The 55,988-nt window shown below is 73.5% G+C and carries 55 protein-coding genes, 1 pseudogene and 1 riboswitch (1 of these 57 cut by a window edge); of the genes and pseudogenes, 26 read left to right on the top strand and 30 right to left on the bottom strand.

The window, feature by feature from the left end:
• The first annotated feature begins 8 nt into the window (after positions 1-8).
• On the top strand, positions 9-416 hold the full coding sequence (locus R2D22_RS28800; protein WP_318110042.1) for a DUF3099 domain-containing protein: 408 nt from the start codon (positions 9-11) through the stop codon (positions 414-416).
• A gap of 134 nt (positions 417-550) precedes the next feature.
• Positions 551-811 carry a hypothetical protein gene (locus R2D22_RS28795; protein ID WP_318107606.1) on the top strand — a complete coding sequence of 87 codons (261 nt, stop codon included), beginning with the start codon at positions 551-553 and terminating at the stop codon, positions 809-811.
• On the opposite strand, the gene moaA is transcribed toward R2D22_RS28795, so the two are convergent.
• From moaA to R2D22_RS28780, 3 genes are all read right to left on the bottom strand, one after another.
• The gene (gene moaA, locus R2D22_RS28790; RefSeq protein WP_318107605.1) at positions 794-1,786 is read right to left on the bottom strand and encodes a GTP 3',8-cyclase MoaA; all 993 of its coding nucleotides are present in this window, start codon (positions 1,784-1,786) and stop codon (positions 794-796) included. The two genes, R2D22_RS28795 and moaA, sit on opposite strands and share 18 nt — an antisense overlap.
• A 162-nt stretch (positions 1,787-1,948) precedes the next feature.
• A complete protein-coding gene (locus tag R2D22_RS28785) occupies positions 1,949-3,595 on the bottom strand; it encodes a solute symporter family protein (RefSeq protein ID WP_318107604.1) in 1,647 nt (548 codons plus the stop codon).
• Positions 3,592-3,957: a DUF485 domain-containing protein gene (locus R2D22_RS28780; protein ID WP_318107603.1), complete on the bottom strand. Its 366-nt coding sequence runs from the start codon at positions 3,955-3,957 to the stop codon at positions 3,592-3,594. Before R2D22_RS28780 ends, R2D22_RS28785 begins: the two co-directional genes overlap by 4 nt.
• 257 nt (positions 3,958-4,214) lie before the next feature.
• Between R2D22_RS28780 and R2D22_RS28775 the strand changes: the two genes are divergently transcribed.
• Both R2D22_RS28775 and R2D22_RS28770 read left to right on the top strand, forming a co-directional pair.
• Entirely contained in the window at positions 4,215-5,750 is a 1,536-nt protein-coding gene (locus R2D22_RS28775) for a S8 family peptidase (RefSeq protein ID WP_318107602.1), read from the top strand.
• Positions 5,751-5,828: 78 nt separating this feature from the next.
• Positions 5,829-7,124: a CoA transferase gene (locus R2D22_RS28770; protein ID WP_318107601.1), complete on the top strand. Its 1,296-nt coding sequence runs from the start codon at positions 5,829-5,831 to the stop codon at positions 7,122-7,124.
• Positions 7,125-7,389: 265 nt separating this feature from the next.
• Here the strand turns inward: R2D22_RS28770 and R2D22_RS28765 are convergent, their stop codons facing one another.
• The 8 genes from R2D22_RS28765 to R2D22_RS28730 form a co-directional block, all read right to left on the bottom strand.
• A complete protein-coding gene (locus R2D22_RS28765; protein WP_318107600.1) occupies positions 7,390-8,433 on the bottom strand; it encodes a zinc-dependent alcohol dehydrogenase family protein in 1,044 nt (347 codons plus the stop codon).
• 18 nt (positions 8,434-8,451) lie between these two features.
• Positions 8,452-9,111 carry a lysoplasmalogenase gene (locus tag R2D22_RS28760; RefSeq protein WP_318107599.1) on the bottom strand — a complete coding sequence of 220 codons (660 nt, stop codon included), beginning with the start codon at positions 9,109-9,111 and terminating at the stop codon, positions 8,452-8,454.
• Complete coding sequence (locus R2D22_RS28755; protein WP_318107598.1) at positions 9,108-9,992, bottom strand: sterol desaturase family protein; 885 nt, start codon at positions 9,990-9,992, stop codon at positions 9,108-9,110. The genes R2D22_RS28760 and R2D22_RS28755 overlap by 4 nt, the downstream gene beginning before the upstream one ends.
• A gap of 135 nt (positions 9,993-10,127) precedes the next feature.
• Positions 10,128-10,841 (bottom strand): VIT1/CCC1 transporter family protein, encoded by a 714-nt coding sequence (locus R2D22_RS28750; RefSeq protein WP_318107597.1) that lies wholly within the window; start codon positions 10,839-10,841, stop codon positions 10,128-10,130.
• A gap of 24 nt (positions 10,842-10,865) precedes the next feature.
• The gene (locus R2D22_RS28745) at positions 10,866-12,092 is read right to left on the bottom strand and encodes an amidohydrolase family protein (protein ID WP_318107596.1); all 1,227 of its coding nucleotides are present in this window, start codon (positions 12,090-12,092) and stop codon (positions 10,866-10,868) included.
• Entirely contained in the window at positions 12,089-13,372 is a 1,284-nt protein-coding gene (locus R2D22_RS28740; RefSeq protein ID WP_318107595.1) for an amidohydrolase family protein, read from the bottom strand. The genes R2D22_RS28745 and R2D22_RS28740 overlap by 4 nt, the downstream gene beginning before the upstream one ends.
• Positions 13,373-13,382: 10 nt before the next feature.
• Entirely contained in the window at positions 13,383-14,267 is an 885-nt protein-coding gene (locus tag R2D22_RS28735; protein WP_318107594.1) for an SDR family NAD(P)-dependent oxidoreductase, read from the bottom strand.
• Positions 14,267-15,064 (bottom strand): acetoacetate decarboxylase family protein, encoded by a 798-nt coding sequence (locus R2D22_RS28730; RefSeq protein WP_318107593.1) that lies wholly within the window; start codon positions 15,062-15,064, stop codon positions 14,267-14,269. Before R2D22_RS28730 ends, R2D22_RS28735 begins: the two co-directional genes overlap by 1 nt.
• Positions 15,065-15,171: 107 nt before the next feature.
• Here R2D22_RS28730 and R2D22_RS28725 point away from each other — a divergent pair, with 107 nt between their 5' ends.
• The 6 genes from R2D22_RS28725 (at position 15,172) to R2D22_RS28700 (ending at position 20,668) form a co-directional block, all read left to right on the top strand.
• Complete coding sequence (locus R2D22_RS28725) at positions 15,172-15,795, top strand: TetR/AcrR family transcriptional regulator (RefSeq protein ID WP_318107592.1); 624 nt, start codon at positions 15,172-15,174, stop codon at positions 15,793-15,795.
• A 63-nt stretch (positions 15,796-15,858) separates the two neighbouring features.
• Positions 15,859-16,839 (top strand): DEDDh family exonuclease, encoded by a 981-nt coding sequence (locus R2D22_RS28720; RefSeq protein ID WP_318107591.1) that lies wholly within the window; start codon positions 15,859-15,861, stop codon positions 16,837-16,839.
• Between the two features lie 54 nt (positions 16,840-16,893).
• The gene (locus R2D22_RS28715; RefSeq protein ID WP_318107590.1) at positions 16,894-17,127 is read left to right on the top strand and encodes a hypothetical protein; all 234 of its coding nucleotides are present in this window, start codon (positions 16,894-16,896) and stop codon (positions 17,125-17,127) included.
• 67 nt (positions 17,128-17,194) lie between these two features.
• The gene (locus R2D22_RS28710; RefSeq protein WP_318107589.1) at positions 17,195-18,004 is read left to right on the top strand and encodes an SURF1 family cytochrome oxidase biogenesis protein; all 810 of its coding nucleotides are present in this window, start codon (positions 17,195-17,197) and stop codon (positions 18,002-18,004) included.
• 101 nt (positions 18,005-18,105) lie between these two features.
• Complete coding sequence (locus R2D22_RS28705; protein ID WP_318107588.1) at positions 18,106-19,908, top strand: glycoside hydrolase family 15 protein; 1,803 nt, start codon at positions 18,106-18,108, stop codon at positions 19,906-19,908.
• Between the two features lie 4 nt (positions 19,909-19,912).
• The gene (locus R2D22_RS28700) at positions 19,913-20,668 is read left to right on the top strand and encodes an SDR family oxidoreductase (protein WP_318107587.1); all 756 of its coding nucleotides are present in this window, start codon (positions 19,913-19,915) and stop codon (positions 20,666-20,668) included.
• Positions 20,669-20,720: 52 nt separating this feature from the next.
• Here R2D22_RS28700 and amaP read toward each other — a convergent pair whose 3' ends face one another.
• From amaP to R2D22_RS28675, 5 genes are read right to left on the bottom strand one after another with little or no spacing between them, the layout of a single operon-like run.
• Positions 20,721-21,299, bottom strand: coding sequence for an alkaline shock response membrane anchor protein AmaP (gene amaP, locus R2D22_RS28695; RefSeq protein ID WP_318110040.1), 579 nt, complete (start codon positions 21,297-21,299; stop codon positions 20,721-20,723).
• Positions 21,300-21,309: 10 nt separating this feature from the next.
• Positions 21,310-21,948, bottom strand: coding sequence for a DUF6286 domain-containing protein (locus R2D22_RS28690; RefSeq protein WP_318107586.1), 639 nt, complete (start codon positions 21,946-21,948; stop codon positions 21,310-21,312).
• Positions 21,945-22,292, bottom strand: coding sequence for an Asp23/Gls24 family envelope stress response protein (locus R2D22_RS28685; RefSeq protein ID WP_318107585.1), 348 nt, complete (start codon positions 22,290-22,292; stop codon positions 21,945-21,947). The genes R2D22_RS28690 and R2D22_RS28685 overlap by 4 nt, the downstream gene beginning before the upstream one ends.
• A gap of 6 nt (positions 22,293-22,298) precedes the next feature.
• A complete protein-coding gene (locus R2D22_RS28680; protein ID WP_318107584.1) occupies positions 22,299-22,490 on the bottom strand; it encodes a hypothetical protein in 192 nt (63 codons plus the stop codon).
• 27 nt (positions 22,491-22,517) lie between these two features.
• Positions 22,518-23,006 carry an Asp23/Gls24 family envelope stress response protein gene (locus tag R2D22_RS28675; protein ID WP_318107583.1) on the bottom strand — a complete coding sequence of 163 codons (489 nt, stop codon included), beginning with the start codon at positions 23,004-23,006 and terminating at the stop codon, positions 22,518-22,520.
• Between the two features lie 94 nt (positions 23,007-23,100).
• Here R2D22_RS28675 and R2D22_RS28670 point away from each other — a divergent pair, with 94 nt between their 5' ends.
• The gene (locus R2D22_RS28670) at positions 23,101-23,697 is read left to right on the top strand and encodes a hypothetical protein (protein ID WP_318107582.1); all 597 of its coding nucleotides are present in this window, start codon (positions 23,101-23,103) and stop codon (positions 23,695-23,697) included.
• 172 nt (positions 23,698-23,869) lie between these two features.
• Here the strand turns inward: R2D22_RS28670 and R2D22_RS28665 are convergent, their stop codons facing one another.
• From R2D22_RS28665 to R2D22_RS28655, 3 genes are all read right to left on the bottom strand, one after another.
• Positions 23,870-24,676, bottom strand: coding sequence for an enoyl-CoA hydratase/isomerase family protein (locus R2D22_RS28665; protein WP_318107581.1), 807 nt, complete (start codon positions 24,674-24,676; stop codon positions 23,870-23,872).
• A 143-nt stretch (positions 24,677-24,819) separates the two neighbouring features.
• On the bottom strand, positions 24,820-25,041 hold the full coding sequence (locus R2D22_RS28660; protein ID WP_006123601.1) for a helix-turn-helix domain-containing protein: 222 nt from the start codon (positions 25,039-25,041) through the stop codon (positions 24,820-24,822).
• Between the two features lie 322 nt (positions 25,042-25,363).
• The gene (locus tag R2D22_RS28655) at positions 25,364-26,962 is read right to left on the bottom strand and encodes an ABC-F family ATP-binding cassette domain-containing protein (RefSeq protein ID WP_318107580.1); all 1,599 of its coding nucleotides are present in this window, start codon (positions 26,960-26,962) and stop codon (positions 25,364-25,366) included.
• 237 nt (positions 26,963-27,199) lie between these two features.
• On the opposite strand from R2D22_RS28655, the gene ypfJ reads away from it, so the two are divergent.
• The gene (gene ypfJ / locus R2D22_RS28650; RefSeq protein WP_318107579.1) at positions 27,200-28,090 is read left to right on the top strand and encodes a KPN_02809 family neutral zinc metallopeptidase; all 891 of its coding nucleotides are present in this window, start codon (positions 27,200-27,202) and stop codon (positions 28,088-28,090) included.
• Positions 28,091-28,197: 107 nt separating this feature from the next.
• Positions 28,198-28,599 carry a VOC family protein gene (locus R2D22_RS28645; RefSeq protein ID WP_318107578.1) on the top strand — a complete coding sequence of 134 codons (402 nt, stop codon included), beginning with the start codon at positions 28,198-28,200 and terminating at the stop codon, positions 28,597-28,599.
• 13 nt (positions 28,600-28,612) lie between these two features.
• Here R2D22_RS28645 and R2D22_RS28640 read toward each other — a convergent pair whose 3' ends face one another.
• Both R2D22_RS28640 and R2D22_RS28635 read right to left on the bottom strand, forming a co-directional pair.
• Positions 28,613-30,049, bottom strand: a complete 1,437-nt coding sequence (locus R2D22_RS28640) for a hypothetical protein (protein WP_411977093.1) — start codon at positions 30,047-30,049, stop codon at positions 28,613-28,615.
• Between the two features lie 66 nt (positions 30,050-30,115).
• A complete protein-coding gene (locus tag R2D22_RS28635; protein ID WP_318107577.1) occupies positions 30,116-31,243 on the bottom strand; it encodes an alpha/beta hydrolase in 1,128 nt (375 codons plus the stop codon).
• 319 nt (positions 31,244-31,562) lie between these two features.
• On the opposite strand from R2D22_RS28635, the gene R2D22_RS28630 reads away from it, so the two are divergent.
• The 7 genes from R2D22_RS28630 (at position 31,563) to R2D22_RS28600 (ending at position 39,874) form a co-directional block, all read left to right on the top strand.
• Entirely contained in the window at positions 31,563-32,828 is a 1,266-nt protein-coding gene (locus tag R2D22_RS28630) for an inorganic phosphate transporter (protein WP_318107576.1), read from the top strand.
• Between the two features lie 12 nt (positions 32,829-32,840).
• The gene (locus tag R2D22_RS28625) at positions 32,841-33,062 is read left to right on the top strand and encodes a hypothetical protein (RefSeq protein WP_318107575.1); all 222 of its coding nucleotides are present in this window, start codon (positions 32,841-32,843) and stop codon (positions 33,060-33,062) included.
• Positions 33,063-33,196: 134 nt separating this feature from the next.
• Positions 33,197-33,325, top strand: a riboswitch (cobalamin riboswitch).
• Between the two features lie 32 nt (positions 33,326-33,357).
• On the top strand, positions 33,358-34,320 hold the full coding sequence (locus tag R2D22_RS28620; RefSeq protein ID WP_318107574.1) for a cobalamin biosynthesis protein: 963 nt from the start codon (positions 33,358-33,360) through the stop codon (positions 34,318-34,320).
• Positions 34,317-35,825, top strand: coding sequence for a cobyric acid synthase (locus R2D22_RS28615; RefSeq protein ID WP_318107573.1), 1,509 nt, complete (start codon positions 34,317-34,319; stop codon positions 35,823-35,825). The genes R2D22_RS28620 and R2D22_RS28615 overlap by 4 nt, the downstream gene beginning before the upstream one ends.
• 46 nt (positions 35,826-35,871) lie before the next feature.
• On the top strand, positions 35,872-37,908 hold the full coding sequence (locus R2D22_RS28610; protein WP_318107572.1) for a putative cobaltochelatase: 2,037 nt from the start codon (positions 35,872-35,874) through the stop codon (positions 37,906-37,908).
• A complete protein-coding gene (gene cobO, locus R2D22_RS28605) occupies positions 37,908-38,516 on the top strand; it encodes a cob(I)yrinic acid a,c-diamide adenosyltransferase (protein WP_318107571.1) in 609 nt (202 codons plus the stop codon). The genes R2D22_RS28610 and cobO overlap by 1 nt, the downstream gene beginning before the upstream one ends.
• The gene (locus R2D22_RS28600) at positions 38,510-39,874 is read left to right on the top strand and encodes a cobyrinic acid a,c-diamide synthase CobB (RefSeq protein ID WP_318107570.1); all 1,365 of its coding nucleotides are present in this window, start codon (positions 38,510-38,512) and stop codon (positions 39,872-39,874) included. The genes cobO and R2D22_RS28600 overlap by 7 nt, the downstream gene beginning before the upstream one ends.
• A 2-nt stretch (positions 39,875-39,876) precedes the next feature.
• Here the strand turns inward: R2D22_RS28600 and R2D22_RS28595 are convergent, their stop codons facing one another.
• Positions 39,877-40,602, bottom strand: a complete 726-nt coding sequence (locus tag R2D22_RS28595) for a ZIP family metal transporter (protein ID WP_318107569.1) — start codon at positions 40,600-40,602, stop codon at positions 39,877-39,879.
• Here R2D22_RS28595 and R2D22_RS36160 point away from each other — a divergent pair.
• Both R2D22_RS36160 and cobC read left to right on the top strand, forming a co-directional pair.
• Positions 40,519-41,406, top strand: coding sequence for a cobalamin biosynthesis protein (locus R2D22_RS36160; RefSeq protein ID WP_411977092.1), 888 nt, complete (start codon positions 40,519-40,521; stop codon positions 41,404-41,406). The two genes, R2D22_RS28595 and R2D22_RS36160, sit on opposite strands and share 84 nt — an antisense overlap.
• Positions 41,337-42,401, top strand: a complete 1,065-nt coding sequence (cobC, locus tag R2D22_RS28585) for an Rv2231c family histidinol phosphate aminotransferase CobC (protein ID WP_318107568.1) — start codon at positions 41,337-41,339, stop codon at positions 42,399-42,401. Before R2D22_RS36160 ends, cobC begins: the two co-directional genes overlap by 70 nt.
• Positions 42,402-42,607: 206 nt before the next feature.
• On the opposite strand, the gene R2D22_RS28580 is transcribed toward cobC, so the two are convergent.
• Positions 42,608-43,564, bottom strand: a complete 957-nt coding sequence (locus tag R2D22_RS28580) for an SCO1860 family LAETG-anchored protein (RefSeq protein WP_318107567.1) — start codon at positions 43,562-43,564, stop codon at positions 42,608-42,610.
• A gap of 305 nt (positions 43,565-43,869) precedes the next feature.
• Positions 43,870-44,481, bottom strand: a pseudogene (locus R2D22_RS28575) (siderophore-interacting protein); the annotation flags it as partial.
• 69 nt (positions 44,482-44,550) lie between these two features.
• Between R2D22_RS28575 and R2D22_RS28570 the strand changes: the two are divergent.
• Entirely contained in the window at positions 44,551-46,686 is a 2,136-nt protein-coding gene (locus tag R2D22_RS28570; protein ID WP_318107566.1) for a penicillin acylase family protein, read from the top strand.
• Complete coding sequence (locus R2D22_RS28565) at positions 46,670-47,236, top strand: GNAT family N-acetyltransferase (protein WP_318107565.1); 567 nt, start codon at positions 46,670-46,672, stop codon at positions 47,234-47,236. Before R2D22_RS28570 ends, R2D22_RS28565 begins: the two co-directional genes overlap by 17 nt.
• A 464-nt stretch (positions 47,237-47,700) precedes the next feature.
• On the opposite strand, the gene R2D22_RS28560 is transcribed toward R2D22_RS28565, so the two are convergent.
• On the bottom strand, positions 47,701-48,792 hold the full coding sequence (locus R2D22_RS28560; protein WP_318107564.1) for an amidohydrolase family protein: 1,092 nt from the start codon (positions 48,790-48,792) through the stop codon (positions 47,701-47,703).
• Between the two features lie 89 nt (positions 48,793-48,881).
• A complete protein-coding gene (locus tag R2D22_RS28555) occupies positions 48,882-50,399 on the bottom strand; it encodes an FG-GAP-like repeat-containing protein (protein WP_318107563.1) in 1,518 nt (505 codons plus the stop codon).
• A 281-nt stretch (positions 50,400-50,680) separates the two neighbouring features.
• Between R2D22_RS28555 and R2D22_RS28550 the strand changes: the two genes are divergently transcribed.
• The gene (locus tag R2D22_RS28550; protein WP_318110037.1) at positions 50,681-51,781 is read left to right on the top strand and encodes a pyridoxal-phosphate-dependent aminotransferase family protein; all 1,101 of its coding nucleotides are present in this window, start codon (positions 50,681-50,683) and stop codon (positions 51,779-51,781) included.
• Between the two features lie 87 nt (positions 51,782-51,868).
• Here R2D22_RS28550 and R2D22_RS28545 read toward each other — a convergent pair whose 3' ends face one another.
• A complete protein-coding gene (locus R2D22_RS28545) occupies positions 51,869-52,948 on the bottom strand; it encodes an alkene reductase (RefSeq protein WP_318107562.1) in 1,080 nt (359 codons plus the stop codon).
• A gap of 127 nt (positions 52,949-53,075) precedes the next feature.
• Between R2D22_RS28545 and R2D22_RS28540 the strand changes: the two genes are divergently transcribed.
• Positions 53,076-53,582, top strand: a complete 507-nt coding sequence (locus R2D22_RS28540; protein WP_318107561.1) for a MarR family winged helix-turn-helix transcriptional regulator — start codon at positions 53,076-53,078, stop codon at positions 53,580-53,582.
• A gap of 61 nt (positions 53,583-53,643) precedes the next feature.
• Here the strand turns inward: R2D22_RS28540 and R2D22_RS28535 are convergent, their stop codons facing one another.
• The 3 genes from R2D22_RS28535 to R2D22_RS28525 form a co-directional block, all read right to left on the bottom strand.
• Complete coding sequence (locus tag R2D22_RS28535; protein ID WP_318107560.1) at positions 53,644-54,696, bottom strand: aminotransferase class V-fold PLP-dependent enzyme; 1,053 nt, start codon at positions 54,694-54,696, stop codon at positions 53,644-53,646.
• A 94-nt stretch (positions 54,697-54,790) separates the two neighbouring features.
• The gene (locus tag R2D22_RS28530; protein WP_318107559.1) at positions 54,791-55,510 is read right to left on the bottom strand and encodes a DsbA family oxidoreductase; all 720 of its coding nucleotides are present in this window, start codon (positions 55,508-55,510) and stop codon (positions 54,791-54,793) included.
• A gap of 59 nt (positions 55,511-55,569) precedes the next feature.
• Positions 55,570-55,988 carry the 3' portion of a GNAT family N-acetyltransferase gene (locus R2D22_RS28525; RefSeq protein WP_318107558.1) on the bottom strand. The gene runs 79 nt beyond the window's last position, so 419 of the gene's 498 nt are visible here — the last part of the coding sequence; its start codon lies beyond the right edge, outside the window — the gene reads right to left on this strand; it ends in the stop codon at positions 55,570-55,572.

The following is a 55,988-nucleotide window of genomic DNA, read 5'->3' as shown; positions in this document are numbered from 1 at the left end:
GGAACGTGATGCGGACGCACGGAAAAGACGAGGTCTTCCGGATCACCGGCGCCCGCAAGGGTCTGGACGAGGACGTACGGGGCCGGCAGCGCCGCTACGTGATCTCGATGACGGTGCGCACCATCTCGGTGATCCTGGCGGCGGTGCTGTGGAACGTGGAACGGCATGTGGCGTTCGTGGCGCTGGCGCTGGGCCTGCTGCTGCCGTACATCGCCGTGGTGATCGCGAACGCGGGCCGCGAGTCGGCGCCCACCCTGCCCTCGACCTTCGTGATGGCGCCGAGCCGTCCGATGCTCGAGGAGAGGACCGCCGACGAGCCGGCCGGCGAGCCCGCCGGCAACGCCGCGGACGCGCCTGCCGATCAGCCCTCCGACAGCCCCGACGAGAAGCTCAAGAAAAGCTCAGATCAATCATGAAGTAACGGTGCACCGCAGTGGGGTCCCCGTGACATACTGCCTTTGCGCTCCGCATCCCCCGTCGGAGCGACGGACCGACGCCGGGCAGCTCCCCCCGTGGCTGCTCGGCGTCGTTTTGTGTGGAGAATGATCCGGTGATCAACCCGGAGAGCGCGGAGAGCGCCGACACCCCGATCTGTTCCGCCAAGGGCTGCCGTGCGGCCGCGGTATGGGTGCTGGCCTGGAACAACCCGAAGCTGCACACGCCGGAGCGGCGCAAGACCTGGCTGGCGTGCGAGGAGCACCGCGAGCACCTGTCCCAGTTCCTGGGCGTCCGCGGCTTCCTCAAGGACGTCGTGTCCCTGGCGGAGTGGGAGGCCCGGCCCGGCGCCGAGGACTCAGCCGCCGATCGCTGACATCGGGCGCTCGGGCTGCAGGAAGCTCGGGTCGTCCAGACCGGAACCGGCCTTCTTCCCCCACATCGCCTGCTTCCAGAGTCGGGCGACCTCGGCGTCCGTGGTGTCGTCCGAGCGCAGGGCCGCCCGCAGGTCCGTCTCCTCGGTGGCGAACAGGCAGGTACGCACCTGGCCGTCGGCGGTGAGCCGGGTCCGGTCGCAGGCCCGGCAGAACGGGCGGGTGACGGAGGCGATCACGCCGACGGTGTGCGGTCCGCCGTCGACCACCCAGCGCTCGGCGGGCGCGGAGCCGCGCTCGTCGGCGCCCTCGGGGGTGAGGGTGAAGCGGGTGCGCAGCGACTCCAGGATGTCCCCGGCGGTGATCATGCCGTCGCGCTTCCAGCCGTGCTGGGCGTCGAGCGGCATCTGCTCGATGAACCGGAGCTCGTACTCGTTCTCCATGGCCCAGGCGAGCAGGTCGGGGGCCTCGTCGTCGTTGAGTCCGGGCATCAGGACCGCGTTGACCTTGACCGGGGTGAGCCCGGCGTCCCGGGCGGCGGCCATGCCGTCCAGCACGTCGTGGTGACGGTCGCGGCGGGTCAGGGTCTTGAAGACGTCGGGGCGCAGCGTGTCGAGGGAGACGTTGACCCGGTCGAGACCGGCGGCCTTCAGGGCGGTGGCGGTGCGCTTGAGACCGATGCCGTTGGTGGTCAGGGACATCCTGGGGCGCGGCTCCAGGGCCGCGCAGCGCTCGACGATGCCGACCAGACCGGGGCGCAGCAGCGGCTCACCACCGGTGAAGCGGACCTCGGTGACGCCGAGGTCGGTGACCGCGATGCGGATCAGCCGGACGATCTCGTCGTCGGTGAGCAGGTCTGGCTTGGCCAGCCACTGCAGGCCCTCCTCGGGCATGCAGTACGTACAGCGGAGGTTGCACCGGTCGGTCAGCGACACGCGCAGGTCGGTGGCCACACGGCCGTAGGTGTCGATGAGCACGGCGCGCACCTGCCTGTCGTTCGGTGATTTCTCCAAGCCGAGCCTACGCGACGGTCCTGACATCGGGCACGGGCCGTTTGGAACGAGGAGCGGGGCGGTCGCGTCGTAGGACTCTACGACGCGACCGCCCCGCGGTTTCGGACGGTGTCGGGACGGGTGCGGTCAGTGCGCTCCGACGCCGGTCAGCGACTTGACCTCGAGCTCCGCGTACTTGCCCGCGTCCGGCTTCTCCTTGGACAGGACGGAGCCGAGCCAGCCGAGCAGGAAGCCGAGCGGGATGGAGACGATGCCCGGGTTCTCCAGCGGGAACCAGTAGAAGTCCACCTCCTTGAACATCGACGTGGGCTTGCCGGAGACGACCGGCGAGAACAGCACGAGGACGACCGCGGAGATCAGACCGCCGTAGATGGACCAGAGCGCGCCGCTGGTGGTGAACCGCTTCCAGAACAGGCTGTAGAGGATCGTCGGCAGGTTGGCGGAGGCGGCGACGGCGAAGGCGAGGGCGACCAGGCCGGCGACGTTGAGGTCGCGGGCGAGCGCGCCGAGCGCGATCGAGACGATGCCGATGAGGACGGTCGCCCAGCGGGCGGCCCGGACCTCCTCCTGCTCGGTGGCCTTGCCGCGCCTGATCACGTTGGCGTAGATGTCGTGCGCGAAGGACGAGGACGAGGCGAGGGTCAGACCGGCGACCACGGCGAGGATGGTCGCGAAGGCGACGGCCGAGATGACGGCGAGCAGGATCGCGCCGCCGGTGGAGCCCGCGCCGCCGCCGACCTCGAGGGCGGCGAGCGGGGCGGCGGTGTTGCCCGCCTTGTTGGAGGCGATGATGTCGCTGTTCTTGAGCAGGGCCGCCGCGCCGAAGCCGAGCACGATCGTCATCAGGTAGAAGGCGCCGATGATGCCGATGGCCCAGTTGACGGACTTCCGGGCCGCCTTGGCAGTGGGCACCGTGTAGAAGCGGATCAGGATGTGCGGCAGGCCGGCGGTGCCGAGGACGAGGGCGATGCCGAGCGAGATGAAGTCCAGCTTCGAGATGGCGGTGGCGCCGTACTTCAGGCCCGGCTCCAGGAACGCGGCGCCCTTGCCGCTGTTGGTCGCGGCGGCGCCGAGCAGCTCGGAGAGGTTGAAGTCGAACTTCAGCAGGATGAGGAAGGTGATCAGGAGCGTGCCGGCGATCAGGAGCACGGCTTTGACCATCTGCACCCAGGTGGTGCCCTTCATGCCGCCGATGGTGACGTACACGATCATCAGCACGCCGACCAGGGCGACGATGGCGACCTTGCCGCCGTCGCTGGTGATGCCGAGCAGCAGCGAGACGAGGACGCCGGCGCCGGCCATCTGGGCGAGCAGGTAGAAGATCGAGACGACGATGGTGGAGGTGCCGGCGGCGGTGCGGACCGGGCGCTGGCGCATCCGGTAGGCGAGCACGTCGCCCATGGTGAAGCGGCCGGAGTTGCGCAGCGGCTCGGCGACCAGGAGCAGGGCGACCAGCCAGGCGACGAGGAAGCCGATGGAGTAGAGGAAGCCGTCGTAACCGAAGAGGGCGATGGCGCCGGCGATGCCGAGGAAGGACGCGGCGGACATGTAGTCGCCGGAGATGGCGAGGCCGTTCTGGAAGCCGGTGAACTGGCGGCCGCCGGCATAGAAGTCGGCCGCGCTGCGGGTCTGCCGGCCCGCCCACACCGTGATGCACAGGGTGGCGACGACGAAGGCCCCGAAGAGGGTGATGATCAGCGGCCGGTGCTCGGAGGTGGCGTTCCCGGCGGCGAGTACGGCGAGGGGCGTGGCGGCCTCGAAGGTGCTGCTCATGCGTCGCCCTCCATACGGGACTTGATGGCCTCCGCCTTGGGGTCGAGCTTCGCGGCCGCGTGCCGCGAGTAGAACCAGGCGATGAGGAAGGTGGTCAGGAACTGGCCGAGCCCGAGGACGAGCGCCACGTTGATGTTGCCGAAGAGCTTGGTGCCCATGAAGCCGCCCGCGTAGTTGGAGAGCAGCACGTAGAGCAGGTACCAGGCGATGAAGCCGATCGTCAGGGGGAAGGCGAACGAGCGGTAGGTGCGGCGCAGTTCGCCGAACTCCGCGCTCTCCTGCATCTCGACGAAACGCTCGGTCGTGGGCGGGACGGGTGTGGTGGCCGTTCCGCCGGGCGGCGGTGTTGCCTCGGTAGCCACGGATTCTCCTCGCGACGCTGCGGTGGGCATGGACAAAGGGACCTCGCTGGGGGTAGGGGGCGGGAGCCGCCGGGGGAAGCTCCTCCCCTGCACAACGGCACGGAGCCCGCGGCGAAGCGGTTCACCGGATCTTTTTCTCCATCCGGCCCTGTCAACTCATTGATGTGCCGGGAAGATCAGCGATAGCTTCACTCGTCATGCACCTGTCCACGCGCAATGGGTGCGCGGACAGTACATACGGATGATGTGGAGAACCCATGGCTCATCTGGGATCCAGACGCGGGCGTGTACTCGCTCTGCCCGTCGGTCTGGCGCTCACGGCCTCGCTCGGCTTCCTGCCCACCGGCGCCAGCGCGGCGCCCCTGGACGACGCTCCGGCGACCGTCGCCTCGTACGACGGCCCGAAGCTGTCGTACGTGGTGAACATCGAGGGCGGCCGGCACACCGGCGCCGCGGTCAAGCGTGCGATAGCCGCGGCCGGCGGCAGCATCGTCATCTCGTACGACCAGATCGGCGTCATCGTCGTCCACTCGCAGAACCCCGAGTTCGCGAAGACGATCCGCACGGTCCGTGGCGTCGTCTCGGCCGGTGCGACGCGCACCGCGCCGCTCTCGGTCCAGCGGGACGCGTCCGTCGGCGAGGGCGCCCAGTCCCTCACCGCCGCGGAGGCGCAGGCCGCGGCGGCGGAGGCCACCGACGGGCAGGACCCGCTCGAGCCGCTGCAGTGGGACCTGCCGGCCATCAAGGCAGACAAGGCGCACGAGAAGACCCTCGGCAGCAGCAAGGTCACGGTCGGCGTCATCGACACGGGTGTCGACGACACGCACCCGGACCTCGCGCCGAACTTCGACGCCGCCGCCTCGGCGAACTGCGTGACCGGCGCGCCGGACACCACGCCGGGCTCCTGGCGTCCGATGGCGGGCGAGAGCGACCACGGCACGCACGTGGCCGGCACCATCGCCGCGGCCAAGAACGGCGTCGGCGTCACCGGCGTCGCGCCGGGCGTGAAGGTCTCCGGCATCAAGGTGTCCACCACGGACGGCTTCTTCTACACCGAGGCCGTGGTCTGCGGCTTCGTGTGGGCGGCCGAGCACGGCGTCGACATCACGAACAACAGCTACTACACCGACCCGTGGCTGTTCGCCTGCAAGAGCGACGAGGACCAGAAGGCCCTCATCGAGGCGACCGCCCGCGCGACCCGCTACGCGGAGCGCAAGGGCACGGTCAACGTCGCCGCGGCCGGCAACTCGAAGATGGACCTGGCGGCGGACGAGATCACCGACACCACCAGCCCGAACGACACCACGCCGGTGACCCGCGTCATCAACCCGCGCGAGTGCTTCGACTACCCGACCATGCTCCCGGGCGTCGTCACGGTCTCCGCGACCGGCGCGAAGGGCCTGAAGGCGTCGTACTCGAACTACGGCAGGGGTGTCATCGACATCGCCGCGCCCGGCGGTGACCGCACCGAGTACCAGACCCCGGACGCCCCGGCGGTCAACGGCCGGATCCTGTCGACCACGGTCAACGGCGGCTACAACTACAAGGCCGGTACGTCGATGGCCTCGCCGCACGCCGCGGGTGTGCTCGCGCTGATCAAGTCGCGTCACCCCGACGCGTCGCCGGCGGAGCTGAAGGACATGCTCTACAGCCAGGCCGACAACCACGCCTGCACGAACCCGTACGACATCGAGGGTGACGGCACCGTGGACGCGGTCTGCGAGGGCGGCCTCGGCAAGAACGGCTTCTACGGCGACGGCATCGTCGACGCCCTGGACGCCGTGCGCAAGTAACGCGCGCCCGTGAAGGGCCCCGGTGTGATGAACCACACCGGGGCCCTTTCGCGTGGCACTCAGTGCCATCATGCGCTCATGGACAACACAGTGCGTACAGGTACGGAGTTGTTGTGGGCGGAGCTCGGCGGCGATCCCGCCCTGCTCGACCGCGTGACGTACGGGGGCCCGTCGGGGCTGCTGGCGGCCCGGCTCCCCGTGATGGACCTGGCCCGGGCGACGGTCGCCGTCGCCGGGCTCGCGGCGGTGGAGCGGCAGGGCCTGCCGGGGCCGGTACGGGTCGACGACGGGGCAGTCGCCACGGCCTTCGTCAGCGAGCGTCATCTGCGGGTCGACGGGCGCGCGCCGGTCGCCTTCGCGCCGCTGTCCCGCTTCTGGCGGGCGGCCGACGGCTGGGTCCGCACGCACGCGAACTATCCGCACCACCGGGCGGCGCTGCTCGCCGGGCTCGGGGTGCGCGAGGAGTCGGTGGACGCGGTCGCGGCGGCGATCGCGGAGCGGAAGGCGGTCGAGGTCGAGTCGGCGGTGTACGCGGCCGGGGGCCTCGCGGTCGCCCTGCGCACGCCGCGGGAGTGGGCCGCCCACGAGCAGGGCCGGGAGGTGGCGGCCCGGCCGCTCCTGACCCGGGAACGGCTCGACGACGCGCCGCCGAGGCGGCGTTCGGGTCCGCTGCGGGTGCTCGACCTGACGAGGGTCATCGCCGGGCCGGTCGCGACGCGGACGCTGGCGCTGCTCGGCGCGGACGTGCTGCGGATCGACGCGCCACGGAACCCCGAGCTGCCCGACCAGCACGCGGACACCGCCGTAGGGAAGCGGACGGCGGCGCTGGACCTGGACAGCCCGGCGGACCGGCGCACGCTCGACGAACTCCTCGACTCGGCCGACGTCCTGGTCACCGGCTACCGCCCCGGCGCCCTGGACCGGTTCGGCCTCCACCGCCCCGGCCTGGTCGTCGCCCGGCTGTCCGCGTGGGGCGACTACGGACCCTGGGGGCAGCGGCGCGGCTTCGACAGCCTGGTGCAGGTCGCGACGGGCATCGCGGCGACCGAGGGCTCGGCGGAACAGCCGGGCGTGCTGCCGGCGCAGGCGCTGGACCACGGCACCGGCTATCTGCTCGCCGCGGCCGTACTGCGCTCCCTGACCGAGCAGGACGAGGAGGGCGGCACCCGTCTCGTACGCCTGGCCCTCGCCCAGACCGGCCACTGGCTGACGACAGCCCTCCCCCGCTACGACCCGGAGGCGTACGTAACGGAGTCCCAGGGCCCCCTGGGCCAACTCCGCCACGCTCTGTCCCCCGTCTCGTACGAGGGCGGCCCGACGGGCTGGTCCCGCCCGCCGGGCGTACAGGGGGGCGACGAGCCGGTGTGGCGCTAGGGGGTGGGGATCCGGCGAGGCGCCGGGGCGCCACGGACCCACCCCCGGGAGCCCGAGCAGTGCGACCGGGCCCGCCGCGGGCGGGCGGGGCGGCCACAGGGCGAGCAGGCCGGCGGCCGGGGCCGGGGCCGGGTGGGGCGGCTTCCGCCCGGGCCGCGGGGGCAGGCCGAGCAGCCCCGCCCTGCCCGCCGCCTGCGGGCGGGGCAGGCTGCCGACGGCGTCGCCGGCCGCTCGGCCGGCGACCGGTCGGCAGCCGCCCGTACCCCTACGGCTTGACCAGGACCTTGAGGGCGGTGCGCTCGTCCATGGACTTGTAGCCGGCGGGGACGCCGTCGAGGCCGACGGTCAGGTCGAAGACCGGGGACGGGTCGACGGTGCCGTTCAGGACGTCGGGGAGCAGCTCGGGGATGTACGCGCGGACCGGGGCGACGCCCCCGCGCAGGGCGATGTTGCGGTCGAACATGACGGACAGGTCGAGGCCGGTGCCGCTGCCGTGCGGGACGCCGACGTAGCCGATCGCGCCGCCGTCGCGGGTGATGGCGACGGCGGTGCGCATGGACTGCTCGGTGCCGACGGCCTCGATGACGGCATGCGCGCCCTGGCCGCCGGTCAGTTCGCGGACGGCCGCCTCCGCGGCCTCGCCGCGCTCGGCGACGACGTCGGTGGCGCCGAAGGTGCGGGCGATGTCGGTGCGGGCGGTGTGCCGGCCGAGCGCGATGATCCGCTCGGCGCCGAGCCGCTTCGCGGCGAGGACGCCGCACAGGCCGACCGCGCCGTCGCCGACGACCGCGACCGTGGAGCCGGGCCGCACGCCCGCGCCGAGCGCGGCGTGGTGGCCGGTGCCGAGGACGTCGGACAGCGCGAGCAGCGCGGTGAGCAGCCGGTCGTCGGAGGCGGCGTCGGCGGGCAGCTTGACCAGGGTGCCGTCGGCGAAGGGCACCCGCACGGCCTCGCCCTGGCCGCCGTCGGAGCCCACCGAGCCCCAGAAGCCGCCCTGCGGGCAGGAGGTCTGCAGGCCCTCGTGGCAGTAGTCGCAGGTGCCGTCGGACCATACGAACGGCGCGACGACGAGGTCGCCGGGCGCGAAGCCGGAGACCTCGGAGCCGGCCTCCTCGACGACGCCGAGGAACTCGTGGCCGATGCGCTGGCCGGGCTGCCGGGCGGACTCGCCCCGGTAGGCCCACAGGTCGCTGCCGCAGATGCAGGCGCGCAGCACCCGCAGCACGACGTCCGTCGGCCGCTGGATCACCGGGTCGGGCACGTCCTCCACGCGCATGTCGAACGGGGCGTGGATGGTGGTGGCGCGCATGGTGGACGGTCCTTGCTGTCAGACGGTTGTACGACGCTCACCGTACTCCGAATCCGGAGCTGACGACTCCGCACCCAGCACGCCCACGGTCAGCAAGTACTGCGCGGCGATGTAGGTCAGCATGACCCAGAAGTCCGGCACCGGCGGCTGCGGCCAGTCGGCGATGCCGGTGGCGATCAGCGTGTCGGACAGCAGGAACAGCGCCCCGCCCGCCCCGGCGACGAGCCCGCGCGAGCTGGACCGGTACGCCATGGCGGTGAGCAGCAGCGAGTACCCGGTGACCGGCACGCGCAGGCCGGCGGGCAGGTCGGACCAGAGCGCGGTCACGGTGCCGGTGAGCACGACGCCGTACACGGCCAGGAGGAACGGGGAGTGGCCGCTGCGGCCGAACAGCGCCAGGTAGCAGATGTGGCCGACGGCGAAGGAGCCCATGCCGGCGAGGAACGCCCAGTCCGCTTCGGAGAGCAGCAGGACGTCGCCGCCCCAGCCGAGCAGCAGCGCGGCCACCAGCAGCCGCGGAGCGCCGCGTGTGGTGGCGTACGCGGCGAGCAGCGGCAGGAGCAGCGGCTTGGCGACGAGGTGGCCGAGGTCGGCGCCGGCGAGCAGCGAGACGAGGTCGACGACGGCGGCGAGCAGGAAGGCACCGAGGAGGGCCCGGGAGAGCGCGGGGGTCTTCACGCGACGGCCTCCGGGGCGGCGGGTCCGGTCTCGGGACGGCCGTCGGGCCGCGGGCCCGGCTGCCAGCCCGGCCCGCGGAACACCCGCCCTGCGCGCTCTCTCCAGTTGGCGGCGGCACGGACGTCACGGGCGATGGCGGCGTACTCGTGGGTGGCGACGCGCAGCGGGTTGTACGTGCTGATGTTCTTGGTCAGGCCGAACTCGGGCTTCGCGGTCTCGCCGACCCAGGAACCGAACAGGCGGTCCCAGACGATCAGGATGCCGCCGAAGTTCCGGTCCAGGTAGCCGCCCTGCGAGGCGTGGTGCACGCGGTGGTGGGAGGGCGTGTTGAGGACGTACTCGAAGGGGCGCGGCATCTTGTCGATGCGCTCGGTGTGGATCCAGAACTGGTACACCAGGCTCACCGAGGAGCAGAAGGCGACCGCCGCCGGGTGCACGCCGAGCGCGACCATCGGCAGATAGAACGGCCAGGAGGTGAACCCGGTCCAGGGCTGCCGGAGCGCGGTGCTGAGGTTGAACCTGCGGCTGCTGTGGTGCACCACGTGGGAGGCCCACAGGATGCGCACCACGTGGTGGCCCCGGTGTTGCCAGTAGTAGCAGAAGTCCTGCGCGAGGAGCATCAGCGGGATCGTCCACCACAGCACGGGCACCCGCAGCGGGGTGAGCTCGTGGACCGCGGTGTAGATCGCGACGATCGGGATCTTCCAGAAGAAGTCGAAGACCAGGCTGCCGAGGCCCATGCCGACGCTGGTGGCGGCGTCCTTGGACTCGTACCCGGCCTTGTCCTCGTCCGGATGGATCCGGTAGCTCACCATCTCCACGATCGTGAGCAGCACGAATGCGGGTATGGACCACAGGACGGCATCGGGCAGGTTCGGCATGCGACGAAGGTAGAGGCGGGTGTCGAGGTCCGCCAGACGTCATTACCAACAAGTAAGTAAGACGTGATGTCAGCAGGCTTTGGCGGCTTCCGACAACGCCGTGCGCCGTCCGAGGAGTCGCCGGAACACACCCGGTCAGACCCCCGCCGCCCCCAGCAGCGACCCCGCCGCGTACGTCACCCCCATCGCGAGCGCGCCGCCCACGACGTTGCGGAGAACCGCGCGAGCGGGCGGCGCGGCGCCGAGCCGGGCGCTCCACCAGCCGGTGAAGGCCAGGGCGGCGAGGACGGACAGGACCGTGATCCACAGCCGGTCGTCGGCCGCCGGCAGCACGATCGCCAGCAGCGGCAGGAGCGCGCCGACCGTGAAGGCCAGGAAGCTCGCCCAGGCCGCGTGCCAGGGGTTGGTCAGCTCGTCCGGGTCGATGCCCAGCTCGACCCGGGCGTGGGCGCGCAGCGCGTCGCGTTCGGTGAGCTGCTCGGCGGCCTCGCGGGCGACGTCCGGAGAGAGCCCGCGGGCCGCCAGCAGCCCGGTCAGCTCGGCGAGTTCGGCCTCGGGTCGCTCCTTCAGCTCGCGCCGCTCGACGGCCAGCGCCGCCTTCTCCGAGTCGCGCTGGGTGGACACCGAGACGTACTCCCCCGCCGCCATCGACATCGAGCCGGCGAGGAGCCCGGCCAGGCCCGCCGTGAGCAGCGCGGCCTGGGAGCCGGTCGCTCCGGCTACGCCCACGACGAGACCCGCGGTGGAGACGACACCGTCGTTCGCGCCGAGGACGGCGGCCCGGAGCCAGTTCAGGCGCGAGCCGAGTCCGCCGCCGTGGGCCTCGTCGTGCACAGGGGCTTCAGTCACCCCGGGAGGTTCTCACCCGCTCGCTCACCACACGCGGACCGACCCGCCCGGGGCGAAGGCCGGGCTGGTCGCCCCGTCCGGCACCTCCTTCAGCGGCTCGGCGATCTCCGCCACCGTCGGGCCGTGCACCGCCGCCAGGGTGTCCAGGTACGCCAGGTCGAAGCCGTAGACGCGGGCCGCGTTGCCGCCCGCCATCGCCGCGACCTCCTCCCGCGGCAGACCCGCGTAGGCGATCCGCAGGCCCTCCCGGGAGTACGGGGTGGTGCCCTCGTCGTGCGGGTAGTCGCTGCCCCACATGATCTTGTCGAGGCCGATCCGGTCGCGCAGCGGCACCTCGTGCGGGCGCATGAAGCTCGCGCCGACGTAGCAGTTCTCCCGCCACACCTCGGAGGGCCCGCGCCCCATGGACTCCGCCAGGCCGGCGCCGAACTTCGACTCCGCCGTCGACGCCTTCGCGGAGGCCGCCACCAGCCGCCCGTGGTAGTAGTCCAGCATCTCGAGGACGCCCGGGATCCAGCCCGAACCCTGCTCGGTCAGCACCAGCTTCAGGTCCGGGTGGCGCCGGAACGCCCCGCCGAAGATCAGGTGCCACAGCGCCCGGTGCGAGAACCAGGTCGTCTCCACCATGAAGACCGCCCGCGCCGCCGGCTCGTCGCCGAGCGGCGGCGACGCCGACCCACCGTGGTGGTTGACCGGCACGCCGAGCTCCGAGCAGACCGCCCAGATCGGGTCGTACGCCTCCGAGTACAGCTCGGGCACGGGCGAACCGGGCGGGACACCGGGCAGCAGGATGCCGCCGGTGAGCCCTGCCTCGCGGGTGCGTCGGATCTCCCGTACCGCCTCGTCCACGTCGTTCAGCAGGATCTGCGCCACGCCCGCCCGCCGCCCCGGCGCGTCCGCGCAGAAGTCCGCGAGCCAGCGGTTGTGGGCCTGGAGCCCGGCCCAGCGCTGTTCGTACTCGGCCGGGCTCGGCGGCTGGGCCATCAGCGAGGCCTTGGGGAAGAACGGCGGGATGGTGTTGGGGAAGACGACCTCGGCGACGATGCCGTCCGCCTCCAGCTCGCGCAGCCGGCGCTGCGAGTTCCAGTTCCGGTCGGCGGTGTCGGCGAGCAGGTCCTCGTACGGGTTGACGTAGCCGGCCGCCCAGGCGTCGAACTCGTCGTGGTACCGCTTCTCCAGGTACGGCTTGTAGTCCAGCAGGTCCGCGCCGGCGTGGCAGTCCGCCGAGATGACGGTGTACCGGTCCGTCATGGCGTCGCTCCGATCACCGGGAAGTCGTTCCCGGTCAGCCAGTGCCGGCCGGTCTCGCGCGAGCGCGCCCAGGACGCGGCCACGGCCGCCTGGTCCTCCGACTGCCCGAGCTCGGCCGGGGTGGGGCCGATCCGGCGGGCGATCGGGGCCAGCTTCTCGACGTCGAAGCCGAAGACCTCCGCGGCGGCCAGGCCCAGCATCCGCCGGGTCTCGTCGACCGGGATGTCGTGGAAGGTGTCGCGCAGCCAGGCCCGGGTGCGCGGCCAGGTGCCCTCGGGGTGCGGGAAGTCGCTGCCCCACAGGATGTTGTCGATGCCGATCTCGTAGCGCTGGGCCAGCTCGCGCCGCTTGGTGTTGGTGGCGCAGACGAACACCTGCCGGTCGAGGTACTCGCTGGGCGGCCGCCTCAGCTCGGCGAACGGGGACAGCTTCTTGCCGCCGTGCGCGCCGAGGTAGAGCCGGTCCATGAACCACAGCAGGTTCGGCAGCCACCAGCAGCCGGACTCGGCGACGCCGAACCGCAGCCCCGGGTGGCGCTCGAAGACGCCGGACCAGAGCAGGAACCACAGCGGCCGGGCGGGCCACCAGGTGACCTCGGAGACGTAGATGCCGAGGTGGTCGCCGTACTCCTCGCGGGGCGCGGCCCCGGAGTGGGTGACCAGCGGCATCCCGGTCTCGGCGGCGGCCGCCCAGACCGGGTCGTAACGGCGGTCGTGGTACGGCTCCTTGTCCACCCACATCGACGGGATCATCAACGCCCCGAGCCCGGACTCCTTGGCCCGGTGGATCTCGGCGACGACCTTGTCGGTGTCGGCGGTGACCGGCAGCAGCGCGACGCCGCAGTGCCGTTCGGGGTTCTGGCCGACGAACTCGGCGAGCCAGCGGTTGTGCGCCTGCGCGCCCGCCATGCCGAGCTCGGGGTCCTGGTCGCCGGAGAGCCCGAGGCCGACGCCGAACGGCGCGGCGGTCTGGCTGTCGACGGCGTCCGCGTCGGGAAAGACGACCTCGGCGGCGACACCGTCGCCGTCGAGCTCCTTGAGCCGCTGGGCGGCGTCCCAGCCGCCGCGCAGTCCTTCCTCGTTGTCGCTGAACCATTTCTCGGCGAAGGTCTCGTTGCGCACACCGAGCCGCGTCATCGCCTCGCGGCGGGCGTCCCGGCCGGCGAGGAACTCGTCGAAGGCACGGTGGAAACGGCTGTCCAGATAGGGCCGGTACTGCTCGGTGGGCAGCCCGGCATGGCAGTCGGAGGAGATGATCAGGTACGGGTCGTCGTGAGCCACGGCTGCCCCCTCAATCGAGAATGAAGCTCTCCAGGTAGGACGGGTTGGCGCGGTCGAGCATCGACTGCGAGCGAGCGCGGATCTGCCGGTCGCTGTGCTCGCTCTCGGGCAGGATCCAGAAACGGTCGGCGCGGATGCCGTCGACGACGTGCCCCGCGACCTCCTCGACCGGCGTGAACCGCACCTCGTGCCCGGCCTGCTTCATCGCGGCCTCGAACTGGTCGATGGTGCGGTACGGGGTCCGGCGCGGCCGCTGCTTGGCGTACCGCTCGGGCCGGTTGCGGTGCGACTCCCACAGCCCGGTGCGCAGCATGTGCGGGCCGGGGAACAGGACGGACGCGCCGACCTGGGCCTCCTCCGCCCTGAGGTGGGCGTACAGGGACTCGGTCATGGTGACCACGGCCGCCTTGGTGACGGCGTAGACGGAGGCGGTCGGCAGCGGGGCGATGCCACCGTCGCCTGAGGACGTGTTGACGACATGGCCGGGCACCCCGGCCGCGAGCATCCTCGGCACGAACGCCTGGATGCCGTGGAAGACGCCCCAGACGTTGACCGAGAAGGCCCACTTCCAGTCGTTGGGCTCGTGCTCCCACATCCGGCCCTCGGCCCCGGAGCCGACGCCCGCGTTGTTGCAGAGCACATGGACGGCGCCGAAGGTCTCGTACGCGGCCTCCGCGAGGGCCTGTACGGACTCGGCCTCGCTCACGTCGACCGTCCGGGCGAGGACCCGCGCCCCGCTCTCCGTCAGCTCGTCCGCCGCCTTCGCCAGGGCGGCCTCCTCGACGTCGGCGAGGACGACCGCGAGGCCCTCGGCGGCGAACCGCCGGGCCATGGCGAGGCCGATGCCGCTCGCGGCGCCGGTGACGACGGCGACCTGTCCGGCTTCCAGCCGCATCAGACGCTCCCCTCGGGCGGTCCGTCGAGGATCTGCCGCGGGTCGTCGTAGCGCTGGTGGACGTACGGCAGCAGGGCCTGGGCGCTGACCCGTTCGACGACCTTGCCCTTCTGGTCGGTGGTCTTCTCGCCGATGGTGATCTCGACCAGCCGGCGGACGGGAAGGTCGGCGACCGGGTCGTACATGGACTCGCGCAGCACCACGTCGCCGCTGATCCGCTCCAGCTTGCGCACCTTCTCGTGGCGCACGCAGTGGACCAGGACGGGGTCGTCGTCGAAGCCCGAACCGTCCACGGCAGGCAGGAACTTGAAGTAGAAGTCGGTCTTGTCGGCGGGCTCGGGGGCCGGCAGTGGGCCGGACACCGCGCCGCGGACCTCGACGAAGGCGATGCCGTGCCGGGCGAGCGCGGCGCGGACGACCAGCCCGTCGCGCTCGACGGTCACCTCGCCGAGCTTCTTGGGCTCGCCGAAGACCTCCCGCCCGCCGGTCAGGGCCCGCTCGTGGGTCATCGGCATGACCAGCGGGTACCAGCCCTGCTGGTCGCCGTGGGCGGCCGCGACGGCGACCGAGCCGGCGCCGAGCGGGTAGCCGGGCAGGTCGACCTTGCTGATGTTGGCCCGGACCAGGGGGCGTTCGGCGGGCTGGAGCGGCGGCGGCAGCACCGCCGCGACCACGTCCGGGTCCGTCTCCCAGACCGCCACCACGCCGGTGGACCAGATGTCGGGGAGCTTGGAGTTCGCGCTGCGCGCCGCTGCGATCTCGTCCTCGGTGCGCGCGCCGTACCGTACACGTGCCATGACGTACCACCCTTCGGTTCCTCGTCGGGGGTTCGGTTCTGTAACACAGTTACACCGGCACGGATGAAGGGTAAAGAGCCCTGCATGCAACAGACTTGGGGGAGCCCATGGCACGCACCGCACTGACCCGGGACGAGGTGCTGGAGACCGCGGCGGCCCTGGTGCGGCAACACGGCCCGGCCGCCCTCACGATGCGCAAGCTCGCCGCCGAGCTCGGCACCGCCGTGACCTCGATCTACTGGCACGTCGGCAACCGCGAGTCGCTGCTCGACGCGCTCGTCGAGCGGACCGTCGCCGACCTCGGCGCGATCCGGCCGCGCGGCGCCACGCCCGCAGAGCGGATCGCCTCGGTCGCCCGCGCGCTCCGCCGCGACCTGCGGGCGCATCCTCACCTGGTGGCGATGGTGCACGAACGCGGCCTGACGGAACGCATGTTCCTGCCCGCGCAGCGCGTCCTGGTCCACGAGGTGCACGCGGCCGGCCTGCGGGGCGCGCGGGCGGCCGGGGTGGTGCGGGCGATCCAGTTCCACGTCGTCGGGCACGTACTGGTCGAACGCAACCGCGAGCGCTCGCCCGCCCAGTCCCCCGCCGAGGAGGACCTGTGGGCCGTCGAGACCGCCGACCGCGACCCGGCGCTGGCCCGCGCGCTGGCCCGCCCGGTGGACACCGAGCGGCTGTTCGCGACGACCGTACGGGCCCTGGTGACGGGGCTCCTGGAGACTGCGGACTGACCTCGGCTCCGGACCCGGGAGGGACGCCGTGGCCGGGGGTGTCCGTGCGGGGCCGTATTCTCAGTGACCATGCTCGACGACCGTACGACCGCAGCAGCGTGGCCGGCCGCCTACCCGCAGGGGTACGCGGTCGTCGACGTGGAGACCACCGGCCTCGCCCGCGACGACCGGATAGTGTCGGCTGCCGTCTACCGGCTGGACGCCCAGGGGAACGTCGAGGACCACTGGTACACCCTCGTCAACCCCGAGCGGGACCCCGGGCCGGTCTGGATCCACGGGCTGACCAGCGACATGCTCGCGGACGCGCCGCTGTTCCCTGAGGTGGCCGCGGAGTTCGCCGAGCGGCTCGACGGGCGGGTGCTCGTCGCGCACAACGCGATCTTCGACTGGGGCATGATCGCGCGCGAGTACGCGCGGGCCGAGCGGACCGCCCCGGTGCGGCAGCGGCTCTGCACGATCGCGCTCGCCAAGGAACTGGCGCTGCCGCTGCCCAACCTGAAGCTGGAGTCGCTGGCCGCCCACTTCGGCGTCGTGCAGCAGCGCGCGCACAACGCGCTGGACGACGCGCGGGTGCTGGCCGAGGCGTTCCGGCCGAGCCTGCACGCGGCCGCGGAGCGGAACGTACGGCTGCCGCTGCTCGAGTGCCGGCCGCTGACCGAGTGGGTGTCCTCGCCCGCGCCCCAGGGGCAGCCGCGGATCGGCCGTCAGTCCTCGTACGGGAACAGCTGGCGGCCCTCGCGGAAGCGGCCGCCGTGCCCGTACCCCAACCCCGGACGCTACGAAGCGGACAAACCTCTCAAGCAGGGCATGCGGGTGGCGTTCTCCGGCGACACCTCCATCGACCGAGAGCTGCTGGAGGACCGCACGGTCGAGGCCGGGCTGCACGTCGCCGGCAGCGTCTCCCGGCTGACCAGCCTGCTGGTCACCAACGACCCGGACTCCGCCACCTCCAAGACCGTCAAGGCGAAGAGCTTCGGCACGCCGATCGTCGACGAGGCCGCCTACACGCACCTGCTGAGGGACGTGGCCCCGGCAGACGAGTGACGCGCCGGGCGTGCCTTCCGCCGTTCGGCCGCGCGGCACCCCACCCTGTGGCGCATGGCACGTTGTGAGGTCTGCGGAAACGATTACGGCATGTCCTTCGAGGTGCACGCGCAGGGCGCGGTGCACGTCTTCGACTGCTTCTCCTGCGCCATTCACCGCATGGCGCCCATCTGCGAGCACTGCCGGGTCCAGATCATCGGCCAGGGCGTCGAGGTCGAGGGCAGCTGGTACTGCGGCGGCCACTGCGCCCGCGCGGAGGGAAAGGTGGGCATCGTCGACAAGGTGTGACCCCCGGTCCGCCCCGCCGGGCGGACCCCCCTGCGAGCACCCCGTGGCCGAGTTGTACGGTCATGGGGTGTACCGCTTCCTGTTGTCCCGGCAGTGGGTGATTCTCACCCTCGTCGCACTCGCCCTCGTCCCGACGATGGTCGAGCTGGGCTTCTGGCAGTTCCACCGGCACTACAACCGGGTCGCCCAGAACACCCTGATCGCCGACAACCTGAACGCGAAGCCCGTCCCCGTCGAGACGCTGACCTCGCCCGGCCACAGCGTGCCGCGCGCCGACTACTGGCGCCGGGTCACCGCCACCGGGACCTTCGACACCGCGCACGAGGTCGTCGTGCGCCGCCGTACCAACGCCGACGACCGGGTCGGCATGCACGTGCTCACCCCGCTGGTCCTCAAGGACGGCCGGGTCCTGCTGGTCAACCGGGGCTGGGTGCCCGCGGCCACCGACCAGAGCGCGTACCCGGACGTGCCGCCCGCGCCCAAGGGCGAGGTGACCGTCACCGGCCGGCTCAAGGCCGACGAGACCACGGGCGCCAGCGGCATCAAGGACCTGAGGGGCCTGCCGGACCGTCAGGTCATGCTCATCGACAGCGCCCAGCAGGCGAAGCTGACCGGCGCCGAGGTGCTCGGCGGCTACCTGGAGCTGACCGACCCCGCGGCCCCGAACGGCTCGCCCGAGCAGATCCCGGCGCCCGACCACGACTCGATCGGCGCGCACATGGCGTACGCCGTGCAGTGGTGGCTGTTCGCGGCGGGCGTGCCGGTCGGCTGGTGGATCCTGGTCCGGCGCGAGAAGCAGGACCAGGAGGCGGCCCGCGCCGCGGGTCCGGCCGAGGGCCCGGAGAGCCCCGAGCCCGCCGCGGCCGCGGTCTCCTGATCTCGTGGTCTCCTGACGGCCCGACCGCCCCGCCCCTCCCACCCCGGTGCCCCGCTCACGCAACTGATTGGCCGTCGCCGCTTCCGGGAACACGCCAAAGCGTGACGCAACGTATCGAGGACTACGCCCTCATCGGGGATCTGCAGACCGCGGCCCTCGTCGGCCGCGACGGGTCGATCGACTGGCTCTGTCTGCCGCGCTTCGATTCCGGCGCCTGCTTCGCCGCGCTGCTCGGCGACGAGGACAACGGACACTGGCGTCTCTCCCCCACCGGCGCGTCCCGCTGCACCCGGCGCGGCTACGCGGACGAGTCACTGGTCCTGGAGACGTTCTGGGAGACCCGGAGCGGCACGGTGAAGGTCGTCGACTTCATGCCGCAGCGCGACGAGGCGCCGGACGTCGTGCGGATCGTCGAGGGGCTCAGCGGAACCGTCGAGATGACCGCCGTGCTCCGGCTACGCTTCGACCACGGGTCGATCGTGCCGTGGATGCGCCGCGCCGACGGCCACCGGGTGGCGATCGCCGGCCCGGACTCGGTCTGGTTGCGCAGCGAGCCCCCGGTCAAGACCTGGGGGCAGGAGTTCAGCACCCGGTCCTCGTTCACGGTCGGCGCGGGCGAGCGCGTCGCGTTCGTGCTCACCTGGCACCCCTCGCACGAGCCGCGCCCGGCCCTGGTCGACCCGTTCGAGGCCCTGGAGCAGTCCCTGGAGGACTGGAAGGCGTGGTCGGCCAGGTGCACGTACGAGGGGCCGTACCGCGAGGCGGTGCTGCGCTCCCTGATCACCCTGAAGGCGCTGACGTACGCGCCGACCGGCGGCATCGTCGCCGCGCCCACCACCTCCCTGCCGGAGGAGATCGGCGGCGTACGGAACTGGGACTACCGCTACTGCTGGCTGCGCGACTCCACGCTCACCCTCGGCGCGCTGCTCTCGGCCGGGTACGTCGAGGAGGCCGCCGCCTGGCGGGACTGGCTGCTGCGCGCGGTGGCCGGCGATCCGGCCGACCTGCAGATCATGTACGGCCCGGCGGGCGAGCGGCGGCTGCCCGAGACGACGCTGCCCTGGCTGCGCGGCCACGCCGGCTCGGCCCCGGTCCGGATCGGCAACGCGGCGGTGGACCAGCTCCAGCTGGACGTGTACGGCGAGGTGGTCGACTCGCTGTTCCAGGCGCGGGAGGCCGGAATCCCGGCCGAGGCGCACGCCTGGAACCTCCAGTTGAGCCTGCTCGGCTTCCTGGAGTCGACGTGGCGGGACCCGGACGAGGGGCTGTGGGAGGTGCGCGGTCCGCGCCGCCACTTCACCCACTCGAAGGTGATGGCCTGGGTCGCCGCCGACCGGGCGGTCCGCACGCTGGAGGACGACCCGTCGCTGAACGGGGACCCGGCGCGGTGGTGGGCGATGCGGGACGAGGTGCACGCGGAGGTGTGCGAGCGGGCGTACGACCCGGAGCGGAACACCTTCACCCAGTCGTACGGCTCGCAGGAGCTGGACGCGGCCACGCTGCTGATCCCCCGGGTCGGCTTCCTGCCACCGGACGACCCGCGGGTGGTCGGCACGGTGGACGCGGTCCGGCGCGAGCTGGGGCACGGCGGATTCGTCCGCCGCTACAGCACCGCGCGGGCGGTCGACGGGCTGCCGGGGCAGGAGGGCGCGTTCCTGGCCTGCACGTTCTGGCTGGCCGACGCGCTGATGCTGATCGGCCGGAAGGACGAGGCCCGGGAGGTGTTCGAGCGGCTGCTCGCGCTCCGCAGCGACGTGGGGCTGCTCGCGGAGGAGTACGACCCGGTGGCGGGGCGCCAGCTGGGGAACTTCCCGCAGGCGTTCAGCCACATCGGCCTGGTGGGCACGGCGCTGGGGCTCGACCGGGGCGCGGTGGTCGGCCGGGAGGGGCAGGCGGCAGGATAGGCCCATGGATCTTGGACTGAAGGACCGCGTGTACGTCGTGACCGGCGCGACCCGGGGGCTCGGCAGGGCCTCCGCGGAGGCCCTGCTCGCGGACGGCGCGAAGGTCGTGGTGACCGGGCGGGACGCGGCGTCGGTCGCGAAGGCGGCGGCCGAACTGGGGCCGGACGCGCTGGGCGTGGCGGCGGACAACGCGGACGCCGGCGCGGCGGAGCGGGTGATCGGGGAGGCGAGGGCCCGGTTCGGGCGCTTCGACGGCATCCTGATCAGCGTCGGCGGACCGGCGCCCGGCTTCGGCGTCGACAACACCGACGAGCAGTGGCAGGCGGCGTTCGACGCGGTGTACCTGGGCGCGGTGCGGATGGCGCGCGCGGCGGCCGGGACGCTGACCGAGGGCGGCGTGATCGGCTTCGTGCTGTCGGGCTCGGTGTACGAGCCGATCCCGGGCCTGACGATCTCGAACGGGCTGCGCCCGGGCCTCGCCGGGTTCGCCAAGTCGCTCGCCCGCGATCTGGGACCGAGCGGCATCCGGGTGGTCGGCCTGCTGCCGGGCCGGGTGGACACCGACCGGGTGCGCGAGCTGGACGCCCTGTCCGGCGACGCGGAGGCGACCCGCGCCTCCCACGAGTCCCACATCCCGCTGCGCCGCTACGGCCGGCCGGAGGAGTTCGGGCGCGCGGCGGCGTTCCTGCTGTCGCCGGCCGCGTCGTTCCTGACCGGTGTGATGCTGCCGGTGGACGGCGGGCTGCGGCACGGGTTCTGACGGACCGCCCGGGCGTCGGGTGACGCGGGGCGGTCCGGGCACGCGGCGGGCCTCAGGTGACGCGGCGGGCGTGGTGCTTGACCGCGCGCAGGCGGGCCTCGGTCGGGATCGACGCGAGGCCCGTCGAGGTACGGGCGTGCTCCAGGGCCTCGTCGGTGAGCGCCGTCAGGGCCCTGCCGGGCGAGGCGTACGCCTCGAGGAGAAGCCGGACCCGGGTGGTCGGGGCGGTGCGCCGGCCGCGCAGCGAGACCTTGGCCCGGGACACGCCCTCCAGGACCGACACGTCCGCCTCCAGAACGTGTTCCAGGGCGGGGCCGCGCACCACCGCCGCGTCTCCGTCGCCGGTGGCGACCAGCACCTCGGCCAGCCGGCCGCGCCGGAACTGGGCGATCAGCCACCACAGTGCCAGCAGCACGAGCACGCCGAGCACCGCGATGACCGTCGGCCACCACCAGCTCTCCGCGCGCCACCGCTGCCGGTCCGCCTCGGACAGCAGCACGTCCGACGGACCGGACCAAGGCCACCAGGACGGCACGCCGAGGTCGAACCCGGCGGCGAGCACGGCCCCGCCGCCGACCAGCAGGACGAGGCCGGCGAGCCCGAGCAGCACCCGGTTGAAGCGCCGCAGCATGGACGTCACCTCACTTCTTCTTCCTCGGTGGGCGGCCGACCCGGAGGATCAGCGCCGGCGGTGCGGAGAGGCTGAGCTCGTCGATTCCGGCGTCGAGCACGGCCGTCAGGTCCGCGCGCACCTGGTCGAGTTCGCGGAAGTGCGACAGGGCCCGCACCTTCACCCTGGAGCGCCCGGTCCGCACCCGTACCGACTGCACGCCGGAGACCTCCATCGCCCGGTCGCGCAGCACCAGCGACGCCGCCTCCCGGTCGAGTCCGGCGCGTACGTCGGTGTGCTCGCGGCGCATCGGCAGCACCGCGCGCAGCCCCGGGGTGAGCGCCAGGACGAGCAGCCAGATGCCGAGGACGACGGCGAGGCCGGCGCCGGCGAGCACCCATGCGTTGTCCAGGGGGCGGGTGGCGAGGTCGTCGGCGAGGCTGCGCCGCCACTGCATGGCGGAGTGGTCGGCCCGGACCGCCGCCACGTCGTAGAGCAGCAGCCCGGCGGCCCCGAGCACGACGAGCGCGACGATCGCCGCGGGGATGCGCCGTACGGACCAGAAGCGGCCGGCGCGTCGGTCGCGTGCGGAGCCGTCCTCGAGCACGGGGATCTCTCCCGGCGCGGGCTGGGGTTGCGGTTGCGGTTTTTCGGTACCGGTGGTGCTCATCGCAGCCTCCCCCGTGCCTCGTGGCCGGCGTGCGGGGAGTGCAGCCGCTCGACCTGGACGGCCACCTCGGGCACCTCCATGCCGGCCAGGGTCGTCACACGTTCGGTGACCCGGCTGCGGACCGCGCCGCACTGGCGGCCGATGTCGGAGGGGTAGTCGAGTTCGAGGGTGACGGAGACGTGCGCGACGTCACGGTGCACCACGACCGTGGCGTGCGGTTTGTGACCGCCCCTGGGTACGCGCACCAGGGCCTCGCGCGCGGCCTGCGCGGCGATCTTCGCCACGACGCGGTCGGCGATCGTGGTCTCCCCCCGTTCGGCGGCGGTGACCGGGTCTCTGGCCACCGATGGTCACCTCCGCCTGTCGCCGCGCTCGCGACCCCGGAAGAGGTCGCCGGGTTCGAGGTCGCCGTCGAGGAACCGGCCGGCCACGAAGCCGACCGCCCCCAGGGCCGCGACCAGCAGGAACGCCCCGAAGCCGCCGAAGTACCCGGCGAAACCGAGGGCCATGCCGGCCAACATGCCGGCCACCGCCATGCTCATGCTGAGCTCCTTCCGCCGGGGACGTGGCTACTGGAGCCGCGTCTCCGACTCTTCTTCCTCTTCCTCCGGCAGCTTCACATCGCTCACGGCGATGTTGACCTCGACGACCTCCAGGCCGGTCATCCGCTCGACGGCGGCGACCACGTTCTCGCGGACGTCGCGGGCGACGTCCGCGATGGAGACGCCGTAGTCGACGACGATCTCCAGGTCGAGGGCGGTCTGCACCTCGCCGACCTCGGCCTTCACGCCGCGCGTCACGCCGGAGGTCTTGCCTCCGCCACCCGGCACGCGTTCGCGTACGGCCCCGAAGGTTCGGGACAGGCCGCTGCCCATGGCGTGGACGCCGTCGACGTCCCGGGCGGCCAGTCCGGCGATCTTCTCGACCACGCCGTCGGCGATCGTGGTCCGGCCGCGGGCCCCGGGATCGCCTCCGCCACGTTTGGTCACCGAGGTGCGACGCGTCGAGGCCTGGGGCTCGGTCGCGGACGTCTCGTCGGTCTGTGGGGTACTGGTCATCACCATTCGTCCCTTCCGTGCGGAAATGGGCTCCGCTGACCACACTAAGTGCGCTTCCCCAATCGCGCGCCAAGGATGCGGCAGGCTGGGCCCTATGACGACGGCTGAGGGACGCGCCCCGACGCTCCGCGGACGCCCGGCCTGGGGCCGGGCGCTGCCGCTCGGCTTCGCGGCGGACGGCACATGGGTTGCGGAGCAGGCGGCGCGGGAGGTGCTGCGGCAGGCGGCCGCGGAGGTACGGGGCGTGGCGCCGGGGGCGCTGCGGGTGGAGCTCGCGGCCGAGGAGGCCGCCGCGCCCTTCCCCGTACCGCCGGGCGGGCTGCCGCCGGGCCGGCTGCGGATCAGGGCGGAGTTCGCGGCGACGGCGGACCGGCCGCTGCCGGGGCTCGCGGAGGCGGTACGGGAGGCGCTGTTCGCCGCGGCCCGGGACCGCCTGGGGCTCCCGGTCGTGGAGGTGGACCTGCGGGTGACGTCCCTGCTGGACGAGGTCCCGGATTCCCCGGCACCGACTGCGCCACCCGAGGGAGACCCGGTGACGGTCACGGCCGTACGCCGGGGCCACGACCACGTCCGGGTGGAGGTCGTCGTGACCTCGACCCGCCGCACGTCGGACGTGGCCCGGGAGGCCCGGGCGGCGGAGGCCCCGAACCACGACGTCCCGGTCACGGTCCTGGTGACGGACATCCGCTAGGGCGCGGCGCGGCCGCCTCCCTCCCCCACGTTGTGGGCATTCGTTCCGCTGGGGCGATGGGGGTCCCCCCTGCTCGAGCGAAGCCGAGAGCTTGGGGGAGGGTGGGCACAACGGGACGACTGCCCACACGGTGGTGGGGTGCGGCGGCGGTCGCGCCGCGCGCGCTCGCGCGCTAGTCGCCGAGGCCTGCGAGGTCTCGCAGGCGGCGGGCCTGGGCGGCGCGTTCGGCTACGCGCTGGTCCTCGTAGGAGCGGCCGGAGACGCCCTGGAGCAGGGCCTTGGTCTCGATGACCGCGTCGCGCGGCGCGGCGAGCAGCGCGGCGCTCAAGTCCCGTACCGTCGCGTCGAGTTCACCGGCGGGCACGGCGATGTTGGCGAGGCCGATGCGCTCCGCCTCGTCGGCGTGGACGAAGCGGCCCGTCGCGCAGATCTCCAGCGCGCGGGCGTAGCCGACCAGCGAGACGAGGGGGTGCGTGCCGGTGAGGTCCGGGACCAGGCCCAGGCTCGTCTCACGCATGGCGAACTGCACGTCCTCGGCGACGACCCGCAGGTCGCAGGCGAGGGCGAGCTGGAAGCCGGCGCCGATCGCATGGCCCTGGACGGCCGCGATCGACACGAGGTCGCTGCGGCGCCACCAGGTGAACGCCTCCTGGTACTCGGCGATGACGGCGTCCAGCTCCGCGTCTCCGCCGCGCGCCAGGTCGAGGAAGGACGGCTCGCCGTCGAAGCCCTCGGGCGTGAACGCCTGCCGGTCGAGGCCCGCGGAGAAGGACTTGCCCTCGCCGCGCAGCACGACGACCCGCACGCTGCCCGGCAGCGACCGACCCGCTTCCGTCAACGCCCGCCACAGAGCGGGAGACTGGGCGTTGCGCTTGGTGGGATTGGTCAGGGTCACCGTGGCAACGGCGTCCTCGACGGTGAGTCGTACGCCGTCCTTGTCGATGACGTGGACGGAGTCGACAGAGTCGGACGAAGTCATGAGGCCCCTCCGGTTCGGGTGCAGCACAGCTCGGCGTTACGGTGCCCAAGCTAAGCTACTGCACAGTAACCACCCGGTCGACCCCTCGGTCGACCGGGTGGCAACCGTCGGAACCGGTGGTCCGGACGAGCCGCGCCCCGGCGTCAGGCCGAGGCTGCCTTCTTGCCTCGTGTCGCTCCGCCACGTCCGCGCAACGTCACTCCGGACTCACTGAGCATCCGGTGGACGAATCCGTAGGAGCGGCCGGTCTCTTCGGCCAGCGCCCGGATGCTCGCACCGGAGTCGTACTTCTTCTTCAGGTCTGCCGCGAGCTTGTCGCGCGCGGCGCCGGTCACCCGGCTGCCCTTCTTCAGAGTCTCGGCCACCCGTGCCTCCTCATGGGAAGTGCGCTCTGGACTTCTCATGATCACCCCTCCCGGACGTCCTGGCCACCCATTCGACAAGGTCCGTGACACGACCTTCGCGTCCAGGGAAGGGGTCGCCACGACCGGAATTCTGGATTCCGGTCGTGTCCATGGCGCCTCCAGGCCGCGCTCACGACGGAAGTGCCAGGTCAGGGCCGTGCCGCCCGAAGAGACGGGGCGCGCCGCCCGACGGAAGGATTCCGCACGGCGTCGCGCCCCGGTACCAGACGTTCTCACTCAGATGACGGATCACCGATGAGCCGAATGATCCCTACGGAGATGATCAGGCGAGCGCCACGAGGTCCGCGTAGTCCGCGCCCCACAGGTCCTCGACGCCGTCCGGGAGCAGGATGATCCGCTCCGGGTCGAGCGCCTCGACGGCGCCCTCGTCGTGGGTGACGAGCACGACCGCGCCCTTGTAGGTGCGCAGCGCGCCGAGGATCTCCTCGCGGCTGGCCGGGTCGAGGTTGTTCGTCGGTTCGTCGAGGAGCAGCACGTTCGCCGAGGAGACGACGAGGGTCGCGAGCGCGAGCCGGGTCTTCTCGCCGCCGGAGAGCACGCCGGCCGGCTTGTCTACGTCGTCGCCGGAGAACAGGAACGAGCCGAGGACCTTGCGCACCTCGACGAGGTCGAGGTCGGGGGCCGCCGAGCGCATGTTCTCCAGGACGCTGCGGTCCGGGTCGAGGGTCTCGTGCTCCTGGGCGTAGTAGCCGAGCTTGAGGCCGTGGCCCGGGGTGACCTGGCCGGTGTCCGGCTGCTCGACGCCGCCGAGCAGGCGGAGCAGAGTGGTCTTGCCGGCACCGTTGAGGCCGAGGATGACGACGCGCGAGCCCTTGTCGATCGCAAGGTCCACGTCGGTGAAGATCTCGAGGGAGCCGTACGACTTCGACAGGCCCTCCGCCGTCAGCGGGGTCTTGCCGCAGGGCGCGGGCTCCGGGAAGCGCAGCTTGGCGACCTTGTCGGAGACGCGGACCGCCTCCAGGCCGGACAGCAGGCGCTCGGCGCGCTTGGCCATGTTCTGCGCGGCGACGGTCTTGGTGGCCTTGGCGCGCATCTTGTCGGCCTGCGAGTTGAGCGCGGCGGCCTTCTTCTCGGCGTTCTGGCGCTCGCGCTTGCGTCGCTTCTCGTCCGCCTCGCGCTGCTGCTGGTAGAGCTTCCAGCCCATGTTGTAGACGTCGATGACGGAGCGGTTGGCGTCCAGGTAGAAGACCTTGTTGACGACCGTCTCGACCAGGTCGACGTCGTGGGAGATCACGATGAAGCCGCCGCGGTAGGTCTTCAGGTAGTCGCGCAGCCAGACGATCGAGTCGGCGTCGAGGTGGTTGGTGGGCTCGTCGAGGAGCAGGGTGTCGGCGTCCGAGAAGAGGATCCGGGCCAGCTCGATCCGGCGGCGCTGACCGCCGGAGAGGGTGTGCAGCGGCTGGCCGAGCACCCGGTCGGGCAGACCCAGCGCGGCGGCGATGGTGGCGGCCTCGGCCTCGGCGGCGTACCCGCCCTTGGTGAGGAACTCGGTCTCCTGGCGCTCGTACTGTCGCAGCGCCTTCTCGCGGGTGGCGCCCGCGCCGGTGGCGATGCGCTCCTCGTTCTGCCGCATCTTGCGGATCAGCACGTCGAGGCCGCGCGCGGAGAGGACCCGGTCACGGGCCAGGACGTCGAGGTCGCCGGTGCGCGGGTCCTGCGGGAGGTAGCCGACCTCGCCCGAGCGGGCGATGGTGCCGGCGGCGGGCTGGCCCTCGCCTGCGAGGCACTTGGTGAGGGTGGTCTTGCCGGCGCCGTTGCGGCCGACCAGACCGATGCGGTCGCCCTTGGCGATACGGAAGGAAGCGGACTCGATGAGGACGCGGGCGCCGGCGCGCAGCTCGATGCCGGAAGCGGTGATCACGGACAGACTCCAGGGCGGTATGGACGGCGGAAGGACGGGCGCTGCGGGCTTCGACGCCGTCTAATGCGCGGGGAGAATGGCCATGAGGCCAGTCTAACGGGCGCATGCAACTGATTTTCCGTGCCCGGGGGTCGCCCTCCTCACATCCGACAAAAGGGGCGAACCATGTGCGAGTGATCGATACTCGGCGCAGGGCGGCGGCCCCTGCCGCGGCAGTGACGCGGAGGGTGTGGGCCCATGCAGTTCGACGACGACGCCGACCTGGACACCTCGGAGGTGCGGGACGCCCGGGGCGGCCGGATCCCGGGCGGGAAGGCCACGGTCGGCGGCGGCGTCATCGGCCTCATCGCCCTGATCCTCGGCGTCCTCTTCGGCGTGGGCCCCGAGCAGCTGGGACTGTCGTCCGGGGGCGAGGACCCGGTGGCGACGGCGTCCTCGGCGGCCCAGGTGGACCGGCAGTGCCGGACCGGCGCGGACGCGAACACCCGCGAGGACTGCCGGATCGTCGCGGTCGTCAACAGCGTCCAGGACTACTGGGGCGCCGAGTACGCGCGGCGGGGCGGGCGGTACGGGCCGGCGCGCACGGTCATGTTCACGGACCGGGTGGGGACGGCGTGCGGCGCGGCGAGTTCGGCGGTCGGGCCGTTCTACTGCCCGGGCGACCGGCAGGTCTATCTCGACCTGGGGTTCTTCGAGGAGCTGCGGACCAGGTTCGGCGCCGGTGGCGGCCCGTTCGCGCAGGCGTACGTGGTGGCGCACGAGTACGGGCACCACGTGCAGAACCTGATGGGGACGCTGAGCCGCTCGCAGGACGGGCGGACCGGCGCGAACTCCAACGCGGTACGGGTGGAGCTGCAGGCGGACTGCTACGCGGGCGTGTGGGCGCGGCACGCGACGACCACGCCGACCGAGCGGACCGGGCGGCCTCTGCTGACGCGGCTGACCGACGCCGATATCCGGGACGGCCTGGACGCGGCGGCCGCGGTGGGCGACGACCGGATCCAGGAGCGGTTCCAGGGGCGGGTGACGCCGGAGAGCTGGACGCACGGGTCGGCGGCGCAGCGGCAGCAGTGGTTCTACACCGGCTACACGACCGGAGACATGGCGCGCTGCAACACCTTCCGCTGAGCCGCCGTCGATTCCGGCGCGGATTGGGCGCGTTGTCGGTGGCGGCTGCCAGACTGAGAGCCAGATCACATTCCGGCGAGTCGATCGAGCGAGAAGGAGTGATCGGGATGGCCGAGGCGCCCCATATCTGTCCGACCCTGACCTACGACGACGCGAAGGCCGCGATCAAGCTGCTCACGGAGGGGTTCGGCTTCACCGAGACCGCCGTGTACGAGGGCGAGGACGGCCGGGTGCTGCACGCCGAGCTCTCGTACGGGAACGGGATGGTGATGCTCGGGAGCAGAGGGACGGGCAGCGAGTTCGACAAGCTGATGGCCGGGGCCGGGCCGGCCGGCGTGTTCGTCCACGTGGACGACGTGGACGAACACCATGCGCGGGCGGTGGCCCACGGCGCCGAGATCGTGATGCCGCCGACGGACCAGGAGTACGGCGCCCGGGACTACATGGCCCGGGACACCGAGGGCAACGTGTGGAGCTTCGGCACGTACGCCCCCGGCACCGCGGAGTAGCCGGAGCGGGCGGTCAGGCGCCGCCGGTGTGGACCTGGAAGGCCGCCCGCCGGACCGCCTTGGCGAGGGCGGGATCGGGGTGCGCCGCGGCGAGCGCGACCAGGACCTGCACGGTGCGCGGGTGGCCGACCGCCCGGACCTCGTCGAGCAGGGCGGGGACGGTGCCCTGCACGGCGGATTCGAGGTGGCGGACCAGCAGGGTGCTCTCGCCGTGGTCGGCGACGGCGGCCGCGGTGTCCACCCAGAGCCAGGTCGCCTCCTCGCGGGTGAGCACGTCCTGGGCGTCGTCCGGGTCGGCGCCGTCGTACTCGGCGAGCCAGAGCAGTGCGTACGGGCGCAGCGAGGGCTCCTCGGCGGCGGCGCGCACCTCCGCCTCGGCGGGGGCGCCGACGACGCGGAGCGCCTCGAAGGCGAGCCCGCGCAGCAGGGCGTCCTCGCCACGGGCGACGGCGAGCAGTTCGGTGACGGCGCTGCCGAGCGTGCGGGCGGCGAGCCAGGCGCGGTACTCGGCGCGGGCCGGGCCGGGGGTGAGCCGGGCGCAGCCGCGCAGCATGTCCTCGGCGGACTGCTCGATGTTGCCGGCGGGGCTCTGCGCGGCGACGCAGATCTGCTCCAGCTTGACCCAGACCGCCCAGTTGCCGAGCGGGGTGAGGGTGGCCTGGCCCTCGCCGAGGGTGAGCGCGCCGACGGCGGCGAGGCCCTCCAGGGCCCAGCCGAGCAGCGGTGCGAGCGCCTCGGCGGCGAGTGCCTCGGTCGCGAGCCCCTCGGTCGCGAGCCCCTCGGTCGCGAGTGCGTCGGTCGCGGCGGCCGGCTCCGCGGGGTCGGCGGCGGTGTCCGGGGCGGGCACCTCGCAGCGTTCCTCGCGCAGTTCCTCGACGCGCTGCCGGAGCAGGTCGAGCAGCGCCGGGACGAGCACGGGCCCGGCGGACAGCTGGAGGAGGGAGAGCAACTGCGGGACGGCTTCGACGACCTCCGCGACGGCGCCGGGGGCGACGTCCTCGGGGGCGGGGTGCACGAGCGACCAGGCGTCGAAGAGCGCGACCCAGCCGCGCAGCACGGCGGAGTCGTCGCGGTCCCAGGCGTGCAGCCGCCAGCCGGGGCGGGCGGTGTCGCCGTGCAGCTCGACGAGCCCGGCGAGCCGGGCGCGGTCCCAGCCGGCCCGGATCTGGTCCGGCGTCAGGTCGAGTTCGGCGGCGGCCCGTTCCCGGGCCGGGAGTGCTTCGGGGGTCCGTGCGACGGAGGCCCAGCGGGCGATCCGGACGGCGTCGCCGAGGACGGTCCGCGCCTGGCGGGCCAGTTCCTGGCGGGGCGGGGTGCCCTCGGGCGGCCGCGGCGCCGGCCGGGTCCGGCGGGTCGTCACGGCCCGTCGGGCGGTGGCGAAGGCCCGCGGACGGACGAGTCGGAGTCTGGAGTTGCGCGCCAATTGCTCATCAGGCTTTCGAGACGTCACGGGGGCAGTCTTCCCGCTGACGGCCCGAAAGCCCAATCGGAATCCCGCGGCCGTCCGCGGCGGCCCCTAGAGCAGGGGGATGAGGAAGCGGCGCAGAGCCTCTTCGTAGCGGGTCGGGTCGGCGTTCCACATGGCCGCGTGCGGGGCGTGCGGGACGCTCCTGAGGGTGACCAGGTCCGGGCGGAGCGCCGCGAGTTCGCGGGACGGCTCCCAGGGCGCGAGGGTGTCGTCGGGCCCGTGGAACAGGAGCGCCGGCACCCGCAGGGCCTGCGGGTCGGTGGACTCCTGGAGCGGCTCGCCGTGCAGTCCGCTCCTGCTGCGCGCGGCGCGGACGGCGAGCGGCAGCAGCGGGGCGGGGGTGCGGCGGGCGGCGGCGAGGGCGCGCAGGGTGGCCTCCTGGTCGAGGACCGGGGAGTCGAGCACGAGGCCGGCGACGCGCTCGCGCAGTCCGGAGCCGACGGCGGCGTGCAGGGCCATGGTGGCGCCGGTGGACCAGCCGTGCAGGACGACCTTCTGGGCGCCGTGCCGGACCGCGTGCCGGATGGCCGCGTCGACGTCGCGCCACTCCGATTCGCCGAGGTGCCCGAGGCCGTCCGGGGAGCTGGGGGCGCCCGGGTCGCCGCGATAGGCAGGCATGAGGACGGGGATCTGGTGCCGGCGCAGGAAGGGCAGCAGATTGAGGGGGTGCTGCCGGGTGGTGCCGAGGCCGTGCAGGGTGATCACCCAGGTGGAGCGGGGCCCGGCCACGTGCCAGGCGGGCAGGGTGCCCAGCTCGCCGGGGATCTCGACGTCCTGGTACTCGACGCCGAGGGCGCTGAGCGGGGTCCCGGCGTGCAGCTGCGGGGTGAGCCGGACCTTGGCGCCGGTCTGCAGCGTGCCCTGTTCGACCCGTTCGAGCCGGCGCACGACGGTGTCGGCGGTGTGCGGGACGTGGTCGAGCACGGGGCCGACGACGGCGTGCACGTCGGTGCCCTCGATGCCGTACGTGCCGGGGCGGAGCGCGGCGAGGCTGCGGGTCAGGGTGATCCGGCCCGGGCCCGTGGCGTGGACGGTGAGTCTGGGGTCGCCGGGCAGGGGCCGGCCGGGCGGCGGGTTGAGGGCCGCGTCACTGGCGTACCGGCCGACCGCGTACACGGCCGCGCCGACACCGATCAGGGTGGTGACGGCCGCTGCCGTCGCTGTAGCCGGGCGCACCGTTCCAGTGTCGGTACGGGTGCGGCGCTCTGCCAGCCGACAGGGGGCCGCCAGGGTGACCAGAATCTCTTCCGACCGCGTCGGCCGGGGCGGCGACGGGCCGCCGGGCGATAGTGGCCGTACCGGCACACACCGGCCACTCCCCCACGAGTACGGGTATTACCGCCGGTCACACCCGCCTCGTTCGAGCGACCCCACGGCTAAGCGGAATCCCCGGAACCCGGTTCGAGACACCCCATCGCCCGACCCAGTTCATCTTCCGTTCACTCAGGTTGCTTACGTTCGACGCGCCACTGACGTCAAACGATTGCCTGGGTAAATGGAACACATCACGCTGCTGCTCGCCATTGTGGTCGTGACAGCTCTCGTGTTCGATTTCACGAACGGTTTCCACGACACCGCCAACGCGATGGCCACGACCATCTCGACCGGTGCACTCAAGCCGAAGACGGCGGTGGCCATGTCCGCCGTGCTGAACCTCGTCGGCGCCTTCCTGTCCATCGAGGTCGCCAACACGATCTCCAAGGGACTGGTCAACGAAGAGGGCATCCAGCCCGAAGTGATCCTCGCCGCGCTCGTCGGCGCGATCCTGTGGAATCTCGTGACCTGGCTGGTCGGACTGCCGTCCAGCTCCTCCCACGCTCTGATGGGCGGCCTCATCGGTGCGACCGTCGCCTCGATCGGCGTCAGCGGCGTCAACGGCGACGTCGTCGTCACCAAGGTCCTGATCCCGGCCGTCGCGGCCCCGCTGGTCGCCGGCATCGCCGCGATGCTCGGCACCCGGCTCTCGTACCGCCTCGGCAAGAACGCGGACGGCAAGGCGACCGAGAAGGGCTACCGGGCCGGTCAGATCGCGTCCGCCGGTCTCGTCTCCCTCGCCCACGGCACCAACGACGCCCAGAAGACGATGGGCATCATCACCCTGGCCCTGGTCGCCGGCGGCGCCCTCGCCCCCGGCTCGAACCCGCCGGTCTGGGTCATCGTCTCCGCCGGTACGGCGATCGCGCTCGGCACCTACCTCGGCGGCTGGCGCATCATCCGCACGATGGGCAAGGGCCTGACGGACCTCCAGCCGCAGCAGGGCTTCGCCGCGCAGACCAGCGCGGCCACGGTCATCCTGGCCTCCTCCCACCTGGGCTTCTCCCTCTCGACCACGCACTCCTGCTCCGGCGCCGTCATGGGCGCGGGCCTGGGCCGCAAGGGCGGCGTCGTCCGCTGGTCGACCGCCACCCGGATGTTCGTCGCCTGGGGCCTGACCCTTCCGGCCGCGGGCCTGGTCGGGGCCGGCGCCGAGTACGTCGCCCGTCAGGGCTCCTGGGGCGTCGCCGCCGTCACGGCCTTCCTGATCGCCTCCTGCGTCGCCATCTGGGTCATCTCCCGCCGCCAGGTCGTCGACCACACCAACGTCAACGACACGGACGTCGACGCCGAGCCCGCGGGTGTCGTGACCACGGCCATCGCGGCCGTCACCCCGCCGCCGGCCGGCTCCGTCGCCGCCGTCGCGGACGAGGACCTCAAGACCACCATCCCCACGCCGGCCCCCACGGACCCGGCCGCTCCCCCGGCCTCCGCCGCCGCGGTGTAAGGAACGAACGACATGAAGATCGACTGGGCAGCTCTCGGCTCCGTCTTCGGAGTCAGCCTCGTGGCGACCGTCGCCCTCGTGGGCCTGTTCACCCTCGGCATCGCCGGCCTCTCCAAGCAGGAGCGGGCCGCCGCGCAGGGCGGCTCCGCCGCACTGGCGCGGACCGGCGCGTACGCCTGCTTCGCGCTGTGCGCGGCGGCCGTCGCGTACGGCATCTATCTGATCGTCGCCTGACGATCCGGAACCACCGGCCGGGCGGGTCGCACCTTCGGGTGCGGCCCGCCCGGCCGTCGTGTTTGTGGTGCTTCGCACAGTGACCCGTCGCAGGTCAAGGGTGAGTTGACGGCTGTTCGCGGGGCGTGGTGGACTCACGGGGCCATTACGGCGGCAACGAAGAGGAAGCCCGGTGCGAATCCGGCGCGGTCCCGCCACTGTGACCGGGGTACGAGGTACGAGCCCCGGGAGCCAGGAACTCTCGCCGCCGGTCACGTCGAGCCAGGGCGCGGACCCTGAGTGAGGACAATGCGCCATGCCTGGCCGCAGTTCAGCCACAGCTGTCTTCGCGTACGGCGCCACCGCCGGTCTGGTGGCCGATCTCGCCCTGGGCGACCCGCGCCGGGGCCATCCCGTCGCGGCCTTCGGCCGGGCCGCGGGGGCGGTCGAGCGCGTCCTGTGGCGCGACCACCGCGGCTGGGGTGCGCTGCACACCGCCGCCTGCGTGGGCGGCGCCGCCGCCGCGGGCGCGCTCGCGGCCCGGGCCGTCAGGGGCCGGAGCACCGCCTCCGTCGCGCTGACCGCAGCCTCCGTGTGGGCCGTCGTCGGCGGCACGAGTCTGGGCCGGGAGGCCCGGGCGATCGGCGGCGCGCTCGCGGCGGGCGACCTGGAGGCCGCCCGGGAGCGGCTGCCCCATCTGTGCGGACGCGACCCGCAGGCGCTGGACGGTCCGGGGATGGCCCGCGCCGTCGTCGAGTCGGTCGCCGAGAACACCTCCGACGCCGTGGTGGGCGCGCTCGTGTGGGGCGCGGTCGCGGGAGTGCCGGGGCTGCTCGGCTTCCGCGCGGTGAACACCCTGGACGCGATGGTCGGCCACAAGTCCGCGCGGTACCGCCGGTTCGGCTGGGCGTCGGCCCGGCTCGACGACCTGGCCGGATGGCCGGGCGCCCGGCTGACCGCCGCGCTGGCCACCGTCGCCGGCGGCGACCGCCAGGGCGCGGTACGGGCCTGGCGCGCGGACGCGGCGAAGCACCCGAGCCCCAACGCGGGCCCGGTGGAGGCCTCGTTCGCGGGGGCGCTCGGCGTACGGCTCGGGGGCACCCTGTCGTACGGCGGGCGGGTCGAGCACCGGCCGGTCCTGAACGGGCCGGGCCGGGACGTGGCGGTGGCCGACATCGAGCGGGCGGTACGTCTGTCGCGCCGGGTGACGGCGCTGACGCTGGGGGTGTGTGTGGCCGGAAGGCTCGTGGCGGGCGCGTGGAAGCGGAGGGGTGCATGAGAGGCGGGGGGCTGCTGGTCGCCGGGACCACGTCCGACGCGGGCAAGAGCGTCGTCACGGCCGGCATCTGCCGTTGGCTGGTCCGGCAGGGGATCAAGGTCGCGCCGTTCAAGGGACAGAACATGTCCCTGAACTCCTTCGTGACCCGGGAGGGCGCGGAGATCGGCCGGGCGCAGGCCATGCAGGCGCAGGCGGCACGGGTCGAGCCGACCGCGCTGATGAACCCGGTGCTGCTGAAGCCCGGCAGCGACCGGTCCAGCCAGGTCGTGCTGATGGGCAGGCCGGTCGGCGAGCTGAGCGCCCGCGGGTACCACGGGGGCCGGCAGAAGGAGCTGTTCGAGCCGGTCCTCGGCTGCCTGGAGGAGCTGCGGAGCACGTACGACGCGGTGATCTGCGAGGGCGCGGGCAGCCCCGCCGAGATCAACCTGCGGCGCACGGACATCGTCAACATGGGGATCGCGCGGGCGGCGGAGCTGCCGGTGGTGGTCGTCGGGGACATCGACCGGGGCGGGGTGTTCGCCCAGTTCTTCGGAACGACGGCGCTGCTCGCGCCGGAGGACCAGCGGCTGATCGCCGGGTACCTGGTGAACAAGTTCCGCGGCGACGTGACGCTGCTGGAACCGGGTCTCGACATGCTGCACGGCCTGACCGGGCGGCGGACCTTCGGCGTCCTGCCGTACGCGCACGGCCTCGGCATCGACGAGGAGGACGGCCTGCGGGTCTCGCTGCGCGGCGCGGTGCGGGAGTCCGTGGTCGCGCCGCCGGTCGGCGAGGACGTGCTGCGGGTCGCGGTCTGCGCGGTCCCGCTGATGTCGAACTTCACGGACGTCGACGCGCTGGCGGCCGAGCCGGGCGTGGTGGTGCGGTTCGTGGACCGCGCGGAGGAGCTCGTCGACGCGGACCTGGTCGTCGTACCGGGGACGCGCGGGACGGTGAAGGCGCTGGCCTGGCTGCGGGAGCGAGGCCTTGCGGACGCTATCGCGCGGCGCGCGGCGGAGGGCCGGCCGGTGCTCGGCATCTGCGGCGGCTTCCAGGCGCTGTCGGAGCACATCGAGGACGAGGTCGAGTCCAAGGCGGGCAGCGTGGCCGGGCTCGGGCTGCTGCCCGTACGGGTCCGCTTCGCGGTGGAGAAGACCCTGGCCCGCCCGGTCGGCGAGGCGCTCGGCGAGCGCGTCGAGGGCTACGAGATCCACCACGGTGTCGCGGACGTACACGGCGGCGAGCCGTTCCTGGACGGCTGCCGGGTGGGCGCGGTGTGGGGAACGCACTGGCACGGCTCCCTGGAGAGCGACGGCTTCAGGCGGGCGTTCCTCCGTGAGGTCGCGACGGCGGCGGGCCGCCGCTTCGTCCCGGCACCGGACACGTCGTTCGGCGCGCTGCGGGAGGAGCAGCTGGACCGCCTCGGCGACCTGATCGAGGAACACGCGGACACGGACGCGCTGCTGCGTCTGATCGAGACCGGCCCGCCGGAAGGCCTTCCGTTCGTACCGCCGGGCGCGCCGTGAGGCGGCCGGTGGATCAGCCGTTGGAACTCGTGGAAAGGACCAGCCTGTGAGCACCCGGTATCCGTTCACCGCCGTCGTCGGGATGGACGACCTGCGGCTGGCGTTGCTGCTGAACGCCGTCAGCCCGGCGGTGGGCGGGGTTCTCGTGCGCGGCGAGAAGGGGACCGCCAAGTCGACCGCCGTGCGGGCGCTCGCCGATCTGCTGCCGCCGGTGGCCGTGGTCGCCGGGTGCCGGTTCAGCTGTGATCCCGCCTCGCCCGATCCGGGCTGCCCGGACGGGCCGCACCGGGCGGCCGGGGCCGACTCCCGGCCCGCGCGCATGGTCGAGCTGCCCGTCGGCGCGTCCGAGGACCGGCTGGTCGGCGCGCTGGACATCGAGAAGGCGCTCGCCGACGGTGTGAAGGCGTTCGAGCCGGGGCTGCTGGCCGATGCGCATCGCGGCATCCTGTACGTCGACGAGGTCAATCTGCTGCACGACCATCTGATCGATCTGCTGCTCGACGCCGCCGCCATGGGCTCCTCCTACGTCGAGCGCGAGGGCGTCTCCGTGCGGCACGCCGCGCGGTTCCTGCTCGTGGGCACGATGAACCCCGAGGAGGGCGAGCTGCGGCCGCAGTTGCTCGACCGGTTCGGGCTCACCGTCGAGGTCGCCGCCTCGCGCGAGCCCGAGCAGCGGGTCGAAGTGGTGCGCCGGAGGCTCGCTTTCGAGGACGACCCGGCCGCCTTCGCCGCCCGCTGGGCGGCCGAGGAGACCGCGCTGCGGGACCGGATCGTCGCCGCCCGCGCCCTGCTGCCGCAGGTCGTGCTCGGGGACGCCGCGCTGCTCCAGATCGCCGCGACCTGCGCCGCGTTCGAGGTCGACGGCATGCGCGCCGACATCGTGATGGCCCGGACCGCGACCGCGCTCGCCGCCTGGGCGGGGCGGACCGACGTCACATCGGAGGACGTCCGGCAGGCGGCGCTGCTCGCGCTGCCGCACCGCCGGCGCCGCAACCCCTTCGACGCTCCCGGCCTCGACGAGGACAAACTCGACGAGACCCTGGAGCAGTTCAAGGGCGAAGAGCCGGAGGACGATCCGGACCCGGACCCCGACGGCCCCGGCGACGGCGGCCCGGACGGGGGTGGCGGTGGCGGTGGCGTTCCGCCGCAGGGCGACGGGCCCGACGCCGCCCCGGAGAGCCCGTCCCCCGACGAGGCCCCCGCCCCCGCGCCCTCCCCCGGCGGCGCCGGAGAGCGCGCAGCCGTCAAGGCCGCCGAGCCGTTCCGTACGAAGATGCTCAGCGTGCCCGGTCTCGGCGAGGGCGCGGCCGGCCGCCGCTCCCGCGCTCGTACCGAGCACGGCCGGACCACCGGCGCCACCCGGCCCCGCGGCGCGCTGACCAAGCTCCACCTCACCGCCACGGTCACCGCCGCCGCCCCGCACCAGAGAGCCCGCGGCCGTTCCGGCCCGGGCCTGGTGGTCCGGCGCGACGACCTGCGGCAGGCGACCCGTGAGGGCCGCGAGGGCAACCTCGTCCTGTTCGCCGTGGACGCCTCCGGCTCCATGGCCGCCCGGCAGCGCATGAGCGCGGTCAAGGGGGCGGTGCTCTCGCTGCTCCTCGACGCGTACCAGCGCCGCGACAAGGTCGGCCTGGTCACCTTCCGCGGCCGTGACGCCGAGGTCGCGCTGCCGCCGACCTCGTCCGTCGACGCCGCCGCGGCCCGGCTCGAACAGCTCCCGACGGGCGGCCGTACGCCGCTCTCCGCCGGGCTGCTCAAGGCCCACGACGTGCTGCGCGTCGAGCGGTTGCGCGACCCGTCGCGCCGCCCGCTGCTGGTCGTCGTGACCGACGGCCGGGCGACCGGCGGCGGCGCGGACCCGGTGGCGCTCGCCGCCCGCGCCGCGCGGCTGCACGCCGCCGAGGGCACCGCCAGCGTGGTCGTGGACTGCGAGACCGGGCCGGTCCGGCTCGGCCTCGCCGGGGACCTCGCCCGTGAACTCGGCGGCACCGCCGTCACCTTGGACGAGCTGCGCGCCGACTCGATCGCCGGCCTCGTCCGGAACGTACAAGCCGAACACGCCACCGCCAGGAGGGCCGCCTAATGCCGCAGGGACAGCCGACCGTCATCCCCGACGACGGTCTCACCACCCGCCAGCGCCGCAACCGTGCGCTGGTGATGGTGCACACCGGTGTCGGCAAGGGGAAGTCGACCGCCGCGTTCGGCATGGCGCTGCGCGCCTGGAACCAGGGCTGGCCGATCGGGGTGTTCCAGTTCGTCAAGTCGGCGAAGTGGCGGGTCGGCGAGGAGAACGCGCTGAAGGCCCTCGGCGAGACCGGCAAGGGCGGCACGGTCACCTGGAACAAGATGGGCGAGGGCTGGTCCTGGATCCAGCGCGAGGTCGCCGAGGGCGAGCAGTCGCACGAGGACAAGGCGCGCGAGGGCTGGGAGCAGGTCAAGCGCGACCTGGCCGCGGAGAAGTACAGGTTCTACGTCCTCGACGAGTTCGCGTACCTGCTGCACTGGGGCTGGATCGACACCAAGGAGGTCGTCGAGGTGCTGCGCGACCGGCCCGGTCAGCAGCACGTCGTCATCACCGGCCGCAACGCCCCGCAGGAACTGCTGGACTTCGCGGACCTGGTGACCGACATGTCCAAGGTCAAGCACCCGATGGACGCCGGTCAGAAGGGGCAGCGGGGCATCGAGTGGTAGCACGTCTCGTCATCGCCGCGCCGTCCTCCGGGGCCGGCAAGACCACGGTCGCGACCGGCCTGATGGCCGCGTTCGCCGGCCGTGGCCTCGCGGTGTCCCCGCACAAGGTCGGCCCCGACTACATCGACCCGGGCTACCACGCGCTGGCCACCGGCCGCCCGGGCCGCAACCTGGACGCCTTCATGTGCGGTACGGGGCTGGTCGCGCCGCTCTTCGCGCACGGCGCGCGGGGCTGCGACCTGGCCGTCGTCGAGGGCGTGATGGGTCTGTACGACGGGGCCGCCGACCAGGGCGAGCTGGCGTCCACCGCACAGGTGGCGAAGCTGCTCAAGGCGCCGGTGGTGCTGGTCGTGGACGCGTCGTCGCAGTCGCGGTCGGTCGCGGCGCTGGTGCACGGGTTCGCGTCCTGGGACCCGGAGGTGCGGATCGGCGGGGTGATCCTCAACAAGGTCGCCACCGACCGGCACGAGCACCTGCTCCGGGAGGCGCTCGGCGAGTCCGGCGTACCGGTGCTCGGCGTGCTGCGGCGCGCGCCCGCGGTGGCGACGCCGTCGCGGCACCTGGGGCTGGTACCGGTCGCGGAGCGGCAGGCGCAGGCCGTGGCCGCGGTTGCCGCTCAGGCGGAGCAGGTGCGTGCGGGGTGCGACCTGGACGCGCTGCTGGCACTCGCGCGGAGCGCGCCGGAGCTCTCCGTGGAGCCCTGGGACCCCGGCGTCGCGGCGCTGCCGCACGCGGGTGGCCCGGAACACCTGCCCACGACCCGGCCGACCGTCGCCGTCGCGGGTGGGGCCGCGTTCACGTTCTCTTACGCCGAGCACACCGAACTCCTGGAAGCGGGCGGCGCCGACGTCGTCACCTTCGATCCCCTCCGGGACGAGGCCCTCCCCGAGGGGACCTCCGGTCTCGTCATAGGCGGGGGCTTCCCCGAGGTGTACGGCGAGCAGCTCTCCGCCAACGAGCCCCTCCGCAAGGCCGTCGCCGAGCTCGCCGCCTCCGGCGCGCCGATCGCGGCCGAGTGCGCGGGGCTGCTGTACCTGGCGCGGTCGCTCGACGGGCACCCCATGTGCGGCGTCCTCGACGCCGACGCGCGGATGTCCGAGCGGCTGACGCTCGGCTACCGGGACGCCGTCGCCATCGGCGACAGCGTGCTCGCGGCGGCCGGCACGCGGATGCGGGGGCACGAGTTCCACCGCACCGTGATCGAGCCGGGCGCGGGCGCGGCGCCCGCGTGGGGGCTGATGCAGCCGGAGCGGCGCGTGGAGGGCTTCGTCCAGCAGGGCGTGCACGCCAGCTACCTGCACACGCACTGGGCGGGCGTACCGCACGCCGCCCGGAGATTCGTGAAGTACTGCCCGTGAGATCAGCCCGCCAGGCCCACCACGAGCCAGATGAAGCCCACGCCCGCCACCGTGCACAGCAGGGTGGAGCGCGCGGGGTGTTCGTGATGGGCCTCGGGCAGGATCTCGGACGCGGCGAGGTAGAGCAGCGCGCCGCCGAAGAACCCGAGATAGCCGCCGAGAAGTTCCTCCGGAAGGGTGAACAGCAAGGTGGACGCGGCGCCGAGGACCGGCGCGATCGCGTCCGCGACCAGCATGGCGACGGCCTTGCGGCGGGCGTTCCCGTACAGGCTGGTGATCGTGTACGTGTTGAACCCGTCGGCGAAGTCGTGGCTGACGACGGCCAGCGCGACGGCGGCGCCCATGCCGCCGCCGACCTGGAACGCGGCGCCGAGCGCGATGCCGTCCATCAGGCTGTGCGCGACCATCGCGGCTGCCGCGGTGAGGCCGACCTGCGGCAATCGCTCCCCCGCCTCGACTCCGTGGGCGGCCTGACGGACGGCCAGCAGGCGTTCCACGAGGTGGGTGAAGAGGAAGCCGCCGACGAAGAGCAGCAGCGCCCCGGGTACGCCGAAGACCTCGTCGCCCGCGGCCTCCATCGCCTCGGGCAGCAGGTCGAGTCCGACGACGCCGAGCATCAGGCCGCCGGCCAGGCCGAGCACGAGATGGCGGCGGTCGGTGACGCGCTGCGCCGCCCAGCCGCCGAACAGCGTCATCAGGAACGCGCCGAGCGCGACGAGTACGGCCATGGGCCTTTGCTATCCGATGGACGGCGTCCCGCGCACATCAGCGACCCGGTGGCGGAGGCCGCGCCGGGTGCGGAGCGCGATCTCGTCGCCGGGGTCGGGGCGGGCCGTGGCGTGTCCGTGGACGAGGTGGCGGGTCTGGTCGAGGAGTGCCTGCGGTCGGCGGGGCTGAGTGCGGGCCGCCTCGCGGCGCTCGCGACGGTCGCGGCGAAGGCGGACGAGCCGGGCGTCGTGGGCGCGGCGGAGCGTCTGGGGCTGCCGGTACGGGCGTTCGCGGCGGCGGAGCTGGCGCGGATCGACGTGCCGCACCCGTCGGCGGACGTGGCGGCCGTGGCGGGGACGGCGTCGGTGGCCGAGGCGGCGGCGCTCGCGGGCGCGGGGCCGGGCGGGCTGCTGCTCGTACCGAAGCGGAAGTCGCGCACGGACGGGACGGGACCCGCGCGCGCGACGTGCGCGATCGCCCGGAGTGCCCCGAATGCGCCGTACGGACGCGATGTTCCGAACGAAGGCGCCCCGGCCGCACGGTTGTTGCCGGAGAGACACGGGTACAGCGGTGGTGAGAGCGCACCCGGCGCGCCCGCCGCACCTCCGGTGCGCGGGCCCTTACCCGGAGTCCGGGAGCGATCCGCCGAAGTTGTCGGATCCAGCGAGGAGTTACGGGATCAGTACCACCCCGCTCCACCGGCGGTCCGCAACCCACGGCCCGCCGTCCACCCCCCACTCACCCCACGGCGGCCATGTATACGCACTCCGATGTCCACGACCTGCGGCACCACGGTGACGCGGAGGTCCGGGACGAGAAGCTGATCGACCTCGCGGTCAACGTCCGCACGAACACGCCCCCGGACTGGCTCCGTGAGCGCATCGCGGACTCCCTGCTGGGGCTGGCCGCGTATCCGGACGGGCGGGCCGCGCGGGCCGCCGTCGCGGAGCGGCACAACCTGCCGGCCGACCGGGTCCTGCTGACGGCGGGCGCGGCGGAGGCCTTCGTGCTGCTGGCCCGGGCGCTGCCGGTGCGCCGGCCGGTGGTGGTGCACCCGCAGTTCACCGAGCCGGAGGCGGCTCTGCGGGACGCGGGCCACGACGTGGGCCGGGTGCTGCTGCGCGAGGCGGACGGGTTCCGGCTCGACCCGGCGGCGGTGCCCGAGGACGCGGACCTGGTGGTGATCGGCAATCCGACGAACCCGACGTCGGTGCTGCATCCCGCGGAGACGATCGCCTCGCTGGCCCGTCCCGGCCGGACGCTGGTGGTCGACGAGGCGTTCATGGACGCGGTGCCGGGCGAGCGGGAGTCGCTGGCGGGGCGGACGGACGTGCCGGGCCTGGTGGTGCTGCGCAGCCTGACGAAGACCTGGGGTCTGGCGGGGCTGCGGATCGGCTACGTCCTGGCCCACCCGGAGACGGTCGCGGCGCTCGGGCACGCACAGCCGCTGTGGCCGGTGTCGACTCCGGCGCTGGTGGCGGCCGAGGCGTGCATGACGCGGGCGGCGCTGGCGGAGGCGGAGCACGCGGCGCACCGGATCGCGGTGGAGCGGACGCATCTGCTGGCCGGGCTCGCGGAGTTCGACGAGGTGCGGGTGGTGGCGGCGGCGGAGGGCTCGTTCGTCCTGATCCGGGTGGACCGGGCGGACGTCGTACGGGACCGGCTGCGCGACCTCGGCTTCGCGGCGCGGCGCGGGGACACGTTCCCCGGCCTGGACCGGAACTGGCTCCGGCTCGCGGTCCGGGACCGCGCCACGACGAACCGCTTCCTCCAGGCGCTGGACCAGGCGCTGGTCATGGCAGGCTGCGCTACCGGCTGACGCGCCGAGCGGTTGACCCCGTGTGGGCAATCGTCCCGCAGGGCGGGACGGGTGGGCACACGGGACGGCGCCTCTGCGGGCGCGTTCCGCACATGCTCCTGCCCGCACCACGTGGGCGCCGCGCTTGCGGGGGCGGCGCACACGGGGTGCGGGTACGAGCTTGTGGCGGAGGCGCCCGGCCCACAACGGAGGTGGAGACGCGGGCGTCAGCCGCGGGCGCGGCCTCGGGCGCGGGTCAGGGCGAGCGCACCCGCGCCGCCCGCGAGCAGCACCGCCGCGCCGCCCGCCAGGTACGGAGTCGCCGCGCTGCCGCCGGTCTCGGCGAGGTCGGGCCCGTCGCCGCCCTGGGCCTGCACGCCGGTGTTCTCCTCCGTCGACTCGCCCGGCTCGCCCGGCTCGCTCGGCTCGTCCGACGGCGGCGTGCTCGGCTGCGTGCTCTTCGGGGTCTCGCAGGTCGCCTCGGCGAGCGTCACCACACCATTGACCTCGGCAACGTTCAGCTTGAGCGGGTTGACCTCGACCTTGAGCTCCAGCGCGGTCGCCGCGGCGGTGCGCGAGGTGGTCCGCGTCCTCGACAGGTCGAGGGTGACCTCGCCGACCCCGGGCACCGTCACTTTGGTCGTCCCGCCCGCGGTGAGCTTGGTCTTCTGCCCGAGCACGGTGACATGGCCGAGCACGTTCGACTCGGCGACCGGCTGCCGGCCCACCTCGCAGACCGCCTTCGACGTGACCTTCTCGACCTCGATCAGGGACAGCAACGGAAGACCGGGCACGTGCAGCCGCGCCCGGGCGACGTTCGTGTACCCCTCCGCCTTCTTCTTGCCCACGGTCGCCCTGGCCGTGGCCACGTCCGCGCGCAGCACGCTGAACGGCTTGCCCTTGTCGACGCCGTCCAGCTCGACGGTGAGCGCGGTCTTGTCGGCACTCGCCGGTGCCTGGACCTCGTTGAGCGAGGCCTTCAGCGGAACCTGCACCGTCTTGTTGAGCAGGGAGACGTCGAGACCGGTCCGCAGGACGACGGCGCTCGCGCGCCCCTCGCCACCCTTGCCGCCCGTGGCGTGCGCCGCGGGCGCGGCGAGGGCGACGGGCCCGACGGCCAGCGCGGCGACGGTCGCGGCGACGGCGGTGCGGCGTACGGGCATGCGGAAGGTGTTGCTGTTCAAGGTGGTGGAACCCCCACAAGAGACATGGCGTCGCCGACCGCCCACCCGGGGACACGGGTGCGGATCGCGGACTCGGCGACTCGAGACACCGGAATCTTTACGCACGAAGAGTGAACTGACAGACACCTGCAGCGAGTTCACTCCAAAGGGGGGTTTCCGCGCCCTTATTCGATTCTTTCGACACACGCGTTCCCGGGTGCCCCGCACGTCGCGCGATACGCCGGCGAATGCGCGAGATGTCTCAACGAAACGCGCCGGGCCGGGGTCACGGACCGTCAACCCGGCGCACCACCCCCGCGGGGGCGTCAGGGTCGCCAGTACCCCAGGGCGTGCACCCGGTCCTTCGGTACTCCGAGTTCCTTGCGCACGTACGCGGAGAGGGTGCGGGTGGTCGCGGTGTCGCAGGCGATCCAGACGTACGGCTGCGGCTCGGCGTCGAGCAGCGCGGGCAGTTCGGCGCGGACCCGCTCGACGAGGTGGGCGCCGCCGTCGTGGCGCGGGACCCGGCGCAGGTCGTGCCGGTCCGGGTCGAGGCGCATCGGCAGCTCGTCGTGGTCGGGGCGCGAGGTCTCGAACCACACGGTGGCCGGGGTGGCCGGCGCGTCGTCGAGCAGGGAGTTCACCGCGGGCAGCGAGGCGGGGTCGCCGACCAGGAAGAGCCGGCTCGGGAGCGGTTCGGGGGCGGTGAAGCCGGTGCCCTGGAGGGTGGCCTCGATGGTGTCGCCGGGCCGGCAGGCGCGGGCCCAGTCGCAGGCGGGACCGTCGTGCAGCGCGAACTCCACGGAGAAGGTCCCGGCCGCCGGGTCCGGGTCGACGAGGGTGTAGCCGCGCTGGTGCGGCCGGCCGCCGTTGTCGAACCAGAGCCGGACCCACATGGTCGGATGGACACCGGCGGCGGCGAGCAGTCCGCCGTCGGTCCCGGATTGCGTCCCGGGCGGCGGTGGCTTAATTTAGGCCAGCCTAACCTAAGAGAGATCGGGGCCGGAGTGAGCATCGAGGTCTACCGGGACGCCTGGGGGATCCCGCATCTGCGCGCGTCCGACCCGCGTGAACTCGCCTTCGCGCAGGGCCGGGTGACCGCGGTCGACCGCGCCTGGCAGCTGGAGGTCGAGCGGCACCGTGCGCTGGGCGGCTCGGCCGCCTTCCTCGGACCGGAGGCCGTCGACTGGGACGTGTTCGCCCGCCGGGTGCGGCTCGCGGACACGGCGCGGCGGTGCTTCGCGCGACTGGCGGACCGGGACCCGGAGACCGCGGACTGGCTGCGCGCGTACGCCGAGGGCGTCGGCGCCGGCCTAGCGGAAGGGGCCGCGCGCGCCCCCGAGTTCGCCGCGACGGGGCTCGTACCGGGCCGGTGGGAGCCGTGGACGCCGCTCGCGGTGTGGCTGTCCACGCACATCCTGTTCGCCGGGTTCCCGACGAAGCTGTGGCGCGAGGAGGTGGCGACCCGGCTCGGACCGGAGTGGACGGAGCTGTTCGCCACGGACGGCCCGGGCACGGCGGGCTCCAACGGCTGGGTGGTCGCCGGGGAGCGGACCGCGAGCGGCGCGGCGCTGGTGGCGGGCGACCCGCACCGGTTCATCGAGGACCCGGGCGTGTACCAGCAGATCAGGCTGTCCTGCCCGGAGTACGACGTGGTGGGCCTCGCCGTGCCCGGCGTGCCCGGCCTCGCGCACTTCGGTCACACCGGGCGGGTCGCCTGGGCGATCACCAACGCGATGGCCGACTACCAGGACGTGTACCGGGAGCGGCTGCGGCGCGGCGCGGACGGCGGCGTGGAGGCCCTGGGCCCGGAGGGCTGGCGCACGGCGACCGTCCACACCGAGACGGTCGAGGTCGCGGCCGGCGACCCGGTGACGGTCGAGGTGATCGAGACGGACCGGGGCCCGGTGATCGCGGGCGGACCGGGTGAGGAGGGCGTTGGAGGACCGGGTGAGGTGGGCACTGTCGGCCCCGGCGAGGAGGGCGCGGCGCTCAGCCTGCGGTACCCGCCGCGGGTCACCGGGGAGCTCGGCTTCTCCGCGCTGCCGGCGCTGCTCGCGGCCCGGACCGTGGCGGACGTGGACCGTGCGCTCGACCGCTGGGTGGAGCCGGTGAACGTGGTCCAGGCCGCCGACACGGAGGGCGGCCTGCTGCACCGGGTCGCCGGGCACGTGCCGGTACGGGACCGGGCCAACTCCCTGCGGATCGTACCGGCCTGGGAGACCGCGCACGCCTGGGCGGCGGACCCCGCGCCGACCCCGCGCGCGGCCGTCGACGGCCACGCGGTGATGGCCAACGCCCGGGGCCTCGCGGCCCCGCTGGGCGTGGAGTTCGCCCCGCCGCACCGCGCGGCCCGCATCGACGCGCTACTGGCGGCGTCGGACGCGTGGACGCCGGACAGGACGACCGCGATCCACCGGGACACCGACAACCCCTCCGCGGCCGTCCTGCTGGCCGCCGTCGGGCGGCAGGACGCATCGTGGCTCTCCCCCGAGGCCGCGGTCCTCGGCGCGCGACTGCTGGCCTGGGACCGGCGGATGGACGCCGGGAGCACGGACGCCGGGGTGTTCGCCGCCGTCCGCGGGGCCGTCGTGCGGGGCGTGGCCGCGCACGAGGCGTTCGCCGCGCTGCGCGAACCCGCCCCGTACCCGGCGGTGTTCCGCCCCTGGCTGGCGCTCGGGCCCCGGGTCGCGTACGCGCTGGAGACGCTGCTGGTCGCCGGGCCCGTACCGGAGGCGGACGTGGTGCGGATCGTACGCGCGGCGCTGGAGGAGGTCGCGGCGGGCGACCCGCCACCGGCATGGGGCGCGACGCACCGGCTGGCGCCGTGGCAGGCGCTGCCGGACGGCGACGACGCGCAGTGGCCGGGGCTCGGCGGCGACCACGACTGCGTGCTGTCGACGTCCAGCGTGCCCGGGTACACGGACCGCTCGGCGCGGGCCTCGGCCGCCCGGTACGTCTGGGACCTCGCGGACCGCGAACGCAGTGCGTGGATCGTGCCGTTCGGCGCGTCCGGCGTGCCCGGCGATCCGCACCACCGCGACCAACTGCCGCTGTGGCTTAGGGGCGAACTCGCCCCCGTCGTCACCGACTGGAACCACCTGACGAAGGAGTACGAGGACCATCATGACCGCGAACGCTGAGCACGAGCAGACCGTCGAGGGCTTCGGCACGGTCCGGGTCGACCGCATCGACCCGGACCGCGACGCCGCGCTGATCCACGGCTGGGTCACCGAGGAGCGGGCACGCTTCTGGGGCATGGCGGACACGACGGTCGAGCAGGTCCGGGACGTCTACGCGCACCTCGACTCGCTGACCACGCACCACGGCTTCCTGGTGCACCGGGACGGCGAGCCGGTCGGGCTGTTCCAGACGTACGAGCCGGAGGCGGACCGGGTGTCGGAGTGCTACGAGGTGCGGCCGGGCGACATCGGCGTGCACTTCCTGATCGGGCCGGTCGCCGCCGCCCCGGAGCGGGGCTTCACGGCGGGCCTGCTGACCGCGCTCGTCGACTTCGCGCTGAAGGACCGCACCCGGATCGTCGCCGAACCGGACGCCGCGAACGACAAGGCCGTCGCCCGCCTCGCCCGCGCGGGCTTCACCCTGGGCCCGGAGGTCGTCCTGCCGGAGGTGGACCTCCCGGAGGTCTTCATCCCGGAAAAGAAGGCCCGCCTGGCCTTCCTGACCCGCTGAACGCGTGCGGCCCGGCCGGGCCGCACGCGGCCGCGTGAGCCCGGGCGGCCCTGGCTCACGCCCCACGGCGCGAACCCGGACGGCGCGAGGCGCGCTCGGAGCGAGCGGTACGAGCCGACCGGCGCGGGCACGAACTCGGACATCACCCCGAGCGGGTGTGCCACCCGAGCCGGGCGCGTCCTCGGCCAGGGAGGGGCCTGGGCCGGCCCCGTTGCCGGTCCGGCCGTCCCTTCCGGAAGACGGCCCGCCGCCCGGCCGGGGCTTCCCCGCCGGAGCCGCCGGCGACGGCCGAGCCCACCCGCGACGCGGCACGAGCACGGGCATCACCCGAGCGAGCGTGCCCCCGGCGGGGTCCGTTGCCGGGCCGACCCGGTGATTCCCCGCCGGAGCCGGCCGGTCGCAACCGGCAACAGCGGAGTCGACCCGCGCCCGCCCCGCAGGGCCCCGCGGCGCGGCGGCCCGGCTCAGCCGATCACTCGCCCGTTGACGATCACCCGTCGCGGGCCCGCCAGCGAGCGGACGTCGGCTCGGGGGTCGTCGTCGTAGACGACGAGGTCGGCGGGGGCGCCCTCGTCGAGGGCGGGGCGGCCGAGCCAGGCGCGGGCGCCCCAGGTGGTCGCCGAGAGGGCCTCGATCGGCGGGATGCCGGCCTTGACCAGCTCCTCGACCTCCGCCGCGACGAGGCCGTGGGGCAGCGAGCCGCCCGCGTCGGTGCCGACGAAGATCGGGATGCCCGCGTCGTACGCGGCGCCGACGGTGTCGTAGCGGCGCTCGTGCAGCCGTCGCATGTGCGCCGACCAGCGGGGGAACTTCTCGTCCCCGCCCGCCGCGAGCTTCGGGAAGGTCGCGATGTTGACCAGCGTGGGGACGATCGCGACGCCGCGCTCGGCGAACAGCGGGATCGTGTCCTCGGTGAGCCCGGTCGCGTGCTCGATGCAGTCGATGCCCGCCTCCACCAGGTCCCGCAGCGAGTCCTCGGCGAAGCAGTGCGCGGTGACCCGGGCGCCGAGCCGGTGCGCCTCGGCGATCGCCGCCTCGACCTCGGCGCGCGGCCAGCAGGCCGTGAGGTCCCCGGCCCCGCGGTCGATCCAGTCGCCGACCAGCTTGACCCAGCCGTCGCCGCGCCGGGCCTCCCGGCCGACGTACGCGACCAGCTCGTCGGGCTCGATCTCGTGGGCGAAGTTGCGGATGTAGCGGCGGGTGCGGGCGATGTGCCGGCCGGCCCGGATGATCTTCGGGAGGTCGTCGCGCTCGTCGACCCACCGGGTGTCGGACGGCGATCCGGCGTCGCGGATCAGGAGCGTGCCGGCGTCCCGGTCGGTCAGCGCCTGCTTCTCGCTGGTGGCCGCGTCGACCGGCCCGTGCGCGTCGAGGCCGACATGGCAGTGCGCGTCGACGAGACCGGGCAGCGCCCAGCCCCGTACGGTCCGGACGTCGTCCGCGCCGACCGGCCGGTCGTACGTGATCCGGCCGTCGACGACCCAGAGCTCGTCCCGGACGTCCTCCGGGCCGACGAGCACCCGCCCCTTCACATGCAGCACCACGTGATCGCTCATGTCTGCACTGTACGAGGGGCGGGCGCCCGCGCGGGATGCGTGATCCGTCACTCGTCGCCCGTCACTCGTCGCCCGTCACTCGTCGTCCGTCACTCGTCGATCGCGGCCCCGTACAGCCCGTCCACGTACGGCGCCCCGAACGAGCCCGCGCCGAACGTCCACGAGCCGCTCGCGGTGAGCCCACCCGAGCCGGCCGAGAACACCCACACCACGCCGTCGTTCGTGTTCTCGCCGGGCGCCGCCGCGAGCAGCCCGAACCGGCCGTCGCGGTTGGGGTCGACGAGCCGGACCTGGCCGCCGAACTTGTCGCCCTTCTCGACCGCTCCGGGCACGTTCGGCGAGTCCTGCGTCCAGGCCGCGGCCCCGCTCGCGGTGAGTCCGCGGGAGTTGCCGCGCAGCACGGTGACCATGCCCGCGTCGGCGACCGTGCCGATGTCCTCCCCGGGCGCGCCGATCGCGACGTCGGCGTAGCCGTCGCCGTTGGTGTCGGCCACGGACAGGTCCGCGCCCCAGCCGTCGCCGCGCTCCGACGCGCCGGGCACGCCGGGCGAGTTCTGCGTCCACCACGTCGGCGGGGTGCCGACGCCGCTCGCGCCCTTCGGCCCCTGGGCGCTGCCCAGGTAGACGCCGACCTGGCCGCCGGTCATCCAGTCGCCGCCGTCGTTCGGGCTGTTCGGCTCGCCGGTGACCAGGTCGTCGTACCCGTCGCGGTTGATGTCGCCGGAGGCGACGGACGGGCCGCCGCGCAGGGCGCGCTGGTACTCGAGCCCCGTGGACGTGCCGGCGATGTACCAGGACCAGCCGTGGCCGGGGTCCTCGCCGCGGCTGGTGCCGCTGATCACCAGGTCGGCGAAGCCGTTCCGGTCGTAGTCCCCGGTCGTGACGGACTTCGCGGCGATGTCGCGGACCGGCTCTTCGGTCTCGGTGGTCGCGCGCAGCGCGCTGCGGGTGAGCGGGAGGATCCGGTCGGCGCGGGTGGCGCTCCGCTGCGGCACGGCGGCGAACAGGTGCAGCTCCGCCGCGTCGCGGTCGAGCACGATCAGCTGGTCGCCGGCGCTCTCGGCGCTGAACCGGGCCGCGCCGAGGGCGGAACCGAAGCGCCGGCCCGCGGTGACGCCGAGCAGGCTGTCCAGACCCTGGCTGTTCGCGCCGACGAGTCCCTGCGGGGATCCCCAGAGGACCACCGCGCCACCGGAGTCGACCTTGGTGCCGATGTCCTCGCCGGGGACGCCGACAATCGCGTCGTCGTAGCCGTCGCCGTCGAGGTCGCCGGTGGCGACGGCCTTGCCGAAGGCGTCGCCGGTCTCGGCGCTGCCGGGCACGCCGCTGGTGTTCTGGCTGATGACCGCGGCCCGGCGGGTGCCGATGCCGTTGGCCGAGCCGTACTGGACGGTGACGAGGCCGGCGCCCCGCTTCCCGCCGACGGGCGCGCCGGGCGCGCCGACCAGGACGTCTTCGTATCCGTCGCCGTTGAAGTCGCAGTTGCGGTCGTCGGCGCGGGTTCCGCCGGGGACCCCGGCGTGGGCGGCGGGCGCGGTCATGATCCCCGCGCCCGCGATGAGGAGGAACGTCGCCGCGGTGAGGGCGGCGGTGCGGTTCTTGCGCATGGAGCGGCTCCTGGTTGCACAGAAGTTGATCCGGGCGGCAATGGGGGTGTGTCCGGAAAAGGCCCGTCCCTTGTCCGTCGCCCTCTTTGACGGGTGATGAACCGTCAGGGTTGTACGCGGGGGATGTCACGTTTTGACAGCGAAGATCCGGACCGCCCCCGCGGTCCGGCGAGGGCCGCTCGATACCCTGGACCCGCACGAACCGCAGCAAACGCGCCGCACACGACGCACCGCACGCAGCACACCGCACCGAACCGAGTCGAAGAGGCACCGCCGTGACCGTGACACACCCGCTCCTGGACCTGGCTCCGCTGACCGCCGCGCACTTCGCTTCCATCGAGCGCCGCGTCGCCGCCCTGCTCTCCACCGAGCAGGACGTCGTGATCACCCAGGGCGAGGCGCTGCTACCGCTGGAGGGCTGCATCCGCAGCGGCGCGCGGGCCGGTTCGACGGCGCTGAACGTGGTGACCGGGCCGTACGGGCAGACCTTCGGCAACTGGCTGCGCGACTGCGGGGCGACGGTGGTCGACCTGGAGGTGCCGTTCCACACCGCCGTGACGGCCGAGCAGGTGGAGCGGGCGCTCGCCGAGCACCCGGAGATCGACTTCGTGTCCCTGGTGCACGCCGAGGCGGCGACCGGCAACACCAACCCGGTCGCGGAGATCGGCGAGGTGGTGCGGGCGCACGGCGCGCTGTTCTACCTGGACGCGGTGGCCTCGGTCGGCGCGGAGCCGGTGCTGCCGGACGCCTGGGGCGTCGACATGTGCATCATCGGCGCGCAGAAGGCGATGGGCGGCCCGGCGGGCGTGTCGGCGGTGTCGGTGAGCGAGCGGGCCTGGGAGCGGTTCGCCGCCAACCCGGCCGCGCCGCGCCGCTCGTACCTGTCGCTGCTCGACTGGAAGGAGCGCTGGATCGACGGCGGCCGCAAGGCGCTGCTGCACGCTCCGGCGCAGCTGGAGATGCTGGCCCTGGAGGCCTGCCTGGAGCGGATCGAGGCGGAGGGCCTGGACGCGCTGATGGGCCGGCACGCGTCGGCCGCGGCGGCGACCCGGGCGGGTGCGCTGGCGCTGGGCGGCGGCCTGGAGCCGTACGTGCACGAGGCGCGGGACGCGGCCCCGGTGGCGACGACGCTGCGCGCGCCGGCCGGGGTGGACGCGTCCGAGCTGGTCGCGAAGGCGCTGTCGGCGGACCCGTCGCTGCCGCTGATCGCGGGCGGGGGCGCGTTGGCGAAGGAGATGATCCGGGTGAACCACTACGGCGTGGACGCGACGCCGGGCGCGGTGCAGTCCTCGCTGGCGGCGCTGGGCGCGGTGCTCGGCGAGACGGGCCGGACGGTGGACCTGGAGGGCGCGCGGCGCGCGGTCACGGAGGCGTGGGCGTAGGACGCCGGACACGTACGCACCGGCAGGGGGCGGGCCGCTCGTGCGGCCCGCCCCCTGCTCTCGTACGTACGTGTCCGCCGCGCTCCGTCACGCGGCCGGCGTCAGCGCCGGGTAGTCGATGTAGCCGCGGGCGTCACCGGCGTAGAAGCTCTGCTGGTCGCCCTCGTTGTACGGACCGTCCGACGCGAGGCGGGCGGGCAGGTCGGGGTTGGCGATGAAGAGGCGGCCGAAGGCGACGATGTCGGCGACGCCCTCCTCGATCAGGGCGAGTTCGGCGCGGCTCGTCGGACCCTCGGTGAACGGGTTGAGCACGAAGGTCCCGGAGAACTGCTTGCGCAGCGCGAGCGTGAGGTCGCGGGTGCCCGGGACGGTCTCCGTCACGTGCAGGTACGCGATGCCGAGCGGCTCGATCGCGGCGACCAGCGCGGCGTACGTCTCCTCGATCTCCGTCTCCGCGATGTCGTTGTACGTGCCGGCCGGGGAGATGCGCAGGCCGGTGCGCTCGGGGCCGATCTCCTCGGCGACGGCGCGGACGACCTCGACCGCGAAGCGGACGCGGTTCTCGACGGAGCCGCCCCACTCGTCGGTGCGGTGGTTGGTGCTCGTGGAGAGGAACTGCTGGACCAGGTAGCCGTTGGCCCCGTGGATCTCCACGCCGTCGAAGCCCGCCTCGACGGCGTTGCGGGCGGCGGCGGCGATGTCGGAGACGGTGGCACGGACCTCGTCCCCGGTCAGTTCGACGGGGACGACGTAGTCCTTGGGCCCCCCGAGCGTGTAGACCTGTCCGGCCGCGGCGACGGCGGAGGGGCCGACCGGATGCAACTCGCCGTCGAGGACGTCGGGGTGTCCGATCCGGCCCGCGTGCATGAGCTGGGCGAAGATCCGGCCGCCCGCGGCGTGCACGGCGTCGGTGACCTCGCGCCAGGCCACGATCTGCTCGCGGCTGTGCAGGCCCGGGGTGTTCGGGTAGCCCTGGCCGACCGCCGAGGGCTGGACGCCCTCGGTGACGATCAGGCCGGCAGAGGCGCGCTGGGTGTAGTACTCGACGGCCAGCGCGGTCGGCGTGCGGCTCTCGCCGTCCGCCCGGCTGCGGGTCATCGGGGCCATGGCGATACGGTTGGCGAGGCGGGTGCCGGCCAGGTCGATCGGGTCGAACGCGGTGGTCATCTCTGCCCCCTGGCACAGGTGGGAAACGGGTTTATGTGGTCGGCCAAGTAAATGGCCCGGACGCCACTGTAACCCATTAATTGGCCGACCAAGGTAATCTGGACCCGAACGCATACGAGGAGGATCGATGTCCGCGGACTGTCCCGGACCCCAGGGCGCCGCCGAAGGCCGGCCGCCGGTCACGGAGCACGCGCCGGTCAGCTGCACGCTGGCCCGGACGTTCCGGGTGCACCGGATGATCGCGGCCCGGCTGCTCCGGGATCTCGGGCTCTACCCGGGCCAGGAGTTCCTGATGATGCGACTGTGGGAGGGCGGGCCGGCCCGCCAGTCGGAGCTGATCAAGGAGATGGGGCTCGACCCGTCGACCATGACGAAGATGCTCCAGCGCCTGGAGCAGGCCGGCCATGTGCGCCGCTCCCCCGACCCCGCCGACCGCCGCGCGGTGCTGGTGGAGCCGACGGAGGAGAGCGAGCAGCTGCGCACACAGGTCGCGGGGGCCTGGGCAACCCTGGAGGAGGTCACCCTGAAGAACCTCGACCCGGACGAGCGCGCCACGCTGGAGCGGCTGCTGACCCGGGTCGAGGAGGGGCTGTGCGAGGAGGGGACCTCCGACTGCCCGCCGGAGGTCTGCTGACGACCCGGGAGCGCGTCAGCCCGGGGCACGTCGGCCCGCGAACACGTCGGCCGGGAGCGCGTCAGCCGGAGAGCACGTCCAGTGCGCGGTCCACGTCGGCGGCCGTGTTGTAGAGGTGGAAGGACAGCCGCAGGTTGCCCGCACGGGCCGAGGTGACGACCCCCGCGGCCAGCAGCTCGGCGTGACGGTCGCCGAGCCCGGGGACCGCGACCACGACGGAGTCGTCTGCGACGGCGGGCCGGCCGATGCGGTCCATGCCGGCCCGGAAGCGGGCGGCCAGCGCCGTGCCGTGGGCGTGCACGCGGTCGATGCCGATCTCCTCGAGGAGCGACAGCGAGGCGGCCGCGCCGTGGTACGAGAGAAAGGCCGGCGGCTCGTCGAACCGGAGGGCCGAGGGGGCGAGTTCGGCGAGCGGGCCGTACACGCTGCCCCACACGTCCGCTGCCGCGGCCATGCCCGCGTGGAGCGGGAGCAGCGACTCCTGCGCCTCCTCGGTGACGGTGAGGAAGGAGACACCGCGCGGACAGGTCAGGTACTTGAAGCCGCCGGTGACGGTGTAGTCGTACTCCCCGGCGCGCAGCGGCAGCCAGCCCGCCGCCTGGGTGGCGTCCAGCAGGATGCGGGCGCCGTGCGCGGCGGCCGCGGCGCGCACGGCGGCCAGGTCGGCGGTGCGGCCGTCGGAGGACTGGACGGCCGAGAGGGCGACCAGCGCGGTGCCCGGACGGACGGCGTCGGCGAGCCGCTCCAGCGGGACGTACCGGAGCTTCAGGTCGCCACGGACCAGGAACGGGTCGATGACCGAGCTGAACTCACCCTCGGGGAAGAGGATTTCGGCGCCGGCCGGCAGTGACTGGGCGATCAGCCCGACGTGCACCGCGACCGAGCCGCCGGTGGCGACCCGCTCCGGGGCGACGCCGACGATCCGGGCGAAGGAGGCGCGCGCCGCCTCGACGGCCTCGTCGTTGCCGGAGCCGCCGGGCCGTCCCGCGGCGAGTTCCGCGGCCAGCGCGGTCACGGCCGCGACCGCGCGGCGCGGCAGGAGGCCGCAGGTGGAGGTGTTCAGGTACGTCTGCGTGGGGGCGAACTCGTCGCCCCCGAGGTTCTCGATCTCCATGGCCCCAGCCTGGGGAACCCTCAACTCAAAGTCAATCACAAAGAATTGAGGGTTGCTTCTAAGGAACGCTTATGCGTGGCCGGGCCTGCGGAGGTCAGACCTCGCAGGTGCCGTCCACGTCGCAGACCGGAGCGTCGGAGGAACCGGCGGCGGCGATGACCGCGACCGGCTGCGGGGCGCGGCTGTCCCATGCCTGCTCCAGCGCCTGCGTGAAGACCTCGGCGGGCTGGCCGCCGGAGACCCCGTAGCGGCGGTCGAGCACGAAGAACGGCACACTGTTCGCGCCCAGCTCGGCCGCCTCGCGCTCGTCGGCCCGTACGGCGTCGGCGTACGCGGACCCGTCGGCGAGGACGGCACGGACCTCGGCCTCGTCGAGACCGGCCTCGACGCCCAGCACGACCAGGGTCTCCGCGTCGAAGACCGAGCGCTCCTCGGCGAAGTTGGCCCGGTAGGCGAGGTCGAGCAGCTCGTTCTGCCGGCCGCGCTCGCGGGCGAGGTGCAGCAGCCGGTGGATGTCGAAGGTGTTGCCGTGGTCGCGGCCCTCGGTGCGGTACTCCAGGCCCTCGGAACGGGCGTTGGAGGCGACGTGCTCCTCCATCGCGCGGGCCTCGTCGAGGGTCCGGCCGTACTTCTTCGCCAGCATCTCGAGGACGGGGCCGGTGTCGCCCTTGGCGCGGTTCGGGTCGAGCTCGAAGGAGCGGTGCACGACCTCGATGTCGTCGCGGTGGGCGAAGGCCGCGAGCCCCTTCTCGAAGCGCGCCTTCCCGATGTAGCACCAGGGACAGGCGATGTCGCTCCAGATCTCGACGCGCATGTGTCAGCTTCTCTTCCGCTCGTACGGCCCGGAGGGGTCTCCTCCGCTCACTCCCGGGGTCAACGCGGCCGGGCTGCGTCCCATTCCTCGGACGGCGCGAGTGTGAGCCGGAGCACCAGGTGCGTGGAGGCGCGCGGGACGTCCGGGTCGACCTCCCAGCCGTGCGCCGCGTAGAAGGCCTGGGCGCGGGTGTTGTGCTCGTACACGTCGAGCCGGACGGTCGTCACACCCCCTGCCCGCCACGCGTCGACGCAGGCGCGGTGCAGCTCGGTGCCGACGCCGCGCCGCCAGTGGGCGGGGGCGACGTGGAGCTGGCCGAGGTGCGCCACGCCGTCGCGGACGCCGTGCGCGGCGACCCCGGCGATCTCCCCGTCCCGCACGGCGCACAGCACCCGTCCCTCCGCGACGGCGGTCGCCCAGGCGGCGCGGGACCGCGCGAGCTCCGACGGCCCGTCGTACGCGTCCTCCGGGAGCCGGT

Source organism: Streptomyces sp. HUAS YS2, from assembly GCF_033343995.1.
GTDB classification, from domain to species: Bacteria; Actinomycetota; Actinomycetes; order Streptomycetales; family Streptomycetaceae; genus Streptomyces; species Streptomyces solicathayae.
This window is presented reverse-complemented; position numbering and strand designations above follow the sequence as displayed.

Coding starts and splice junctions, on each gene's coding strand:
- R2D22_RS28730 (WP_318107593.1), bottom strand. CDS start 15,064: ATGGCACGTGTACGGTACGGCGCGCGCACCGAGGACGAGATCGCAGCG.
- R2D22_RS28700 (WP_318107587.1), top strand. CDS start 19,913: ATGGATCTTGGACTGAAGGACCGCGTGTACGTCGTGACCGGCGCGACC.
- R2D22_RS36160 (WP_411977092.1), top strand. CDS start 40,519: ATGGCGGCGGTCGGTGACGCGCTGCGCCGCCCAGCCGCCGAACAGCGT.
- R2D22_RS28755 (WP_318107598.1), bottom strand. CDS start 9,992: ATGCCGAACCTGCCCGATGCCGTCCTGTGGTCCATACCCGCATTCGTG.
- R2D22_RS28560 (WP_318107564.1), bottom strand. CDS start 48,792: ATGAGCGATCACGTGGTGCTGCATGTGAAGGGGCGGGTGCTCGTCGGC.
- R2D22_RS28670 (WP_318107582.1), top strand. CDS start 23,101: ATGACGACGGCTGAGGGACGCGCCCCGACGCTCCGCGGACGCCCGGCC.
- R2D22_RS28595 (WP_318107569.1), bottom strand. CDS start 40,602: ATGGCCGTACTCGTCGCGCTCGGCGCGTTCCTGATGACGCTGTTCGGC.
- R2D22_RS28715 (WP_318107590.1), top strand. CDS start 16,894: ATGGCACGTTGTGAGGTCTGCGGAAACGATTACGGCATGTCCTTCGAG.
- R2D22_RS28725 (WP_318107592.1), top strand. CDS start 15,172: ATGGCACGCACCGCACTGACCCGGGACGAGGTGCTGGAGACCGCGGCG.
- R2D22_RS28690 (WP_318107586.1), bottom strand. CDS start 21,948: ATGAGCACCACCGGTACCGAAAAACCGCAACCGCAACCCCAGCCCGCG.
- cobO (WP_318107571.1), top strand. CDS start 37,908: ATGCCGCAGGGACAGCCGACCGTCATCCCCGACGACGGTCTCACCACC.
- R2D22_RS28535 (WP_318107560.1), bottom strand. CDS start 54,696: ATGGAGATCGAGAACCTCGGGGGCGACGAGTTCGCCCCCACGCAGACG.
- R2D22_RS28545 (WP_318107562.1), bottom strand. CDS start 52,948: ATGACCACCGCGTTCGACCCGATCGACCTGGCCGGCACCCGCCTCGCC.
- ypfJ (WP_318107579.1), top strand. CDS start 27,200: ATGCAGTTCGACGACGACGCCGACCTGGACACCTCGGAGGTGCGGGAC.
- R2D22_RS28770 (WP_318107601.1), top strand. CDS start 5,829: ATGGACAACACAGTGCGTACAGGTACGGAGTTGTTGTGGGCGGAGCTC.
- R2D22_RS28625 (WP_318107575.1), top strand. CDS start 32,841: ATGAAGATCGACTGGGCAGCTCTCGGCTCCGTCTTCGGAGTCAGCCTC.
- R2D22_RS28745 (WP_318107596.1), bottom strand. CDS start 12,092: ATGACGGACCGGTACACCGTCATCTCGGCGGACTGCCACGCCGGCGCG.
- R2D22_RS28765 (WP_318107600.1), bottom strand. CDS start 8,433: ATGCGCGCCACCACCATCCACGCCCCGTTCGACATGCGCGTGGAGGAC.
- R2D22_RS28555 (WP_318107563.1), bottom strand. CDS start 50,399: ATGCGCAAGAACCGCACCGCCGCCCTCACCGCGGCGACGTTCCTCCTC.
- R2D22_RS28630 (WP_318107576.1), top strand. CDS start 31,563: ATGGAACACATCACGCTGCTGCTCGCCATTGTGGTCGTGACAGCTCTC.
- R2D22_RS28665 (WP_318107581.1), bottom strand. CDS start 24,676: ATGACTTCGTCCGACTCTGTCGACTCCGTCCACGTCATCGACAAGGAC.
- R2D22_RS28680 (WP_318107584.1), bottom strand. CDS start 22,490: ATGAGCATGGCGGTGGCCGGCATGTTGGCCGGCATGGCCCTCGGTTTC.
- R2D22_RS28735 (WP_318107594.1), bottom strand. CDS start 14,267: ATGCGGCTGGAAGCCGGACAGGTCGCCGTCGTCACCGGCGCCGCGAGC.
- R2D22_RS28775 (WP_318107602.1), top strand. CDS start 4,215: ATGGCTCATCTGGGATCCAGACGCGGGCGTGTACTCGCTCTGCCCGTC.
- R2D22_RS28530 (WP_318107559.1), bottom strand. CDS start 55,510: ATGCGCGTCGAGATCTGGAGCGACATCGCCTGTCCCTGGTGCTACATC.
- R2D22_RS28675 (WP_318107583.1), bottom strand. CDS start 23,006: ATGACCAGTACCCCACAGACCGACGAGACGTCCGCGACCGAGCCCCAG.
- R2D22_RS28645 (WP_318107578.1), top strand. CDS start 28,198: ATGGCCGAGGCGCCCCATATCTGTCCGACCCTGACCTACGACGACGCG.
- R2D22_RS28565 (WP_318107565.1), top strand. CDS start 46,670: ATGACCGCGAACGCTGAGCACGAGCAGACCGTCGAGGGCTTCGGCACG.
- R2D22_RS28615 (WP_318107573.1), top strand. CDS start 34,317: ATGAGAGGCGGGGGGCTGCTGGTCGCCGGGACCACGTCCGACGCGGGC.
- R2D22_RS28620 (WP_318107574.1), top strand. CDS start 33,358: ATGCCTGGCCGCAGTTCAGCCACAGCTGTCTTCGCGTACGGCGCCACC.
- amaP (WP_318110040.1), bottom strand. CDS start 21,299: ATGCTGCGGCGCTTCAACCGGGTGCTGCTCGGGCTCGCCGGCCTCGTC.
- R2D22_RS28785 (WP_318107604.1), bottom strand. CDS start 3,595: ATGAGCAGCACCTTCGAGGCCGCCACGCCCCTCGCCGTACTCGCCGCC.
- R2D22_RS28540 (WP_318107561.1), top strand. CDS start 53,076: ATGTCCGCGGACTGTCCCGGACCCCAGGGCGCCGCCGAAGGCCGGCCG.
- cobC (WP_318107568.1), top strand. CDS start 41,337: ATGTATACGCACTCCGATGTCCACGACCTGCGGCACCACGGTGACGCG.
- R2D22_RS28800 (WP_318110042.1), top strand. CDS start 9: ATGCGGACGCACGGAAAAGACGAGGTCTTCCGGATCACCGGCGCCCGC.